General features: G+C 41.4%; 46 protein-coding genes, 1 tRNA gene and 1 pseudogene (1 of these 48 running past the window's edge). 22 read left to right on the top strand and 26 right to left on the bottom strand.

Translation table 11 applies throughout. The features are described from left to right. On the bottom strand, positions 1 to 1904 hold the 5' portion of the coding sequence (gene katG / locus G399_RS0109215) for a catalase/peroxidase HPI (protein WP_006015356.1). The gene continues 307 nt to the left of window position 1, outside the view; the window shows 1904 of its 2211 coding nt (coding positions 1-1904); its start codon is at positions 1902 to 1904; its stop codon lies off the left edge, out of view. Between the two features lie 153 nt (positions 1905 to 2057). Between katG and G399_RS20460 the strand changes: the two genes are divergently transcribed. Then, positions 2058 to 2477 carry an oxidoreductase family protein gene (locus G399_RS20460; RefSeq protein ID WP_006015357.1) on the top strand — a complete coding sequence of 140 codons (420 nt, stop codon included), beginning with the start codon at positions 2058 to 2060 and terminating at the stop codon, positions 2475 to 2477. Here G399_RS20460 and G399_RS0109205 read toward each other — a convergent pair. The 3 genes from G399_RS0109205 to G399_RS0109195 form a co-directional block, all read right to left on the bottom strand. Next, the gene (locus tag G399_RS0109205) at positions 2474 to 3601 is read right to left on the bottom strand and encodes an aminotransferase class V-fold PLP-dependent enzyme (protein ID WP_006015358.1); all 1128 of its coding nucleotides are present in this window, start codon (positions 3599 to 3601) and stop codon (positions 2474 to 2476) included. The two genes, G399_RS20460 and G399_RS0109205, sit on opposite strands and share 4 nt — an antisense overlap. Before the next feature lie 97 nt (positions 3602 to 3698). Then, positions 3699 to 4529, bottom strand: coding sequence for a LytR/AlgR family response regulator transcription factor (locus G399_RS0109200; protein WP_006015359.1), 831 nt, complete (start codon positions 4527 to 4529; stop codon positions 3699 to 3701). After that, positions 4526 to 5662: a sensor histidine kinase gene (locus G399_RS0109195; RefSeq protein WP_006015360.1), complete on the bottom strand. Its 1137-nt coding sequence runs from the start codon at positions 5660 to 5662 to the stop codon at positions 4526 to 4528. The genes G399_RS0109200 and G399_RS0109195 overlap by 4 nt, the downstream gene beginning before the upstream one ends. A 229-nt stretch (positions 5663 to 5891) precedes the next feature. Here G399_RS0109195 and G399_RS0109190 point away from each other — a divergent pair, with 229 nt between their 5' ends. From G399_RS0109190 to G399_RS0109180, 3 genes are all read left to right on the top strand, one after another. Then, on the top strand, positions 5892 to 7265 hold the full coding sequence (locus tag G399_RS0109190) for a glycoside hydrolase family 2 TIM barrel-domain containing protein (RefSeq protein ID WP_006015361.1): 1374 nt from the start codon (positions 5892 to 5894) through the stop codon (positions 7263 to 7265). 266 nt (positions 7266 to 7531) lie between these two features. Further along, positions 7532 to 8413, top strand: a complete 882-nt coding sequence (locus tag G399_RS0109185; protein WP_006015362.1) for a glycoside hydrolase family 17 protein — start codon at positions 7532 to 7534, stop codon at positions 8411 to 8413. Continuing rightward, positions 8403 to 9347 carry a glycosyl hydrolase family 17 protein gene (locus G399_RS0109180; protein ID WP_006015363.1) on the top strand — a complete coding sequence of 315 codons (945 nt, stop codon included), beginning with the start codon at positions 8403 to 8405 and terminating at the stop codon, positions 9345 to 9347. The genes G399_RS0109185 and G399_RS0109180 overlap by 11 nt, the downstream gene beginning before the upstream one ends. Positions 9348 to 9400: 53 nt before the next feature. Here the strand turns inward: G399_RS0109180 and G399_RS0109175 are convergent, their stop codons facing one another. Beyond that, a complete protein-coding gene (locus G399_RS0109175; protein WP_006015365.1) occupies positions 9401 to 10357 on the bottom strand; it encodes a glycoside hydrolase family 17 protein in 957 nt (318 codons plus the stop codon). Positions 10358 to 10697: 340 nt separating this feature from the next. Here G399_RS0109175 and G399_RS0109170 point away from each other — a divergent pair, with 340 nt between their 5' ends. The 4 genes from G399_RS0109170 (at position 10698) to G399_RS0109155 (ending at position 17018) form a co-directional block, all read left to right on the top strand. Further along, a complete protein-coding gene (locus tag G399_RS0109170) occupies positions 10698 to 12146 on the top strand; it encodes an MFS transporter (RefSeq protein WP_006015367.1) in 1449 nt (482 codons plus the stop codon). Between the two features lie 242 nt (positions 12147 to 12388). After that, a complete protein-coding gene (locus G399_RS0109165) occupies positions 12389 to 12928 on the top strand; it encodes a glycoside hydrolase family 16 protein (protein WP_006015368.1) in 540 nt (179 codons plus the stop codon). Positions 12929 to 12964: 36 nt separating this feature from the next. Further along, positions 12965 to 16447: a hypothetical protein gene (locus tag G399_RS0109160; protein WP_006015369.1), complete on the top strand. Its 3483-nt coding sequence runs from the start codon at positions 12965 to 12967 to the stop codon at positions 16445 to 16447. A 322-nt stretch (positions 16448 to 16769) separates the two neighbouring features. Continuing rightward, positions 16770 to 17018 (top strand): DUF3297 family protein, encoded by a 249-nt coding sequence (locus tag G399_RS0109155; protein WP_026843607.1) that lies wholly within the window; start codon positions 16770 to 16772, stop codon positions 17016 to 17018. 68 nt (positions 17019 to 17086) lie between these two features. Here G399_RS0109155 and G399_RS22515 read toward each other — a convergent pair whose 3' ends face one another. Together G399_RS22515 and G399_RS0109145 are read right to left on the bottom strand one after the other, a co-directional pair. After that, complete coding sequence (locus tag G399_RS22515) at positions 17087 to 17338, bottom strand: hypothetical protein (protein ID WP_006015371.1); 252 nt, start codon at positions 17336 to 17338, stop codon at positions 17087 to 17089. Positions 17339 to 17506: 168 nt separating this feature from the next. Further along, the gene (locus tag G399_RS0109145; RefSeq protein WP_006015372.1) at positions 17507 to 18943 is read right to left on the bottom strand and encodes an MFS transporter; all 1437 of its coding nucleotides are present in this window, start codon (positions 18941 to 18943) and stop codon (positions 17507 to 17509) included. Positions 18944 to 19502: 559 nt separating this feature from the next. Here G399_RS0109145 and G399_RS0109140 point away from each other — a divergent pair. Continuing rightward, positions 19503 to 21716 (top strand): glycoside hydrolase family 3 N-terminal domain-containing protein, encoded by a 2214-nt coding sequence (locus G399_RS0109140; RefSeq protein WP_006015373.1) that lies wholly within the window; start codon positions 19503 to 19505, stop codon positions 21714 to 21716. Positions 21717 to 21783: 67 nt separating this feature from the next. Beyond that, positions 21784 to 22500 carry a CocE/NonD family hydrolase gene (locus G399_RS0109135; protein WP_211229861.1) on the top strand — a complete coding sequence of 239 codons (717 nt, stop codon included), beginning with the start codon at positions 21784 to 21786 and terminating at the stop codon, positions 22498 to 22500. 76 nt (positions 22501 to 22576) lie between these two features. Here G399_RS0109135 and G399_RS0109130 read toward each other — a convergent pair whose 3' ends face one another. From G399_RS0109130 to G399_RS0109110, 5 genes are all read right to left on the bottom strand, one after another. Continuing rightward, the gene (locus G399_RS0109130) at positions 22577 to 23605 is read right to left on the bottom strand and encodes a MipA/OmpV family protein (RefSeq protein WP_006015376.1); all 1029 of its coding nucleotides are present in this window, start codon (positions 23603 to 23605) and stop codon (positions 22577 to 22579) included. Positions 23606 to 23779: 174 nt separating this feature from the next. Next, positions 23780 to 26068, bottom strand: coding sequence for a xanthine dehydrogenase family protein molybdopterin-binding subunit (locus tag G399_RS0109125; RefSeq protein ID WP_006015377.1), 2289 nt, complete (start codon positions 26066 to 26068; stop codon positions 23780 to 23782). Continuing rightward, positions 26065 to 26628, bottom strand: coding sequence for a (2Fe-2S)-binding protein (locus G399_RS20455; protein ID WP_006015379.1), 564 nt, complete (start codon positions 26626 to 26628; stop codon positions 26065 to 26067). Before G399_RS20455 ends, G399_RS0109125 begins: the two co-directional genes overlap by 4 nt. Positions 26629 to 26679: 51 nt before the next feature. Then, complete coding sequence (locus tag G399_RS0109115) at positions 26680 to 27324, bottom strand: nucleotidyltransferase family protein (RefSeq protein WP_006015381.1); 645 nt, start codon at positions 27322 to 27324, stop codon at positions 26680 to 26682. Between the two features lie 46 nt (positions 27325 to 27370). Beyond that, positions 27371 to 28069 (bottom strand): FadR/GntR family transcriptional regulator, encoded by a 699-nt coding sequence (locus G399_RS0109110; RefSeq protein WP_006015383.1) that lies wholly within the window; start codon positions 28067 to 28069, stop codon positions 27371 to 27373. Between the two features lie 187 nt (positions 28070 to 28256). Between G399_RS0109110 and G399_RS0109105 the strand changes: the two genes are divergently transcribed. Genes G399_RS0109105 through G399_RS0109095 form a run of 3 tightly spaced genes read left to right on the top strand, consistent with a single transcriptional unit; the run spans position 28257 to position 30996 of the window. Further along, positions 28257 to 29042: an SDR family NAD(P)-dependent oxidoreductase gene (locus tag G399_RS0109105; RefSeq protein WP_006015384.1), complete on the top strand. Its 786-nt coding sequence runs from the start codon at positions 28257 to 28259 to the stop codon at positions 29040 to 29042. After that, positions 29042 to 30031 carry a 2-dehydro-3-deoxygalactonokinase gene (locus tag G399_RS0109100; protein ID WP_006015385.1) on the top strand — a complete coding sequence of 330 codons (990 nt, stop codon included), beginning with the start codon at positions 29042 to 29044 and terminating at the stop codon, positions 30029 to 30031. The genes G399_RS0109105 and G399_RS0109100 overlap by 1 nt, the downstream gene beginning before the upstream one ends. Before the next feature lie 35 nt (positions 30032 to 30066). Further along, positions 30067 to 30996: an SMP-30/gluconolactonase/LRE family protein gene (locus G399_RS0109095; protein ID WP_006015387.1), complete on the top strand. Its 930-nt coding sequence runs from the start codon at positions 30067 to 30069 to the stop codon at positions 30994 to 30996. Positions 30997 to 31041: 45 nt separating this feature from the next. Here G399_RS0109095 and G399_RS0109090 read toward each other — a convergent pair whose 3' ends face one another. From G399_RS0109090 to G399_RS0109060, 8 genes and pseudogenes are all read right to left on the bottom strand, one after another. Then, positions 31042 to 33174 carry an alpha-galactosidase gene (locus G399_RS0109090; protein ID WP_006015389.1) on the bottom strand — a complete coding sequence of 711 codons (2133 nt, stop codon included), beginning with the start codon at positions 33172 to 33174 and terminating at the stop codon, positions 31042 to 31044. A 241-nt stretch (positions 33175 to 33415) separates the two neighbouring features. Beyond that, entirely contained in the window at positions 33416 to 33619 is a 204-nt protein-coding gene (locus tag G399_RS21995) for a hypothetical protein (protein WP_148277490.1), read from the bottom strand. A 153-nt stretch (positions 33620 to 33772) separates the two neighbouring features. After that, on the bottom strand, positions 33773 to 34000 hold the full coding sequence (locus G399_RS0109085) for a hypothetical protein (RefSeq protein WP_006015391.1): 228 nt from the start codon (positions 33998 to 34000) through the stop codon (positions 33773 to 33775). A gap of 304 nt (positions 34001 to 34304) precedes the next feature. Next, positions 34305 to 34721: pseudogene (locus tag G399_RS20450) on the bottom strand (SPFH domain-containing protein); the annotation flags it as partial. Between the two features lie 226 nt (positions 34722 to 34947). Continuing rightward, a complete protein-coding gene (locus tag G399_RS0109075) occupies positions 34948 to 36411 on the bottom strand; it encodes an SLC5 family protein (protein ID WP_006015395.1) in 1464 nt (487 codons plus the stop codon). 174 nt (positions 36412 to 36585) lie between these two features. Next, positions 36586 to 37356 (bottom strand): SapC family protein, encoded by a 771-nt coding sequence (locus G399_RS0109070; RefSeq protein WP_006015398.1) that lies wholly within the window; start codon positions 37354 to 37356, stop codon positions 36586 to 36588. Between the two features lie 7 nt (positions 37357 to 37363). Then, entirely contained in the window at positions 37364 to 38902 is a 1539-nt protein-coding gene (locus G399_RS0109065) for a tryptophan halogenase family protein (protein ID WP_006015401.1), read from the bottom strand. 285 nt (positions 38903 to 39187) lie between these two features. Continuing rightward, positions 39188 to 41947, bottom strand: a complete 2760-nt coding sequence (locus G399_RS0109060) for a TonB-dependent receptor (protein WP_006015405.1) — start codon at positions 41945 to 41947, stop codon at positions 39188 to 39190. 433 nt (positions 41948 to 42380) lie between these two features. Between G399_RS0109060 and G399_RS0109055 the strand changes: the two genes are divergently transcribed. The 5 genes from G399_RS0109055 to G399_RS0109035 all read left to right on the top strand — a co-directional run bounded on the left by G399_RS0109055 (position 42381) and on the right by G399_RS0109035 (position 48722). After that, positions 42381 to 43415, top strand: a complete 1035-nt coding sequence (locus G399_RS0109055; RefSeq protein ID WP_006015407.1) for a UDP-glucose--hexose-1-phosphate uridylyltransferase — start codon at positions 42381 to 42383, stop codon at positions 43413 to 43415. Positions 43416 to 43444: 29 nt separating this feature from the next. Further along, complete coding sequence (gene galK / locus G399_RS0109050) at positions 43445 to 44608, top strand: galactokinase (RefSeq protein WP_034896706.1); 1164 nt, start codon at positions 43445 to 43447, stop codon at positions 44606 to 44608. Between the two features lie 128 nt (positions 44609 to 44736). Continuing rightward, positions 44737 to 45729 (top strand): Gfo/Idh/MocA family protein, encoded by a 993-nt coding sequence (locus G399_RS0109045; protein WP_006015410.1) that lies wholly within the window; start codon positions 44737 to 44739, stop codon positions 45727 to 45729. A 61-nt stretch (positions 45730 to 45790) separates the two neighbouring features. After that, the gene (locus G399_RS0109040) at positions 45791 to 47188 is read left to right on the top strand and encodes an alpha/beta hydrolase family protein (RefSeq protein WP_006015413.1); all 1398 of its coding nucleotides are present in this window, start codon (positions 45791 to 45793) and stop codon (positions 47186 to 47188) included. A gap of 322 nt (positions 47189 to 47510) precedes the next feature. Further along, complete coding sequence (locus tag G399_RS0109035) at positions 47511 to 48722, top strand: serine hydrolase domain-containing protein (protein ID WP_006015415.1); 1212 nt, start codon at positions 47511 to 47513, stop codon at positions 48720 to 48722. Positions 48723 to 48942: 220 nt separating this feature from the next. Here G399_RS0109035 and yjgA read toward each other — a convergent pair whose 3' ends face one another. Next, a complete protein-coding gene (gene yjgA, locus G399_RS0109030) occupies positions 48943 to 49470 on the bottom strand; it encodes a ribosome biogenesis factor YjgA (RefSeq protein ID WP_006015418.1) in 528 nt (175 codons plus the stop codon). Positions 49471 to 49552: 82 nt separating this feature from the next. On the opposite strand from yjgA, the gene pmbA reads away from it, so the two are divergent. Further along, the gene (gene pmbA, locus G399_RS0109025) at positions 49553 to 50884 is read left to right on the top strand and encodes a metalloprotease PmbA (protein WP_006015421.1); all 1332 of its coding nucleotides are present in this window, start codon (positions 49553 to 49555) and stop codon (positions 50882 to 50884) included. A 97-nt stretch (positions 50885 to 50981) separates the two neighbouring features. On the opposite strand, the gene arcA is transcribed toward pmbA, so the two are convergent. The 4 genes from arcA to trmB all read right to left on the bottom strand — a co-directional run bounded on the left by arcA (position 50982) and on the right by trmB (position 55347). After that, complete coding sequence (arcA, locus tag G399_RS0109020; RefSeq protein ID WP_006015423.1) at positions 50982 to 51686, bottom strand: two-component system response regulator ArcA; 705 nt, start codon at positions 51684 to 51686, stop codon at positions 50982 to 50984. Between the two features lie 323 nt (positions 51687 to 52009). Next, positions 52010 to 53422, bottom strand: a complete 1413-nt coding sequence (locus G399_RS0109015) for a glycogen synthase (RefSeq protein WP_006015427.1) — start codon at positions 53420 to 53422, stop codon at positions 52010 to 52012. A gap of 140 nt (positions 53423 to 53562) precedes the next feature. Beyond that, on the bottom strand, positions 53563 to 54621 hold the full coding sequence (locus G399_RS0109010; protein ID WP_006015430.1) for a methyltransferase: 1059 nt from the start codon (positions 54619 to 54621) through the stop codon (positions 53563 to 53565). Then, entirely contained in the window at positions 54622 to 55347 is a 726-nt protein-coding gene (gene trmB / locus G399_RS0109005) for a tRNA (guanosine(46)-N7)-methyltransferase TrmB (protein WP_006015433.1), read from the bottom strand. Between the two features lie 248 nt (positions 55348 to 55595). Between trmB and G399_RS0109000 the strand changes: the two genes are divergently transcribed. The 3 genes from G399_RS0109000 (at position 55596) to G399_RS0108990 (ending at position 57271) form a co-directional block, all read left to right on the top strand. Beyond that, positions 55596 to 56684, top strand: coding sequence for an A/G-specific adenine glycosylase (locus tag G399_RS0109000; RefSeq protein ID WP_226989028.1), 1089 nt, complete (start codon positions 55596 to 55598; stop codon positions 56682 to 56684). Between the two features lie 117 nt (positions 56685 to 56801). Further along, complete coding sequence (locus G399_RS0108995; RefSeq protein WP_006015440.1) at positions 56802 to 57074, top strand: oxidative damage protection protein; 273 nt, start codon at positions 56802 to 56804, stop codon at positions 57072 to 57074. Positions 57075 to 57195: 121 nt separating this feature from the next. Beyond that, positions 57196 to 57271, top strand: a tRNA-Phe gene (locus tag G399_RS0108990). Between the two features lie 150 nt (positions 57272 to 57421). Here G399_RS0108990 and tnpA read toward each other — a convergent pair. Next, the coding region (gene tnpA / locus G399_RS0108985; protein WP_026843601.1) for an IS200/IS605 family transposase at positions 57422 to 57671 on the bottom strand (250 nt) is incomplete at its 5' end.

The following is a 57671-nucleotide window of genomic DNA, read 5'->3' as shown; positions in this document are numbered from 1 at the left end:
TTTGCATAATTTGCACCAAGCACTCTCATTCCGGCAACTAGCACGGTCATTTCTGGCGCAGTTAAGGTGAGCAGTTGTGCTTTATCCAGCAAAAGTTCTTCTGTTGACACCGTGAACTGTGTTTTGCTGTAATTTCTAAAACCGTCAACTACTGGTTCCAATACTGAGAATGAGTCAATGTCGGTGTCATCTTGTGTGGCATCTACTCGGCCAGCATTAAATGGAACTGTAATATTGAAACCAGCGGCTTTAGCTGCTTTTTCTATACCGACTGAACCACCAAGCACAATCAGATCTGCAATAGAAACCTTTGTGTTTTCTTGATGCTCTTTGTTAAAGCTTGCCTGAATGGTTTCATAAACAGCCAACACTCTCGCTAATTGCTCTGGTTGGTTCACTTCCCATGTATTTTGTGGCGCAAGACGAATACGTGCACCGTTGGCGCCGCCTCTTTTGTCTGAACCTCTAAATGTAGATGCACTTGACCAAGCGGTATAAACTAATTCTGGCACACTTAGTTCAGAGGTGGCTATTTTCTGCTTTATTTGCTTAATATCCTTTTCATTGAGCATATGCGTATTAGCTTGAGGTAATGGATCTTGCCATATCAAGTCTTCTTGTGGCACGTCTTCACCCAAGTAGCGTGACTTTGGACCCATATCGCGATGCGTTAGTTTAAACCAAGCTCGGGCAAAAGCATCGGCAAATTCTTCTGGGTTTTCTTTGAAATGCAGTGATATTTTTCGATATTCAGGGTCCATTTTCATCGCCATATCAGCCGTTGTCATCATGATACCAACCGGTATTGAAGCGTCTTCTGCGTCAGGCGCATGATCTTCTTTAGCCAAACTCACTGCTTGCCATTGTTTTGCTCCAGCTGGGCTTTTTGTTAATTCCCATTCATAGTCGAATAGGACACTAAAATAGCTCATATCCCACGTGGTTGGTGTTGGTGTCCATGCGCCTTCAACGCCGCTGGTGATTGTGTCGCGACCTTTGCCCGACTTGTAATCACTGATCCAACCTAGCCCCAGTTGCTCTATTGGTGCAGCTTCGGGTTCAGGTCCTTTGTGTGATTCAGGTGCAGCGCCATGCGCTTTACCAAACGTGTGTCCACCGGCCGTTAACGCAACCGTTTCATAATCGTTCATGGCCATTCTTGCAAATGTTTCCCGAATATCTCGAGCTGAGCCAAGTGGGTCAGGGTTACCATTAGGCCCTTCGGGGTTAACATAAATTAATCCCATTTGCACCGCGGCTAATGGCTTTTCTAGTTCGCGATCGCCAGTATAGCGATCATTTGCTAGCCATTTGTCTTCTGTTCCCCAGTAAATATCTTCTTCTGGTTCCCAGATATCTGCACGTCCGCCGCCAAAGCCAAAAGTAGGTAAGCCCATCGACTCAATTGCAACGTTGCCTGTTAAGATGAAGAGATCTGCCCACGACAGTTTTTGACCGTATTTTTGCTTAATTGGCCACAATAGGCGACGCGCTTTATCTAAGTTACCATTGTCGGGCCAGCTGTTAATCGGGGCAAAACGTTGATTGCCTGATGCTGCACCACCGCGGCCATCGCCTTCTCGGTAAGTACCTGCGGCGTGCCAAGCCATTCTAATCATGAAAGGGCCATAGTGACCATAATCTGCAGGCCACCAATCTTGAGAGTCAGTTAATAGCGCTGCAATATCTGCTTTAAGCACGTTTATGTCTAAGCTGTTAAACGCTTCCTTATAATCAAAATCAGCGCCCATGGGGTCTACTTTGTTGTTATTTTGATGCAGAATTTTAAGGTTAAGTTGATTAGGCCACCAATCAACACTCTTAGTGCTGTCCCCACCTACTTGTGTATTAGCGCCGTGCATAAATGGACATTTCGCGCCTGTATCTACGTTATTGTTTTGCATAAACACCTCTAGTTGTATAAACCACTGTTGCATTTGTATGAAATGAATTTAAAGCAAAGCATTGTTGTTAGATAATGAATTTTTCCGTTCTATCCAATCGATTATTTTAAATTGATTATATTAAATTGATTATATTAAATTGATCGTGTCGAATTGATTGCATTGATTTTGAGTCGTTTGAATTTGAATCTATTCTTTGTGCATGGCGATGCTAAGCTTGCAAATTTTTGTTTTTGTGCGAATGGTAATAACTTGGCAGCGGTTGATTTTCAATATGTTGGGCGCGGAGCCGGTATCAAAGATCTGATGTATTTTCTAGGCAGTTGCTTGAATGAATCTGAATTGGCGTTACACGCTGATAACTTATTTGATGAATACTTCAGCATATTGAAGATGGCTATTGAGCACTATCATGTTGAGGTCGATTTTACTGCGCTTGAAACCGAATGGCGTGATTTGCTTCCTTTCGCATGGGCCGACTTTGAGCGTTTTTTAATTGGCTGGGCAACAACGCATTACAAGTTAAATGCGTTCACCAAAAAGCAGACTATTATCGCCTTGGCTAATTGTTAAACAAAGCACTCTGCGATTTTTTCGACATCATCTAGGCTATTCGAAATGTGCAGGGATAGCCGAAAGATATTACCGCGTCGATCATATCTCACTCCAGCTTGATTCAATTTTATTGCCGCTGTGTCCATGTCATCGCAACCAATACACAAACTCCCACCTTGTTGATAAAGCTCTTCTTCGCTTGGTTTAATTGTTACCTTGCTGGGTAAGCATTGTAATAAGTAACGTTTCAACTCAAGATTATGCAGAGCAACTTGGGCAACACCGATGTCTAAGATCATATTAATAGAAGCACAGGCTGTAACATAAGATGCGACACTTGGCGTTCCGCCCCAAAAGCGTCTAGCGTTGTTAGCTGGTGCATAGTGAGTTATATCAAATTCGAAGGGGTTCTGGTGCGAAAACCAACCAACGGGGTCCGGGTTCAATTTAGCAATTTGAACCGCCTTAATAAACATAAAACCAGCGCCGGGTCCGCCACATAACCATTTCACACAAGACCCAAATATTGCGTCTGCACCCCATTCGTTGGCATCAACAGGAACAATTCCTACTGATTGTGCAATATCAACCAAGGCGCAAGTATCATGTTTCTTTGCCAGTTCGACCAAGCGTACAATATCAGATTTCATAGAGGTGTTTGAATGCACATGCGTGAATAAACAGGCCAACACATGTCCTTTTGCAAGCTCAGTTGTCCACGCATCACGATCATTTGGGCTGCCTTGAACTAATATCAATTCTAGCCCATACGATTTAGCTAAGCCGGTCACCACAAAACCCATAGAGGCAAAAGCATCTTGGTGCATTAAAATACGCCACTTACCTTGATTTTCTGACAGCTTAGCAATAGCGGTTAAATACGCTGAAAAGCCCGAGGCTAAATTAGGTTGCGGGCAAATTTCATTAGCTGTCGCATTAATAAGGCTAGCAATTGCAATACAAAAAGAGTCAATACTTTGCAGCCATTTAGGCCATGCATCTCCGCCCAACTGCTCCCAAGGTGCAAGGTAATGTTCCTGCAATGCAATTTTCGATACTTTAGGCAACGGTCCTACGGAATGAGCAAGCGCATAGATGCCTGCGGGCAGATTAAATCGTGATTTGTGCTGCTTAGTTTGCAAAACGGGTCCTTTTTGTATTTTTTACTAGATTTAAACTTTACCGCTTTTGCTATCACCAAATTAATTGCTGTGTGTGACAACTGGTTATCGATAAAATCTAGTTTGCAAGAAAAGTTTTCACTACCTCTTTGTAGTTTCTGCTGACCTTTATCTTGTCATGTTCGCCTATCATTAAGAAAAACTCTCCTTTTGTATGCGGAATGACTTTGTCTATGAAATCTAAATTAACGATAGTTGAACGGTGAACTCTTTTAAATAGGGTCTCATCTAGTTCTATTAACATTTCTTTCAAGGTACAACGTTTGACATGAGTTTCGCCCAGCGCATGCACACACACATAGTCACCTGCAGCATCAATCCATTGAATATCTTTTTGTTTTAACAAATGTATTTCGTCGCGGTCTTTAATCACAATCTTACGATTTTTAATGTCGGTATGTTGTGTATCTTGATGACTTGAATCATTTGCCATCCAAGTAATGGTTTTTTCTTGTTTTTGTTCTATTTGAGCAATGGCACCAATAACTTCAGTTTTATTTTCAATTCTATCGCCTGGTCTTATTGAAAGGCGTTCTTGTGCTCTAGCGACGGCTCGCTGAATACGCTCATCGTCAATCGGTTTAAGCACATAATCAACGGCATAAGCGTCAAATGCTTCCAATGCATATTGTTCGTAGGCGGTTGCAAAAACAACCAGTGGCATCGTATCGTTTTGCAGTTGCTTAACGACGTCTAAGCCAGATAAGCCAGGCATTTGAATATCCAAGAATAATAAGTCGGGTGTAAGTTCTATAACAGCAGCGATAGCTTCTCTGCCGTTAGAGCATTGCGCAACTATCTCGATATTCGGCAACTTATTCAATTTTGCAGCCAATAGTTTTAACGCGAGCGGTTCGTCGTCAACAATAATTGTTTTTAATATCGTCATTTTTCATCCGATAATTCGAAAGGCATATTAATGCAAGTAGAGCGTCCACCCTCTGCACGGCGCATGGTATTTATTTGATAGTCGTTATCGTAGAGTACCGATAAACGTTGATCGGTATTTGCTAAACCGACCCCGGTCTCATTTTTTAAGTCTAGCGGTTTACGTTGCACATTACCCGCACCGGTGTCGCTAATTTCGATGATAAGTCTACCTTGATTAATGCCCGCTCGCAGTTCAATTATTCCACCTTTTTCATTTTTTGAGATTGCGTGCTTCATCGAGTTCTCAATAATGGGTTGCAATAGCAAACTTGGAACCAGTGCTTTTTGAGCATGCTCATCGACATGAAAATTAAGTTGTAAGCGGTCTGCAAAGCGGGTTTTTTCAATTTCTAAATAAAGATTGAGCGCCGCTATTTCATCTTTTAAGGTGATTTTAGTGTCGGGGTCATTATCTAAGGAATGACGTAAAAATTGACTCAGCTGAACTGTCATTGCCTGCGCTTTTTCAGATTCTTCAATTTCAATCAGCGAATTAATGGCGTTTAAGGTGTTACACAGAAAATGGGGATTAAGCTGATAGCGTAACATTTTTAGCTTTGCATCACGCGCAACGCTCTGCGCTTCAATGCGTTTAATATGTTCTTTTCGAGTAGCGGCTTCAGCACCGAGCATAATTTCATGTTCTGACTGCAACAACTCATAATAGCGAATACCATGAAATAATCCGGTCCAACATAAGAAAATAAATATACTAGCAAAAAACCACCCCCCAAACTCTCCCCATACTTGATCGGCAGGGGTCAACCAAGCGAGGGCTTGCATTCTAAAAATAGTCCAAATAAACGCGAAGATAAATACCATAAACATGACAACACTCAGCCTGTATATGACGGACTTGTCCCATATTCGATCGAAAATTCTGTAGAGTATTACGGAGAAGAATAAACCCAGAATCGCTTGCAAGATGGTGTGCACAACATTTGCTAATGTAACTTGGCTGTACCACAACGTTAGGGTCAGAAAACTTACCGTGCTGAGAAACAGCCAAAAGCTGGCTTGCCAAAACCAAAAGCGGTGAGTAGCGTCTTGTTTTATTGCCAATTTTACAGATTGATTAATTGCATTGATCATCGAACAGTTTGTTTACCTAATATTAACATCAGTTGAGTTTACACATCCCTGTTGCTCATATCTATGGCGTTCATCCATTCTACCTGTCAAAAGGTCCAGTTTGCCGCATTTTGTTTGAGACTGATGGGTATAACAACGCAAACTAGTATTAACAAAATAATAACACTTGTATTTGTAAGTGAATAGCAAAACTACTATTTCAAGTAACAACATAATTTGGTGAGTAAACATGAAGCCTAGTAAGATTCTATCTTGCGCATTTGTGACCAGTATACTGAGTGCTGTAAATATTTATGGCGTAGCCTATGCTACAGACACACTAAACTCCGGCTTTTCGTCAGTTATTAAGACAACAAGTACTAAAACGGCAATTCAGAAGCAAACGCCTATTAAAGTCGAGATTATTGAAGAAAATGGAAAATATAAGTTATTAAGAGGGGGGAAACCGTATCAAGTTCGAGGAGCCGGTATTTCGTCAACTGATCTAGATAGTCTCGTGAAATTCGGTGGTAATTCAATGCGCAATTGGGCCGTTGATAACCATGCTGAACCTGCACAGCAATTATTAGATCGTGCTTACGCAATGGGAATTACCGTTTCATTGTGCCTAGAGTTCGCGAGAGAGCGCCATGGCTTTGACTACAATGATGAAGAGGCAGTAGCCAAACAACTTGCTGAAAACAGAGTAAGAGTTAAAAAGTATAAAAACCACCCCGCGTTATTAACCTGGATTATTGGCAATGAAGTGAACTTTAATTTCACTAATCCAAAAGTATTTGATGCCGTGAATGACACCGCAAAAATGATCAAAGAACTCGATCCTAACCATCCAACTACAACAGCATTGGCAGGCTTTGATAAAAAAGCACTAGTGGCGATAGCCGAGCGAGCGCCGGATTTAGATTTTATAAGCTTTCAGATGTACGCTGATCTTCTCAATCTACCCCAATATATAAAAGAATTTGGTTTTGATAAGCCCTATTTCGTAACGGAATGGGGATCGGTTGGACATTGGGAAGTGCACACCACTGAGTGGGGCGCGCCAGTGGAGAATACCAGTACGGAAAAAGCCAGTAATTATTCAAAAAGCTATTCGCAAGTGCTCGAACCATATGGCGACCAGGCGATAGGCAACTATGTATTTTTATGGGGCCAAAAACAGGAAAAAACGTCTACTTGGTACGGTATGTTTTTAGACAGTGGCGAAAAAACAGAAGCGGTAGATGTTATGCATCACATATGGCGTGGAACTTGGCCTGAAAATCGAGCCCCTAGCATTAGTCCAATCATCTTGGATGAAAAAGGTGCGTTTGATGACGTTTTTTTATATTCAGGTCAAGAATATCAAGCTGCAGTTGAGGTGGTTGATTCAGAAGGTGATGATATACGTTATGTTTGGAAAGTCCGCGCGGAATCAAGCTCTGACAACGTCGGTGGAGACCCTGAGTATTTGCCGACAGTAGTAGATGGTGTGATTAAAAATCAAGATGCAGTTATTCAACTAATTGCCCCTGAAAAGTCAGGTGCTTATCGTTTATTTGTGTATGCGTTTGATGGTAATAATAATGCAGCTCATGCGAACATTCCGTTTTACGTGAAGTAGTTCAATATGCGCTTAAATAGCTCCCAGCGAGGCCGTTTTGTTTTTCATTCATTGAAGTCGCAAAATAGGGTTGTTAACAAACGAAGGTTTCTTAGCAGTGTTTTGTTGTAATGAATTGATTAAACGAGTCTCGAGCAATCGCCCGCTAAGTATTAACAGTGGGCGATTTTTTATTCTTTAAATTTGAACATGAGTTGGTATCAAAATTAAACACAATTAAGGCACTAGAAGCGCTTTAGTTTTTAAACTTTTAAATAGAGATGACTATGTCTGGAAAATATTATCGTAATCTGCGTCTAACTGCAGTCCAATTATCTGTTTCTGAATTGCAAACAGAAGCTAAAAGACTATTGGACAACAAGATCCATGGATTATCATTTAGTCCATATGTTTCAGGTCAAGCGCCTGGCATTCAAATTACAGAACAACAAATACATGAGCGTTTGCAGTTAATTTCGCCCTACGTAAAATGGATACGCACATTTTCATGTACTCAAGGTAATGAATTAATCCCCAAAATTGCGGCTGAATATGGACTAAAAACCATGGTCGGCGTTTGGTTAGATGATGATGTTGAGAACAATGAAAAAGAACTTCAAAATGCAATCGATATTGCTCAAGCCGGTCATGCAGATATGCTGGCAGTCGGCAATGAAGTCATGCTGCGAGAAGAAATGACCGAACAACAATTAGTCGCCTATATTAATCGAGCAAAACAAGGTGCACCAGATATTCCAGTTGGATATGTTGACGCCTATTTTCTATTTGAAAATCATCCCTCAGTTGCCGATGCATGTGATGTAATATTTGCCAACTGCTATCCTTTTTGGGAAGGTTACCCTGCTGAACATGCCTTGTCATACATGAAAAATATGTATACCCGCGCTGTAAAAGTAGCCAACGGCAAACCTGTTATTGTGAGTGAAACTGGTTGGCCGGATCTAGGTACACCTGACAGAGCGGCTGTTCCTTCTTATGAAAACGCAATTCGCTATTTTGTAGATGCTTATCATTGGGCGCAAGAAGAAGGGATTGATATGTTCTATTTCTCTTCTTTCGATGAAGACTGGAAGGTAGCAGATGAGGGCGATGTTGGCGCTTATTGGGGCATATTAGACAAGGACGGAAGGCATAAATATGCTAAATAAATCGGGGCAATTAACTTCTCTTGAACAACTTAGTGGCCGCAAACATGGACAAGCCATCTGTTATTCAGGTTATAGAGAAGGGCAAAACCCAAGATTAGGCATTTACCCTAGTTATGAGCAAATTAAACAAGACTTATTACTGTTGAAAGATTGGTCTTACCTACGACTTTATGATTGTAGTCAACATGCAGAAACGGTTCTGTCGGTAATTACCAACGAAAACCTGAACTTTGCATTGATGTTGGGAGTCGACATTGCTGCCGAAGTTAGTAATCCAAATTGTCCTTGGGGTGCACATTTTAGCGAACAGCAGTTAGCCTTGAATCGTCAAGCAAATAGTGATGATATTGAGCGGCTAATCGATTTAACTAGCCGCTATCCTCAGCACGTATTCTCAGTATCAATAGGTAATGAAGCAAGCGTTGATTGGACTGATCATATGGTGCCAGTTGAGCGCCTAGTAGAATTTGCACAACGTATTAAAAGTAAAATCGACGTACCTATTACTTTTTGCGAAAACTACGTACCGTGGACTAACAAACTCGCCCCATTGGTCGCTGAGCTTGATTTTATATCTATTCATACCTACCCAGTATGGGAGTTCCAAAGTATCGACAATGCACTAGAGTATACCAAACAGAATTACTATTCTGTGCAGCAATGTAACCCGGGTGTTCCTATTGTGATCACAGAGGCTGGCTGGACCACACAATCTAATGGTTGCGGCATAGAAACCTGGAATGCATCTGATACCTTACAAGCTGAGTACTACCAACAACTGTTGAGGTGGACTAATAGCGAAAAGATATTAACGTTTGTATTTGAGGCTTTTGATGAACCTTGGAAGGGCTCAGATGACCCACAAGAGCCAGAAAAACACTGGGGCCTGTTTTACGTTGACCGAAGCCCTAAATTGGTGATGCAAGACGCTTAATTAAGCGGTGATGAACGCAGTATCAAACGCTGCCCATCACCGTCAACGAGTTCCTATTTAGATGCGGTTTCAACCACTAACTTAGGCGTTCTGTCTGAGTTAAATACCCCCCAGTTTTTTTCCGCTATAGCGTCTGGTTTATCTTCACCGCCTTTCCATTTTTCGTCAAACGCTTGAAAGTAGAAAGACACAATACGATTGTCTTTTAGCCATTGTCGATAAGCATTGAAGAATGTTTTCTGTGCTTCTTCATTGGCCTCTCCAATGATGAGACCCTCATCGCCATTACTTCTGACAGAACTAGTAGCCCAGCCGGACTCGCCAAGAACAATTTGTTTATTTGGATGCAGTGCAGCAATATCATGATATGTTTTTTCGGTCCAAGGCACCGCATTTTCTAATGCTTGTGAATTCCACATCGCGTAAGCATGCAAAACGATATAATCAAGTGCTTGTGCTATTTCTTGACTCCAAGGTTTATTCCAAAAGTTATAGTCATCTGCAAGTGTTACCGGCACATCTACAGCCGCTTTCACCTTTTTAACCCAGTTTAAATATTGTGGAATATCGCTCAGTTCCAGTTTGTGCGCAGACCAGTCAACAAAAATTTCATTACCTAAGTTAACGCTAACAACAATATCCTTGTATTCATTTGCGAGTCGAATAACTTCAGAAATTTGCTGTTCATTTTCAGTATCGCTTTGGGTTGAAGACAACCAAGCGCCTTGCATTACCTGTACAGGCAAGTTGTGTTTCTTTATGGTCTTCAGCACTTGCTCACTAGCTGGGTCTGCGGCATACATGCGGATAAGGTTCCAAGATATGCCGTGATTAGTGGTTAAAATAGTCATGTCTTCAAGAATATCTTGTTCAGACGATACACTTTTTTTATCCGGGCTTTCGTTATCACGATAAGAACCGTAAGCAATACCTAATCCAATCCACTGCTTATTTAGCATGGGTTCAAAGACTGGTTTTGTGTATAAAGATTTGCTGTGTTGCTCTGTCATGTTGTTCGCCTGTAAGTTAAAACTAACTAGTACTATGATGAAGGTAATAGCAGATAATAATTTCATATAAATTGACATCAAACGTAAAAATCAATAGATCAGTACAGCAGTTGTTGCTTACTATTGGCAAGTTATTTGAGTTTAAAAGGACTTTATTGGGGTTGTTGAGGGTCTTTTTCTTGTGCTTCTATCAGTTATTTATACTTTTATGTTTTCCAAAATACCGATAATTCTTATTATTTTATCCCACCCAACACGTTTAAAGTTCAAGCTACCGAATTATCGTCATTTTATTTAGAAAATGCCTTCTAAATAACATATATTTACAAACTATTTACAAATGCATTTGAATAAAAATATGTCGCATTACGATACTGCCGCTAAAGATCGAATCCCATTGGGCGAAAAAGCCGCTTATGGAACGGGAACACTTGTACTTAACTTGCTACCTGCAGCCTTAGGAATATTTGCGTTCTTTTTGATAACAGCATTTGGTGTAGACCCAATATTAGCAGGTTTATTAGGCGGTTTACCCCGTTTATTTGATGCTATAACTGACCCTATCATGGGTTTCATTACAGATAATACAAAATCCAGATGGGGTAGACGTCGGCCCTACATAGTCGTGGGTGCAATTTTAAGTGGCACTTGCTTTGCTTTGTTGTGGCAGCTTGATCCTGCTAACTCTCAAAACTACACATTTTGGTATATTCTGTTATTTTCGATGGCTTTCACCATCGGTAACACCATGTTTGCAACCCCCTTTGTTGGTTTAGGCTATGAAATGACCTCTGACTATAAGGAGCGAACTCGTCTAATGGCAACCTCGCAGTTTATGGGGCAAATTGCATGGATGATTGTGCCCTGGTTTTGGGTGATGATTGCCGACCCCGATTTATTTGATAGTCAGGCACAAGGAGTTAGGCATCTTGCAATATATGTTTCAGGTGCTTGTATCGTCTTAGGGATTGTACCCGGACTATTTTGTAAGGGGATCGATAGCTCTCATATTGACAATAGGGCGGAAATTTCATTCAGAACGCTTTCAAGTAATGTTATGGGAATATTCAGAAGTATTGGCCAAGCATTCAAAAATGCTGCTTTTGTAAGACTCTGCGGTGCCACCTTCTTTGTATTCAATGGTTTTCAGTTAGTTGCCTCCTTTAGTTATTTTATTATTGTATTTCATATGTTCGATGGCGACTACGGTGCCACCGGTTCTTGGCCTGCGTGGTTTTCTACTGTTAGTGCTTTTGTCACCGCCTTTCTTGTTATTCCTATCGTCAGTTGGATGGCAAACAAATGGGGTAAGCGTAAAGCTTTTATTATATCTACCGTGCTATCAATTTTTGGTTACGCATTAAAATGGTATGGATTTAATCCTGAAAACCCATGGTTAATGTTCATGCCTATACCTTTGATGTCCTTCGGCATAGGCGGTTTATTCACATTAATGTTGAGCATGACTGCTGATGTTTGTGATCTTGACGAATTAAATAATGGCATGCCTCGCAAAGAAGGCACTTTTGCGGCTATTTACTGGCTGATGGTCAAACTCGGTCAGGCATTGGCATTAATATTAAGTGGTGTTGTATTAAAGCTTGTTGGGTTTGACGCTGGTGTCGCAACTCAAAGTGTGGAAACAATGACTAATTTGCGGATTGCCGATATTATTATTCCTGCAAGTACCGCTGCACTGGCTATTCTAATGATGTGGAATTACGACATTACCGAAGAGAAAGCACATCAAATCAAAGAGAAGTTGATTGAACGTCGCGGTGACATTTAATATTTCCCAGCCAATGACCCGGGCTTCAGTGAATCTCCTGTTATTACTTAATTTAGGGTGCCATGAAGGGAGCACTTATTGCTTCTTTAAAACAGAACTGGCTTATTAGCGATTCACCTTGTCTTAGTAATAGTCCGTTCTATCTTGTTTAGATTGTAATAACGGGGCAAATGATTAACTTCGCGCGATTGTTCATTATGTTATGTCTTGAATAATCGGTAAATTGACTAAATTGGATCCATATGAATAACGCTAACGGCAAAAATTCCACACTTTCAGTTGCTGCATGCAAACCCGAGTCAAACGATCTTAAACTCCTTGAGCAGGGACCAATAGTAGACTTTCATCCATATGCGCAACCAGTTGTTGTTGCACTTAATTTTGGTGGCCCTGAATATAAGGCCAGCGATGGTGTTTTATACTCAGCCGATAGCCTCAATATAGACTCTGCAGTTGGGCCTTCAGCACAGATAAAGGGCAGTGGTTATTCCTTGTACGGTAAAGTAGAAGTAAGTGCTCGCATACCGCGCGGTCAAGGTACATGGTCGGCGATATGGATGCTGCCCTCAAATCCTTACAAGTACGCAACGTCATGCGCATCTGATGAGGATTGGCAAGGTAGCAGAACCTGCGATGCTTGGCCATTTGACCACCCTTACAATGTAATTTTAAATCTTGCCATAGGCAGAAGTTGGGGTCGCACTGGCGGCCCAATCGACGCCTCTATATTCCCATTAAGAATGGAAGTAGACTATGTGCGAATCTATCAATCGGCAGAATAAAAACAAAAACAGCCTAATTAACAAGAGAGTTTGAATATGGACAACAAGTCACTTAATGCTGACGCTAAGCCGAATGACACCGTTAGCGGTGCTTATATACAAATGGATGGCGACACCTATTACAAAATTAGTCATGTTGACCAGATGGCCCCATTTTTTATCAGTGTCGTTTCTGATCAAGACCATTGGTTATTTGCCGGTTCTACCGGTGGCCTAACTATGGGCAGAGTGTCCCCCGATAAAGCTGTTTTTCCTTACGTTACAGTGGATAAGTTATACGAGAGTACGCCGCATACGGGTCCAAAAACTATTATTAAAGTCATCCAATCTGAGCATAAAAGTGTGTATTGGGAACCCTATAATCGTGAGCATGATGATAGATATCACGTAACCCGAAATTTGTATAAAAATCTCTTAGGCAATGTGCTTTGTTTCGAAGAAATAAATCATGATTTACAACTGGCATTTCGCTACTCCTGGCAGTTTTCCAGTGAGTTTGGTATCAGTAGACAATGCAAACTAGAAAATCTAGCTGCGCAACCTTGTTCGCTTGAGTTAATCGATGGCTTACAAAATATACTGCCCGCTGGCACGCCTTCATTTACTCAGTCACAGTCGAGTAATCTGGTTGACGCTTATAAATGGACCGAAGTAGACCAGGAAACTGGATTGGCGTTATACACGCTTTATTCAGCAATTACTGACCGCGCTGAGCCAGTAGAAGCGCTGCGTGCAAATACGGTTTTTCGCTTAGGTTTGCCGGGTTCAACGGTGCATTTAACTTCTTCAAGTTTAGATTTATTTAAAGCCGGCCAAGTGCTGCATAGCTCAGATTATAGTCGTGGTGTGCGCAGTTGTTACTTAGTGCATAGTCATATCACGTTAGGCGCGCATAGCGATCAAAAATGGTCAATCAATGTTGATGTTGAAAAAGACCAAACGGATGTCGTGGCACTGAAACATGCGTTATTGAATAAATCGGATGTCAATGAAAAAATGCAGCAATCATTTTTAAGCGGTAGTGACAAATTAGCGCGCATTATGGCGTCATCAGATGGATTCCAAGTAACCGCAGAAGAAGACGTTTCTTTGCACCACTATGCAAACACGCTGTTCAATGTTTTGCGTGGCGGTATTTTTGCTAATCAATATCTGGTTTCGCGTGCCGATTTACTCAAGACTCTACAGCATTTTAATCATGATATTTATGCAAGGCAAAAGGCTGCATTGAGCAATCTGCCAGAAAATGTAAGCTTGGATGAGCTAATGTCATCTGTTGAAGCCTTACAAGATGTGCAGTTGAGTCGATTGGTCTACGAATATTTACCGATTACTTTTGGTCGTCGTCATGGCGACCCTAGTCGCCCTTGGAATCAGTTTGCGATCGAATTGAAAGACGACCGAGGTCAACCCCTCCTATCTTATCAAGGTAATTGGCGCGATATCTTCCAAAATTGGGAAGCGTTAACGTTAAGTTATCCTTCATTTATTGAGTCGGTTATCGCAAAATTTGTCAACGCGTCGACACTAGATGGTTACAATCCATATCGCATCACTAAACAAGGTATTGATTGGGAAATTGAAGAGCCAGATGACCCATGGAGTTACATTGGTTACTGGGGCGACCATCAAATTATTTATTTGCTGAAATTGTTAGAATCTTCTAATAATTTCCACCCTGGAAAATTGGCGTCTTTACTCGAGCAATCAGTTTACAGTTATGCCAATGTGCCGTATCGCATTAAACCCTTGCACAACATTATTGATTCGCCCAAAGACACGGTTTTATTTGATAATGAACTTGCTGAAGACATCGAACGAAATATCGAACGCTTAGGGTCTGATGGCAAATTAGTGCTAGATGCTCAGGGTCAAGTTTATCAAGTGTCCCTAGTAGAGAAGCTATTTATACCGCTGCTATCAAAATTGAGCAATCTAGTTATTGATGGTGGAATTTGGCTAAATACCCAGCGCCCAGAGTGGAATGATGCTAACAATGCCTTGGTTGGACAAGGTTTGTCGATGGTCACGTTGTGTTATCTGAATCGTTATTTGACGTTTGTAACACAATTACTCGTCTCAATTGAAGACACCAATAAACAATTTGCTATGACGACAGAAGTCGCCGAGTGGTTAACCGGTACCACGCATATTCTGCAAAGTGTAAGTGAGCAGATAAATCAAGGGCCAGTATCATCAAGTTTACAATTTTCTACTTTACAAAAGTTAGGTACATTAGCCAGTGAATATCGCGCAAAAATGTATCGGCATTCAGGTAATTATACTCAGGAAGTTGTTAGTATAAATCAACTCAAGGCCTTGCTTTCTAGTGCCAAACCACTAATAACTCGCAGTATTGAAGCGAATTATAGCGAGTCAGGTTTATACCATGCTTACAATGTGCTTAGCATTAACCAAAAATCCCTGAACGTGAGTCATTTGTACGACATGCTAGAAGGGCAAGTGGCAGCGCTAAGTTCAGGAGCATTAAGCTCTCACAGAGCGGTTGATGTTATGGACACATTGTACGCAAGCGACATGTACAGAGCAGACCAAAAAACCTTTATGCTATACCCTGATAGAAAACAGCAAGGTTTTATCAGTAAAAACTGTGTTCCTAAGCATGCTGTAATGAATCACCCACTGTTAGCGAAAATGCTCGCACAGGATGATAATCGCTTGATTAAACTCGATATCTTGGACAACTATCGCTTTAATAGTGAATTGACAAACGCCAATGCCATCAAACACATTTGGCCTCTAATAGCACAAGAATATCCAGATTTAGCAAGCGACAATGCGTTAGATTCAATGTTAGATATCTATGAATCTGTCTTTAATCACAGTGCCTTTACCGGTCGCTCTGGCGGCATGTTTGGGTTTGAAGGACTAGGATGTATTTACTGGCACATGGTATCTAAGCTATTACTGGCGGTGCAAGAAGTGGCAATACGAAGTGTTCATGAGGAAGGTAAGTCAGCTACATCGCAAGCATTAATCGCCCACTATTATAATGTTCGTTTGGGTATCGGATTTAACAAAACACCGCAAGAGTATGGCGCTTTCCCAGCAGACCCTTATTCACACACACCAAAACATGCTGGTGCTCAACAACCCGGCATGACGGGTCAAGTCAAAGAAGAACTATTGACTAGAATGGGCGAACTAGGCTGTTTTGTGACAAAAGGTAGGGTTAGCTTTGACCCTTTCTTGCTAAGAGCGCAAGAGTTCACCACGCAAGCAACAACGTTCCGTTATCTAGATATCAATGAGGCATGGAAGACAATCAACCTCGACAGTAACAGTTTGGCTTTTACATGGTGTCAAGTGCCAGTTATCTACTCAGTAAGCAATAATGATGATGCACAAATGACTATTTATTCTGAACATGGAAAAAAGCATATAGTAATGGCAAATGAACTGGATCAACAGTTCAGTCAAATGCTCTTTGCTCGTTCAGGAGGGATTGTGCGAATTGATGTATCGATTGGCAGAAACAGGCTTTATAGTGCGAGCTAGTTGGCAGGTATGTAAAATATTGCCAAGTATTATATCATTTCTGTGGATGCAGCCTTGCATCCACATTTTTTCTAATTATTGGTCTTACTCCATATCGAGTGCTTGAAGCACGTCCGACTGATTAGAAGTCATCTACCAACGCGACTTGTATAAAAAAACACAATACAAGGATTGTAACGTTAATATACTGTTAATCTTTAGCGCTTGTTTAGCTAAATTTAGAGATGTGGGACAAGCCATTCACATTTATTAATGTCGCTCTTGAGCATAAGGCCTGTATTGTCTACAATATCGTACGATTTATTCACCGTAGACTAAGACCATGAACGACACTACATCTAAACCAGCTTTACCGGATCGCCTTTGCGTAAATCCGCACAGCCCACATCACGTGGCAGAAATTTTTGAGCACGAAATTGGGATTATGTTCAATGGCAAAGAGCGGGCTGATGTTGAGGAATATTGCATCAGTGAAGGCTGGGTGAAAGTCCCGTCGCACAAAGCGTTGGACCGTCGCGGACAACCGCTTACGATGACGGTAAAAGGCAAGGTTGAAGCGTTCTATCGTTAAAACCAATTAATAACCAGTGTCTTAAGTTCTGATGCCACTGTAAATAGTAACAAAATGGTATAAAGGACTTATTTACTAAACACTTTACCGCCGATCATTTTAAATGCCGGAGTGCCTCTTATTAAGGTTTCTCTGGCAAAAATCATATTACAATTTGGGTAAGTGCAGGGCAATAAAGTGAAGTCTTTAGTGATGCGTTGTTTAAAGCATTTAAGCAATAGTCCTTTGCCGCCTTTGCGGTATTTAAATAACGGTGCCTTGCATTTATTGCAGTAAATATCTATGCAGGACTCGGGCGCTTTTTTATTAGGCTTGGCCATTTTTTTTAGCCTGTTTTGGTGTTCTTCATTTTAACAGCATAGCTGACAGGGTGATTACTTAATACGATGTTGATATGTTTACTATATCAATGCATTCTGTAGTTCGCAAACGAGCAATCAAACTGGCTAATGTGATGTGATTTTCACCTCAGCCAGCAGATATCTTGGTTACTTGCTATCAGTCGTGACAGGCAATCTGCGAGCGTCCAAGGCGTCTCTTACTTCCCCTGCTTTTTGTTCAGTAATTGGATACCAATACACCATTAATATTGCAATGGCAGAGCACAAAGCGGGAATGAAGGCATCAAAGATGCGCATTAGGTAAATTGTTTCTGCAGATTGAGCGCCACCCAATGCAACGTCAAAGCCAGTTGCATTCAACAAGAAACCACCCGCAGCAAGTGCTGCAGCCATTCCAAGCTTCACAACCCACCAGTATATAGAGCCAAACATGCCTTCACGTCTTTCATACGTATTGAGTTCATCCATGTCACACACATCTGCAATCATAGAGCCCATTAGGGTGAATAAACCACCCAGACCAAAAGCAATGAAAGGGACAGGTAATAGCATTAGTAGCGGATAATCAGGGGTGTAGCAGAACCATTTCAATACATAACCCACCACTGATATACCAATGGCAAAAAAGAAGCCTTTGCGCTTGTCAAAGTGGGTAGAAAACTTGGTTACAATAAAAATGACGCAAAAAGTAGATATAGCAGCCAAAGTACCAGACCAACCGGCATATTCTGCTCCCATTGAAGTATCACCGTCAAATATATAGTAGATAATGACGTAGGACTGGAATGATGCAACCATCATAAAACCGTTAAATACTAAAAAGGTAGCAGCACACAAAAATAGAAAAGGCCTAAATTTGACCGTTGTCGCGAAGCCTTTGAGGAATCCTTTTACACCGGGTGTAATAAATTGTTCGCCCGGGATAGGCCCCGCTTGTACATGTTTTATGGGTTCTTTTAGAAAGATAGCGGGTAACACGCCAACGCATATTGTGAAAGCGCCAATGATGACGGCTAACCAAGCAGCACCTGCCATCATGTCTTCAAATAAGAGGTCATTTTGCATAAACCATAAAAACCATGGCGCAATTAAATAGGCAATTTGGCCCATAAAATTCTGTGTTGCCATGAGTCTTGTGCGCTCATGGTAGTCAGGTGTTAGTTCATAACCTAAGGCCACCCAAGGCGTTGCAAACATAGTGTAGGCCAAATAAAAAATAAATGAGCCAACGAGAAAAAACCAAAAATAGTATTCTTCGCTTTTGCCTTCAGGGAGTTGCCATAAAAGCGCAAAAATAATACCAGCCGCAATGGCACCGCAAAAAATATACGGTCGACGGCGACCCCATTTACTTTTGGTATGGTCAGATATATAGCCCATTAATGGATCGGTTATGGCGTCGGTTAAACGCGGCAGTGCACTGACTAAGCCAACTAAAGCGGGGTTCATTCCAAGACCTAAATTTAGGACAATAACCATGCCACCAATAGCAGCAGATAATAGATTATTGATGAGGGCACCAAGGCCATAAATGATTTTTTGAAGGAAGGGGATTTTTTCGTTTGATGCAACTTCTGCGCTCATTAATGGGCTCATGTTAAATAATTGTAAAACTAATTCTCTAAACTAATGTTGCTAGGTTAATTTAACAAACAATATGCGATAGCTAGGCCTTGTGCTGCGTTAAATAGGACACTATCAAGTATCGTTATAATAAAAGCACATTGAAAGCATAATAAAAGCACATTGAAAGTCTAAAGAAGACAATAAGCGTATACCCTGATTTTCATTCTTACTTAACATTCTGACACTCAGTGTCAGCTTACCTCAGTGTCAGCTTACCTCAGTGTCAGCTTATCTCAGTAGCAGCTTATCTCAGTAGCAGCTTACCCCAGTGTCAGCTTACCTCAGTGTCAGCTGACCTCAGTGTCAGCTTATCTCAGTAGCAGCTTATCTCAGTAGCAGCTTATCTCAGTAGCAGCTTATCTCAGTAGCAGTCCACTTTGTCTTGTTTCGCTGGACTGCGCTATTCTCATGTTTACTCTATTCGCATTGTGTAAGATTGGGCAAGCTAATTGTGTTGTCGTTTGACTGACTCAAGTTCTTAGCTATTTTTAAACCCAATTCGAAAAAGAGTTTTTGTATGTCCCATTTGTATTCTCCTGAGATTATCAGCCAAGCTAAACAGTTACTTAGTAAAATGACATTAGATGAGAAGTTGGGACAATTGTCTCAAGTATCTAGTGCCGGAGCTCATATACCCGACGATTTAGCCGACGCAATAAGACAAGGCAGGGTTAGCTCTGTTATCAATGAAGTTGACTTAGCCACCAATAACGAACTGCAACGTTTAGCGTTAAGGGAAACCCGCTTAGGTATTCCTTTGCTGATTGGGCGCGATGTTATTCATGGTTTTAAAACCATATTCCCAATTCCCCTAGGGCAAGCGGCAACGTGGTCGCCTGAGATCGTTGAGAAAGGGGCAAGAATAGCAGGCCAAGAATCCGCAACCGTGGGCGTGAATTGGACGTTTGCTCCTATGATCGATATTGCGCGTGATCCTCGCTGGGGGCGAATAGCTGAAAGTTTGGGTGAAGACCCATTTCTATGTTCCGCATTATGTGCATCTATGGTTAAGGGTTTTCAAACTGATGATTTATCGTCGCCAGGCGCTATTGCTTCTTGCGCAAAGCACTTTGCTGGCTATGGTGCTAGTGAAAGTGGTCGCGATTACAATACGACGAATATTCCTGAAAATGAACTTCGCAACGTTTATTTGCCACCGTTTCACCAAGCAGCTAAAGCAGGTGTGGCTTCTTTTATGGCTTCCTTTAGCGATTTAAATGGGGTGCCAGCCACTGGCAATCGATGGCTGTTGAAGCAGGTATTGCGAGACGAGTGGAATTATCAAGGGGTAGTGGTTAGCGATTGGGAGTCAATAAAAGAACTTCAGGTACATGGCTTGTCTGCTAGTGAAAAAGAGTCGGCTTACTTAGCCGCTAGAGCTGGTGTTGATATGGAAATGGCAAGTCATTGTTATATCGACAATATGGCAGAGCTAATTGCCGAAAATCAGCTCAACCAAGTCGAAGTCGATCAAATGGTGCTAAATGTTTTACATCTCAAGTTTGCGCTGGGCCTATTTGAAAACGCATTCACAGACCCTTTAATATTGCCGCAACTAATGAATGTTCAGAATCTACAAGCAGCCAAAGAAGCTGCGCAAAAAAGTTGTGTATTACTACAAAATAAAAGTCGTCAGGGTAACACCCCAGTTTTGCCTATTAACCGAGGAACAATCAGACGTATCGCTGTGATTGGGCCAATGGCAGATGATGGTTATGAACAATTAGGTACTTGGGTATTCGACGGTGAAGAGCAGCACAGTGTAACCGGTCTTAGCGGTCTAAAGGCGGCAGCAGGAGAGGGTATTGAGATTGAATTTGAATCTGTACTTTGTACATCAAGGGATATCAACACTCAGCATTTTGACAAAGCCCTTGAATTGACTAATAACGCTGATGTAGCGATTTTATATTTAGGCGAAGAATCGATTTTGTCAGGAGAAGCACATTGCAGAGCAAACCTCGACTTACCCGGGGCACAAGTAGAACTTATTACGCACTTATCGCAATCAAATACGCCAATTGTATTGGTCGTGTTAGCTGGCAGGCCGCTGACCTTAAAGCCCATACTCGACAAAGTAGATAGTATTTTATATGCGTGGCATCCGGGCACGATGGGCGGGCTCGCTATTGCGGAATTACTCTTTGGGGATGTATCTCCCTCGGGGAAGTTACCGGTGTCGTTCCCCAGAGTTGTAGGGCAAATTCCAATTTATTATGCGCAAAAAAATTCAGGTCGTCCGCCGACTGAAGAGAGTTACGTTGATATTGACGATGTCCCTGTTAGGGCTGCACAGACTTCTTTAGGAATGGCAGCAACCCATTTGGATACACATTTTTCACCTTTATATCCGTTTGGCTTTGGATTGTCCTACGCTAATTTTGAATATCACCACGTCAACATTAGCCAGCGTGAAATTAAACTAGACTCGGCATTTTCAGTCACCTTAACGTTAGAAAATAAAAGTGATGTGGATGCTGAAGAAATTGTACAATTGTACATTCGAGATTTAGTCGGTTCTGTTACCCGACCGGTGAAGGAATTAAAAGGCTTCAAACGCCTATTAGTAAAAGCTAACTCAAGTATAAATGTTGTTTTTGAAATGCACACTGATGACTTGGCACTCTATGATATTTGTAATCAATTAAATGTCGAAATAGGTGACTTTTTGTTGGGTGTTGGAGCCGATAGCTCAGTTGAGCTTAGCGTTTCTTTTAAACTGATAAATTAGCTCATCAGCTTGTGTTTGCTTTTTCCTGACTCTTATCGAAATTGTATTTACCCCAAAAGAAACTCATTTGTGCACCAATCTGGCTCAAAAAATAGAGCTCCGCCATACCTGTGCATGCACTTCTATCTTCACCGGCACCGGGCAACACTGCGGCAAAGGAAGAGTCTACTTCAAATATTTCATGTTCGATAATGATGTGTCTTGCTATTGCCCCATCTCATTTTTTTATCATAATGACCCAATGAATCCAGTGCAAGCAATAGGCGGCAGTGTGTGCTGTAATTCAGGAGCTTCACCTGGCGGCTCCTATGATCAGAGAGCGATAGAAGCTCGACAAGATGTGCTTGTTTATACCAGTGAGCCACTTGATAAGGATATGGAAGTTACCGGGCATATTGATATTACGTTGTATGTATCATCCGACGCTAAAGATACTGACTTTACAGTAAAACTAGTTGACGTAGACCCTGATGGCGTTGCATATAATGTGGACGACACTATCCAGCGTGCACGTTACAGAGAAGGTTATGAAACACCGTTGTTTATGAAAAAAGGTGAAGTCTATGAACTCAACTTCAGCCCTTTATCAACCAGCAATCTGTTTAAAGCCGGACACAGGATCAGACTTGAAGTTTCATCGAGTAAGTTTCCACAATATACGCGTAACTTAAATACGGGAGGCAATAATTATGATGAAATTAAAGCCGTTGTGGCAAACAATTCGATTCATCACGCTAATCGATATCAATCACGAATTGTGTTACCGGTCAAAACCGTAAAATAAGCGATTAACTCTCAGCACAGGTTATGTCATTAAGTTCGTCATTTTTGATATTAGGGGCCCTTAAGATTAGGGCCTCTTACCACTTAGCTTTTGCCTGACTCTTATAGAAACGCCATACAAAAGCTGCGCCGATAGAATAGGTGACTTCTTTTTCAAACAGTGGACTGTCTTTGTTCGCTGCTAAGCTATGAAATTGTGCCGAACCGCCAATAAATGCACGAATATCCTCACTTACTCGAAATGAAACGCCTAAACTTAGTTCTGAGCCCAAATAGCCCGCCTTAGCATCATAGGCCGGGCGAGCCGCAGTTGCGAATTCGGGACGAACTTCATAAAAATAGTCATGTGTTTGTTCGGTGGCAAAAACAGCACCAAATGAAATATTAAATGCAGTATCTTCGTGTTTGAAGCCACGGTGCTGGTAAGATATTTGCGGTTCAAAAATAAAGCCGCGAGCATTAATGTCACTAAAGTCGGTGGAGAAAACAGCTCGAGCTTGCAGTCGAAAATCGAGTCGGCCTTTGCCAATATTAGTACCTATATTCTCGCCTTTTGCATTTTTATCGAAATCATATTTACCCAACATGAAAATCATCTGTGGACCAATTTCACCTAAAAAATCGAGTTCAGGCATGCCTTCACGTGCACTATTATCTTCACTGTCACTGGGCAATGCTGCACCAAAGGAAAAGTCAACTTCAAATGTTTCGTTTTCGATAAGGACAGCTCTTGCTCCGCCACCGTCCCCAATACGGAACGTTTCCCCTCGATACACCACAAAGGGGAGCACTAGACCAAAGACTCGTCCTTCACTTGAGGCCGGATATTTCGGATTATAAAAAGCCCCTCCGCCGGCACCAAACTCCCATAGCGAAAGTGTTTCGCTAATGTTGTCAAAGCCAGTTAGGCTTCGTTCCATAGGAATATCGGCTTTGCCAATACCATCGCCTAATGAAATGCGGTTATCTTTTTCTTTTTCTTTGTCTTGAGCGTTTTTAGTCTCTTCAGCAGAATAAGCAACAGATGTAAAAATCAGCATTGAAGTAAGTAATCCAAAAAACACTGATAATTTAGGTAAAAAAGGGTGGGTATCAAGTAGTATCATTCGGCTTGCTTTCCTAAAGTCTATTTTCTTCAGCGCCGGGTTTACAATGCGCTAATTCTCGAGCATTTAAGTTGACAGCGTACAGAGAGTGAGTCCCAATTCGCCACATAAAAACGCACTGCAAACCGATATTTACTAACCAAGTTTATCAATGCGCCGACTATTACTACGAGTTTAGACAGTAAAATGTTTATTTACAGGTAAATCTCTTATTCGTTTACCGCAAGCGTGGAATATTGCATTAGTTAAACTTGGTGCAACAGGCGGTGTACCCGGTTCTCCAACGCCACCAGGTATTGCGTCTGACTCAACAATATAAGTTGTGATCAGTGGGCTTTGAGACATTCTCAACACTTGATAGTCGTTATAGTTCGATTGCTCGACAGCGCCCTCTTTTACTGTGATTTCGCCCATCATCGCTAACGATAAGCCAAATATCATTGACCCCTCTTGTTGTGAGCGAACGCGATCAGGGTTAACCACTGTGCCAGCGTCAATACTAGAATGCATTTCGAGAACAGTTACTTTATTGTCTTTTACACGTACTTTTGTCGCCACTGCTACATAGCTTACAAAGCTTCGATGCGCGCTAATTCCCCATGCCTCGCCATCGTCAGTCGGCTGGTCAGCACCAGACTTAGCAACGACGTCATCCAATACATCTTTCAAGCGTTTGGTGTCAATAGGGAAACGCTCTAGTGTCTCTCCATAGTTACCATATTCAAAACCTTGATCCTTTGGATTAACTAGGCGGTCATTGCCTAACAACTGATGCCACATTTTGTGCGTAGGCACTTTAGCTGCATGAGCTAGTTCGTCGACAAAACTGCCTTGAGAAAATGCATGCTGAATGTTACATACAGACCGAACCCAACCGATTCGAATATGAGCAGGTGCTTTATGCGTTTCACAGGACAAGTTCTCAACATGAAATGGCACATCGCCAAAGCCTAAACTTAACTCGCCGTCAGAGGGCTCATCTGTAGTGCCATCAAATGTCGAACTGATGCTAGGAAAGGCGGTTCGTTGTATCCATGCATTCACCGTATTGTCGGCGGTTAAGCCGGCCTCAAAGTGTTGTGAGCTAATTGCATGGTAATAACCTTGGCGAATATCATCTTCTCGACTCCAGACTACCTTCACGGGCTTTCCTGTATACTTGGCAAGGAGTGCCGCTTCAATTGAAAAATCAGGTTTTGATTTACGTCCGAAGGCACCACCTAGCAACGTTACGTTTACGGTTACATTTTCTTTTGCAATACCAAGCGCACCAGCCACATTTTGTTGAGTACTCTGAGGGGTTTGTGTACAGGCCCATACTTCACACTTACCGTCTTTAAATACGGCCGTCGCTGCAGGTGGCTCCATTGGGGCATGCACGAGATAAGGCACGGTATACGTTGCTGCAACTGTTTGCTGTGATTGTTGCATTGCAGCATAAGCATCGCCGCCTTGTCTAATGGTCTTACCTTTACCGACAATGCGTTGATTTAATTGCGCCAAGTATTCTGCTGAGTCATGGTCTTTATGAGGACTGTCGCCCCATTTTATATTTAGTGCTTTTCGGCCTTGTGATGCCGCCCAAGTATTAGTTGCAATAACAGCAACACCATTTGCAGGATTAAAAACCACAGGTGTTGGTTGTTCAGGCATCTTATAAACGTCGACCACACCTCCAGTTTTCATGGCTGCGGCTTTGTCGAACGATTCAACTTTTGATCCAACCACAGGGTTACGCTCAATACTAGCGTACAACATCCCCTCGAGTTTCACGTCTTGGCCAAAGATAGTATTGCCAGTAACCATGTCGGGTAAATCGAGGATTTGTATTGGTTTACCAATATATTTGAAGTCTTTCTTTGATTTATAGGTTAACGCATCGGGAGCAGGGGGTTTTATTTTTGAAGCGGGTTCAGCTAGTGCAGCAAAAGATATTTTTTGTTTCGTATTTCTATTAATAACAAAACTATCATCAGCATAAACGTCAGTTATTGGCACCGCCCATTGTTCCGCGGCAGCTTGCTCCAATATGGTTCTTGCGGTTGCGCCCATTTCACGCATTTTTGCATAAAAGTTTCTTATTGAACGTGACCCATCGGTGTTTTGACTGCCATAAGCTTCGTTGGCTAAGCCTTGCACGACATGCACATCCTTCCAAGCAACGCAAAGTTCATCGGCAACAATTTGAGGAATGCTGGTGCGAATACCTTGGCCCATTTCACTGCGGTGACAGATAATGTTGACGCGCCCATTAGTTTCAATCGTAACAAATAAATTGAGTGTGTTATCGCCTGCATGAGAGGCATTTCCATGCGCCCATGCTGGTAAGCTAACAGGCAACATAGATCCCAAAACAAAGCCGCTGGTGGTCATGCCGGTTAACTTTAAAAAATCACGTCGGCTAACCGATTTTGTCTGCTTAGTTGATGCATTATTAGCGGCCTGTTGAAATAATTCAATCATGCTTTTTCTCCTGCATTTTTAGCTAAACTAAAGTCGACGTTAGTTGAGGTGCCAGTTGAGGTGCTAGTGGGGGTGACAGTGGAGGTGCTAGTGGAGGCAATAGTTGTCGACAAATTTTTTGCAGCATCTTTAATGGCAGCTTTAATACGAGGGTAGGTGCCACAACGACAAATATTGCCTTGCATTGCATTATCAATAGCGCTGTCATCGGGATTAGGATTACTTTCAAGCAGAGCAACAGCACTCATTATTTGACCTGACTGGCAATAGCCACATTGTGGAACATTGTGCTCCAACCAAGCTTGTTGAATAGGGTGGCTGGCATCACGGGGTAAGCCCTCTATTGTGGTGATATTTTTTCCCGCAATAGTAGAAAGTGGCATAACACACGAGCGAATTGGTGTACCGTCCATATGTACCGTGCAAGCGCCGCATTGAGCAATACCACAGCCATACTTGGTTCCTGTCATATCAAGCAAATCACGCAATGCCCAAAGTAATGGCATCTTTGGATCCGCATCAACTTTAATGGGTTTGTCATTTAAGGTAAAACTAATCATCCCTTTGTCCTCTATATGTCTCAATATTGGGGTTTTTCAACCCGTGCTTTGTTACGTTTGCGTATTCGATTCATACGACAATAAATCCTTCTTTGTATCAATATCTCTCGCCGCTTCTGGCATATCAATACTGATAATGGTTGTCGCATTAGCCCGCAATATGTTTCTCGCGCCTTTATCATTTTCTAGTAAAGCGAGCTCGGCAAAATATGCTTTAGGGAAAATAGCCGGTGCACCTAGTTTACCATTGTAAAAAGCGGCAACAATCTTGTTAGGATTTTTGCGCGATTCTATTACCATAAGACTACACTGCTCTGACCGAACTTCCACCTGATCAGTTAATCCAATGAAAACATGAGTGATTTCTTGAGCTAAATTCGTTACACCTGCAGCTATTGAAGCACCCATTCCCTGTTGCCATTTATGGGCAATGATGGAGGTCACGCTTGGTAACGTGATACTTTCTAAACCCGGTTCTAGATTAACCTGTTGCAAGACGTTTTCAATGTTACTCGCATTTGCGCCTAAAACAACGGTAATTGAGTTAAAATTAACCTGTTTTAACATTTCTACAGTGCCAACCAGCATTGGCTTTTTATCAACAAAAGCAAGCTGTTTAGTATCGTTGAAGCGACTGCTCTCGCCAGCCGCAAGCAATATTGCTTCGATGCTGTAGTACTTTTCTTCGGTGTTCATACTACGTCTTTAGCCGTCGTTGAGTATGCTCAGCCATATTAAACGCCTAGAGCTTGGATTCGATAAGTTCGAGAGCTTCAACGAGGATGGTTGAAACTGCTTCACGAGCAGCTTTGTCATCCCTTGATTTTATGGTGTTAAAAATGTCGGCGTGTTTTTGCACATCAGCGCCAGGCACACCTTTTATTTTATTAGTATAGCGAATGCTCACCCGTAGGGCGGTGCCAATAAAGTCAGAGAGTTGCGCAAAAAACCGATTGCCACTGGCATTTAATATACTGGTGTGAAATTCAATATCAGCTTCTAATGGATCGTCTAAGCCATTGTCTGCATCCGCCATTCTACTGAGAGCAAACTCTATGCCTGCAAGTTGTTCATCAGTTGCATTCTGAGCTGCCAGCGCTGCAGCCTCAGGTTCAATCGCAAAGCGTACCTGTGTAAATTCTTTAAGCAGAGAAAGCGAGGGTTTACTGCTTAAAATCCAAGTTAGCACATCAGTATCAAACATATTCCAGCTGCTTTCAGGTAACACCCTAATGCCTTGTTTGGGACGAGAAGAAATAAGTCCTTTGGCAGAAAGCATTTTCACCGCTTCTCTCGTCGAGCTGCGACTCACATCATATTCTACACATAAGTCAGCTTCTGATGGCATGCCTTTTCCAATGGGATATTTCCCATTTACTATAGCAATGCCTAGGTCGTGAGTAAGCTGATGAGTTAGATTATGCCGTTGCGGTGTTTGCATGTTAAAATTTCCAAATCTACAATAAATCAGTTATATCATACTTAATTTTATGTTTGAATTATCATATTTGTTTTCAGTTAGTATAATATGATAATAACCCAAAAGGCCCTAACTGATTACGTTAATAATATTTAAGTGTTCACAGCGTGATTAATATTCTTCAACACCTCGACAAATGGAGGATTGGGTGACCGATTCTATTGACAAAAACGCGACACAGTATTCAAGTCTCATTGGTAAGGTTGTGTTTATAACTGGAGGCGCAACTGGCATTGGCGCTGCAATGGTAAAGGCATTTGTCGGGCAAAAAGCTAAAGTTGCTTTTATTGACATCGATGAGCAAGCCTCAGCAACATTAATTACTGGGATTGAATCTAAAAATGATGGCGCTCAACTTTGGTATCGAAAAGTCGATGTGACTGATCCTAAAACACTACAATTGGCGATTTTAGAAGCATCAAAAGCATTGGGTAGCTTGGATGTGCTAGTCAACAATGTGGGCAATGATGCTCGCCAAGACGTTGAAAATATCTCGGCCTATGATTGGCATAAGTGTATGCAGGTCAACTTAGACCCTGCGTTCTTTGCTTCACAAGCGGCTTTCAAAATTATGCGAGAGCATGCCTCTGGTAGTATTATTAATTTCAGTTCTATTAATGCGCTTATTGGCCCACAGCAAATGACCGGTTATGTGACCGCAAAGGCAGGATTAATGGGCATGACGAAGTCACTTTCTCGCGATTTTGGCGGCGACAATATTCGAGTTAACGCTATTTTGCCTGGGTGGGTGGCCACCGATCGACAACTAGCCAGTTGGTTAACCGAGGAAGAAGAGCAAAAATGGACTGACGCGATGGCGCTTAAAAAACGCATAAAACCTCATGACGTTGCCAATTTAGCGCTATTTTTGGCCTCAGATAATTCTTCCATGATTACGGGGCAAGCCATCAATATTGATGGTGGGAGAACTTAATGCAAAGATCTTCCTATTTTATTGCTGTTGATTGGGGGACGAGTCGACTTCGCGCTTTTCTTTGTAAAGTTAAAAGCGATGGCAGTTTGAAACTAGTCACTCGCAGGGCAGGGTTAGGAGTAAGTAAGTCAGCCTTGAGTTTTGAGGAAACCTTAATGCAATGCATTTCGCCGTGGGAAGTTGAATACGGCAAACTACCCGTCTTAATGGCAGGACAAATTGGCTCAAGTATTGGTTGGAAAGAGACACCCTATTTGTCTAGTCCCATTTCACCCCAAGAACTGGCTAAATCGTGCGTGAATTTTCAGTGTAACGGTTACAATATTAATGTTATTCCGGGCTTGAGTTGTAAACTCGAAAATAACAATTACGACTGCATGCGCGGGGAGGAGTTACAAATTTTGGGTTGGCTGCAATTAGCTGAGGAAAACCAAGTTGGTAGACATTTAGTTTGTTTACCGGGTACGCATACTAAATGGGTACTAGTTGAAGACGGCAAAATTAAGCTCTTTAAAACAGCGTTAACTGGCGAGTTGTTTGACCTGATTGCAAATCACAGCGTGTTGATCCAAGAAAAAGTGACAGTGTTTAATCAGGGAGTGTTTAATCAGGGAGTGTTTAACCAAGAAGCATTTGATTCCGGCGCTGCTTTTACCCTAAATAGTGAAATGGGTAGTTTAATTCATGGGCTATTTAGTGTGCGTTCGAGGCAGTTATTTGGGCAATTGAGTGCCCATGAAGCAACCTCCTATCTTTCAGGGTTGCTCATAGGGAGCGATGTTCGTGCTTCTATGAATGCCACCGAATGGAGCCTCGCTAAAATGGATAAAGTCAGTATTATTGGCGCTCCTCACTTAAGTTCTTGTTTTGCTAGCGTGCTAGAGTCACAATCAATTTCAACCGAAATTTGTCAGGTAACAACGACCACTTTATTGGGCTTTAATTCTGTATTCCAGAGTATAAATGAAGTAAATCAAGAAACGGCTTAAGCAGATTTTGTACACTTGAAAAAGAGGATGTAAGCGTGAATAAAACTCAACTGCCGAAAAAGGTGGGCAAGTTACTTTTCAGTATTAACTCACAATGTATTTTAGCCGAATGCGCGCTGTGGAATGAGTTTGAGCAAGTCATTTATTGGGTCGATATCATTGGCGCCAAAATTCAACGCTATTGCCCTAGAACTCATGGTGTTGAAACTTTTGATATGCCGTATCGAATTGGTTGTTTTTCTTTTACACCAATTAAAAATCAAATTATCGCTGCATTTGATATTGGGATTGCGCGCTATAATCTTGTTACCGAACAACTTGAGTGGTTGGCCCAACCTGAAAAGAATATAAAAACGAATCGCTTTAATGATGGCAGAACTGACCGACAAGGTCGGTTTTGGGCTGGCACTATGAATGAATCTGTTGCGGCCGATGATGACAGCAATTTGAATAACATTGTTTTGGGCAATCTATATTGTATAGACGCGAATAAACAATGTGATGCAAAAGTAGTCAATGTGTCAATTTCTAATGGTTTATGTTGGAGTAAGGACGGCAAAACGCTGTATCACGCCGATTCACCAAAGCGCACGATTAGCGCTTACGATTTTGACACAAGAACGACACAACTATCCAATAAAAGAGTGTTTGCAACAACGCAAGGACATCGGTTTCCTGATGGCTCAATAGTGGATTCAGAGGATTACCTCTGGAGTGCACATTGGGGAGCTTCACAAGTTGTTCGATACAACCCAAAGGGCAAGATTGATTTAGTGGTCGATATGCCTGTCAGTCAGCCGTCGAGTGTGGCGATAGGAGGCCCACAGATGGATTGGCTGATTGTGACCACAGCCAAGCATTCACTGGCCCCCGAACGTTTAATGATAGAGCCACAATCAGGTAATATTTTCATCTATCAATTGCATGGAATTGAAGGTGTTGCAGAACCCGTTTGTGTGATCTGAGGCGGCGGTCAAATGTCACGCCGACGATCTTCAATAGCCGAATGATTAAACTGCCTTTAATTCAAAAATAAGCGTCGTTTGCGGGAAGCCTATAGGTAACTGCATACCCAGTTGCATCAGAGCCTGCCCACTTATTTTCTGGCCATCTATTTTTGCTAAAATAGACGTTGAATACTCTTTAAGGTTAGTTGGCCAAATCTTATTAAACTGATAGGTTTTAGAGGCATCTAAACCGTTAAATCTATATTTTTTAGGGACTGTACGTTTAGTCTCAGTAACGCAGTTATAAGCATACAAAGCGTGCGATTTGTCGCTACTCACAATACCAAAATCGACCGAGTTACCATCCGTATCTAAGCGAATGAGTTTTCCTGAATGAATTAGCGCGCGGTGTTTTTTGTGCAGCGCAATAATATCACTAAGTGTCTGCATTTCATGTTCGCTCAATTCTCTAGGGTCCATTTCTAAACCTAAGTGACCAAAGAAAGAAACCCCTGCGCGCATTTCTATGCTCACACGACGCCCGGTAATGTGACAATCTCGGGGTCCAACGTGTGCTCCCATAACTTCTGATGGAAAGAAGTATGAGCAACCACGTTGAATATCGAGACGATCAATGGCGTCATTTGAATCTGAGGTCCAAACGCGGTCGGTATGACTTAAAATGCCATAATCAACGCGTGCACCGCCGGATGAGCAACTTTCAATCTCTACCTCAGGATGGGCTTCGCGCAAGTCATCGATGAGTTTATATAAGGCATGAGTTTGTTTACTGACGGCTGGTTTTCCGTGAGCATTACCGGCATGATTAATGTCGCGATTCATGTCCCACTTTATATAACGAATACTTGAATATTCGCTTAGGATATCGTCAATACACTTAAACAGATAATCCACCACCTGTGGGCGTGTTAGATCCAGCACCAGCTGATTTCTAAAACGTAGTTGTTCATTGCCCTCAGTGTGCAATACCCAATCTGGATGCGCGCGGTATAAATCACTGTCGGGGTTAACCATTTCAGGTTCGAACCAAATACCGAACTCCATGCCTAAGCCATTAACATGATCAATGATCGGAGACAGACCATCGGGATAAATAGCATAATCCACGGTCCAGTCACCTAAACCCGCATAGTCACCGCGACGTCCTTTAAACCAGCCGTCGTCTAATACAAAACGTTCAACCCCTAAGCTGGCAACGCGATCGGCTAAGGATTTTAAGGTATCTACATTGTGCTCAAAATAAATACCTTCCCACGTGTTGTAATGCACAGGTCTGGGCTTTGCTTGCTGTTTTGTAGTGAGAATTTGAGTACGTACAAACTGATGGAAGTTGTTCGAAAGTGAGCTAAAGCCTGTTTGTGAGTATGTGCAGTAGAGCGTTGGTGAAGTATAAGCTTGACCTTTCTGCAAGGTAAGTTCTGAGGGCATTAACAACTCACCCATTTGAATATAGGTGCGTTGCTCTGGCAATAACTCAATTCGCGTTCGGTGATTACCGCTCCAACCTAAATGGAAACCATAACATTCACCTTGGCTCTCGTTCGTATATTGCTCATGCAATATAGCACCCGGGAAGCTATCGTGTGAGGTTTTGCCTTTACGATTCTCACGCAGCACAGAACCCAAAAATAAATCGATAGTGTTGCGATGAAATTCATTTGACCAACGTCCCTCGAAGGACATTAACTTGGTTATATGATCGGGCATAGGAATTGTTGGTGCTGCGCAATAATTAACCCCAATCGGTGTTTTACTGTGGTTAATTAATGTCGTTGATGCGCTTATTACATTGCTGACTTCGTCGAGTTTAATAAAGTGACTGAGTGTTAGTTTGCGTGCTTCATCAAAAGATTCAAATCGCACTTCTTGACTATTAAGCTGCTCAATTTTTTGCAGCTTGGCGCCTATTGACCAAGCGTTGCTGTCATTGTTTAGCTCAATACCAGGACCGCCCGTGAAACCTTCCCCCATTGATGGTGTCAGTGAAATAGGCGCTTCAACAATTACGGCGCATTTTGCCTCTTGGCGTGTTAACAACAGCTTTAGCATGTCAAAAGAGGTTTGTTCATTTAAACGTTTGCCAAAATAGGCGATAGCTGGCGTGTTTGATGTGCAATCAATCACCAGACTTGCTTGGCGACTATCTAATTGAACAAAGTCTGATAAAGCAGTCATGTCGAATAATCCTCGTGATACGTTTGATGTTAGCGTGTTGATTGACTAAATTGAAACTGAGTTAAGCAACAAACTAAGTTAACTTTAAATATATCATATAAATACGTTTATTATGAAGTGATGTATTCCTACAATCATTATATTTTTTGTAGATGGCGCATCCGTATTCAGGTTTTAATTTTTTAGTCCTCTACAGGTAAAGCACCAGTCATTTTAACTTCTACAATAACGGGGATACCATTTACGATAACAAAATCAATACCTGTGGGGTATTGATGGGGGGCGGCATAGGTGGAATTATCTTGGACCTCATCAGGGTCCCCAATAATCCAACATTGAGTGCTGCACCATTGTTATCCAGTGTAGTAAGAAAGTGTGCAACATCACGTGGACTTTCACCACAGTTACCACCCAGAATAGTGGTCGCTCCTTGGCGAATCTTCATATAAGAACTGAGCCGACTGTAGATGTGCAAAAAGCATGAACAATATGCCTTAGCTATACAACACACACTTAATCATAATTATTCTTTTGTGTTCATCAGTTCTGAATAGGTCGTGACCACTGTATCGTGGCTTATAAGTGTTTAGAATACCTCTTAGTCCTGCTCGATTTCTCTTTTCATGAGAACAAAGGTAAGAAACATTTTTGTTGGTAAAGATAATGCCATGCCGATTGCAACGCAGGCTGCACTGATGATGATGCCATTTACGCCCATTTCTTCAATTGTTTGATTGAACAAATGAAAGTAAACGCCTAGTAGGATTAAGCAAACGCCAAACGCCATCGCAATCTTGAGGATTAAAATAATCTTTTTATCACTCATAGCCGACTCCCATATTGAGCAGTAAATGAATAAAAGAGCCAGTATATGCATAATTGGCTCTTTTCAGCCAGTCTACACCCTCGGGTTAAATACAACTTTGATCTGAATCATGGCTCAATTCAGTGGCCAATAAGTAGACAAAATTAAACCGCTAATCATGTTTTAGTTGCGGCTTACAGCATTTATTGATTTAAATCAGTCAGCTTTACTTACAAATTAGTTATCTTCAGTGACGCTACTTTATTAGATAGAGCTGTCATTTAGGTGCTTCCTGTTTAGGTGCTTCTTGTTCAGGTGCTTCTTGTTCAGGTGCATAAGCAAGATGACTTATTCGCGCTTCCTGAACCGTTATGCCCGCTTTGCCGAGTCGTTCTTGAACTTCATGTTTTAAGCGCTCACCAATTTCAACAGGGTGACTTCTCAGCGCAACTTCAGCTTCAGCATCATCGCTAGGATCATAAGGGAAACTGCTGGCCATAATTCTTAATGCAGACTCGCTTTGGATCGTGACATAGCTTTCATAGTCATCAACTTCAAACACTGCTTCGGCAGTATCTGATACAGACCAAACAACGATAGTTGCAATCTCAATCGGATTACCTTGATTATCATTAACCTTAATTTTAGCACTTTCGAAGTTTCTTATACGCAATGAGATAGTTCTTCTAACGAAAAAAGGTATCGTCCAGCGCAGTCCATTTTCCTTAACTGTACCAACATGGAATAAATAAACAAGCGTGACAATTACCCTAAAGTAACCAACATATCTGTTATAACGTCTATCACTTCTCAATTCATACTTATACCTGTCATGTTTCTCTGAGATGGCATCAATTGTAACTTAAGAATTACAAGCTTATATCTTAATAATTTCGTTATTTAATGAGACATAAGAAAGCCGATGGTTTTGCAACGCATCGGCTCAATATAAGGACAGGCGTTATTTGCTAAGCTTCAGTCATCTCTGCTGTATTCGCCCAAGAAAGTATTGGGTTTTGTCCAAACACAACTTTGTTCACTATCAATGCAACACTAATGCAAGAAACCAGAGTAATAAACATTAAGTGAATGTAGTGCAGACCAAAAGGTGCATGTATTGGTGAGAATTCAAAGGACAAAGAAGCGTATAATAAAATACCAAATACGACAGATGTTATCGCCGCGTTAGCGTGTACGTTTTTGAATAATAGACCCACTGCAAATACCGAAAGGATTGGCATACTCAGCAAGCCATATAACTGCTGAATTAAATTAATAATACTATCTGCACTGGCGTACACCGGCACTAGAGCTAGTGAAATAATAGTTAAAATAGCGGTAACAAATCCACTCAATTTAGGCACGTTAGGCTTGTCATTAATATACGCTTGATGAATGTCACACACATACAGTGCCGTCGCTGAATTCAAATTACTGTTGTACGTAGTTAATACCGCTGCAGCCATAGCGGCTGCAAAAATACCAGACAATGATGGGTCCAATAAATTACCTACAATAGTTCCGTAGGCAGCATCACCAATGTCGCCGTATAGTTTAAAAGCGATAATACCAGGCACAACGATAATAGTTGGGACAATCAATAAACGTATAGCCGCCGCTGCAAAAACGCCTTTTTGTGCCTCTTTTAAGCTAGGAGCCGCCATTGCGCGTTGCGTAATAACTTGGTTTGTACCCCAGTAAAACATCTGGATGAATATCATACCTGTTAATAATGTATGCCAAGGGATCGGTGACTCGTTATCGCCAATTAGCGTTAAGCGTTCCGGAGGAATACCGGAGAAGTCATAGTTTATTGCTTCCAAGGCAACAAATACTACCACAAGAGCCATCACTAATAGCAACACGCCAGAATAAGTATCAGATACAGCAACTGCTCGTAGTCCACCGAATATGGCATACATTGCGCCTATAGCTGCAAAGGCAAGCGCAACATACATAATATTCACATTCAAGTCGAACATGTTGATCATAAATAGCGAGCCACTGTAAATGACGGCTGGACAAAAAATTAATGCGCTACCGGCAAAAAATAAGACACTGATAACAGCACGAATATTTTTATCGTTGTACCTGCGCTCAAGAAGTTCGGTTGTCGTTGTGCATTTATATCGATAATAAACAGGTAGGAATACTTTTGCTAAAACAATTAATCCTATTACCGCTGAAAATTCCCAGAGAGCCAACAGGGCCATTTGGTTTCCGTTCATGCCAACTAATTGGTCGGTACTTAGGTTAGTTAACGTGATTGAGCCAGCAACAAAATACCAAGCAAGTCCACCTCCCGCCAAAAAATATTCCTTTGTTTGGTTAGTTGAGCTATGCCCCCTACCTCGGCAGTGCATATAAGTTAAAAATGCGATCAGGATAGTCACGCCCAAAAACACCGAAATTTGAATTAGATTGTCTGACATACTTATTCCTTAGTCGCTCATTAAATAAAATGGCGAGTCTTTATTGTTTTTAGTCTTCTATTTTACTTCGTTAAATTAATAGCTGCTTGCACCAGGGAACAACGATTAAGCAGAACATTGAGCGTTGCTAAAAAATAACTGTCTTTAAGTGAATAGCTTAATAAGACCGCTTAGTTAAGAAATAACAGCATCCTTTGCTACTTCCATCTTCACTTCAACAATCGGTGCTCTTTCAACATCTTGATTATTAAGGGTGATTAGTTTGTTTACTTGTAAAAGTGATATCAACATTGCAAGGATCGGCATCAAATAACCTTGCTGGCGCAGTGAATCTAGTTCTTCAATGCTAAGGATTTGAAAGCGATCTTCATCTATCGTGTGTAAGCCTCTAATTTTTTTAGAATTGCCATCAGCTAACTGAACATTCATGTCCAGTGGTTTGAATAAACCAAGGTCGTCTAATGCTTTACTAAACTGAGCTGTTTGTATGTCTTTTTGAACATCGGCATCTAAAAGTTGAGCACGCCTTTTGGTTCCTTCAGTAGGACTACTCTTTTCATCAAACAATGGCTCGCCAGTGGTTTTTGAAAAATCACCTTGGTCCTCTAAAATACCTATGGTGTAGGTATTTCCTTCAGAAGGTGCTTGCATAAGATAAAACGGAAATGTTTGAATACTTGTTGGACGATAAATAACATCAAATTTGTCATTTTTTACAAATAAATTTTCATTAGGTGTAAAACTTGTCATTGCCGAAAAGGTCCAAAATCCATTGTGCGTATTCTTGGTTGCAAATACAGGATAGCAGGTCGCTGCTTGGCCTAATTCGGTCGCGCGTAAATTCATTAAATGTTGTTTTGCAATATGATCAATAACTGCATTATTTTTTATTTTAAAATCTTTATGTGCTTTATTACTTAATTCTACTAAGGTCAATTTTTTCATATTTTCACTACTTCATTTGTGTGTTTGCAAGCCACTTCTCAATATATTCTCTATGCAAGGGAAGTGTTTGTAGCATTTGTTCAGTTATTTTCTGATTTCTTTGAATGATCATGTCAGCCTGCTGCTGTTCTTGATAAAGATGCGCTTGCTGAGAGAAGTCAGGTTTAAAGCCCATGCCATAAATCACATACTGATAACTGGCGGCCGGAAATAATTCTATCGCACTTTTGAAGTCTCCGCTTGTTGGACCGCGGTAGCCCCATATTGAAAGATCTTCTTTTAGACTTTCTGGTATGTCTTTAGGGTTAGTATGTGCCTGCCAATAGGGCTCTGGGCGTTTAGTAAGCATGTAATGGAGTTTTAAGAAATCAATGATGCGTGACCAACGATAACGCATTTGCTGGTTAAAACGTTTTGCAACCGTGGGCATTATTGCTTTTGTTGGTGGTAAATTTTCTGCAATATAGCGAGCTGAAATTTCAACTAACATAATAGCTGTAGCTTCAAGAGGCTCAACAAAGCCAGCCGCCATACCAACAGCCACGCAGTTCTTTTCCCAAAAACGCTCTCTGTGACCGGATTCAAAGGATATTTTTCTCGCGGTTAGGCCTTTACTTGCTTCACCAATATATTTACGAAGATTAGCTTCGGCTTCTTCATCTGATAGATATTTACTTGAATATACATGACCCACACCCCGGCGGTGAGTCAAGCCAATATCCCAAATCCAACCTGCGTTCTGAGCGGTTGCAATGGTATGAGATGCAATAGGACTGTCCTTGCTATCATATGGTACATGCATAGCAAGAGCTGAATCATTGAAAAGCACATCATCCATTTTAATAAATGGAACGTTCAATTTACCACCAAGTAACAAGGCAGCAAAACCGGTACAATCGACATATAGGTCGGCTTCAACATCTGCATGCTTATTCAGGCTGATAGAGCTAATACTGCCGTCACTTGCTAAGGTTACTTGATTAACTGTATCGACAATATGAGTGACATTTAGCTTGCTTTTACAATGATGCTTTAATAGTTCAGCAAATTCGCCCGCATCGATATGATATGCATAATTGCACTGACCGCTATATTCAGATTCTGAAATAGTCCGAGGTGCCAACCCAGCTTCACAAACGTGGTGTTGGAAGTTTGCTTCGACTGCGTACTTTTCGATATCGGAAACATATGGCGCCAAATCAATTCGGCCATAGCCTAAGGGCACAGTAAACGGATGATAATAAAAATCGCCATTGCCGTGTACCCAATCTACGAATTTACCACCCTGTTTGAATACAGCGTGGCAATTTGCAAATAGGTCTGCTTCTTTAATACCAATATCGCGCAAGGTGTTTTTCATGGTTGGCCAAGTACCTTCGCCAACACCTACGGTGGGAATATCCGATGATTCAATTAATTTAATCTCAATCCCTGACGCATTGCGGTCGCCTGACTTTGATTTATGATGAGCTGCAATGATAGCTGCACTTAGCCAACCGGCTGTACCACCACCTACAATTGCAATCGTTTTTATAGCGTCAGACATAGCTTTCGTAATCCGTTAAATGTGCAGTTTCAAAAGGCTTTCCCCCTAGGCAACGATAAACGCTGTGTGGAGCGAAGTAAATATGCTTTGAGCTTTATACACATGCTCTAGTTTTAAAACAAAGCCTTTATGCAAAGCCTTTATGCAAAGCCTTTATGCAAAGCCTTTATGCAAAGCCTTTATGCAAAGCCTTTATGCAAAGCCTTTATATAAAGTGTGAATGCACAGCCTAGGAAACTCAAGCTGGCATTCACCAAGATTACATTTGCTTATTTGTTCTTATTTTTAGAATACCGCTCGTACGCCAAGTGCAAAACGACGACCATTGTCTTCTATTGAGTAAGTTTGGTTAGCGAAACGACCTGTTTGAACCAATTCTTCTTCAGTAATATTGATACCTTCGAAGAATACGGTGAACGTTTCATCAATGTCGTAGCTTGCGCTAACGTCCCATTGACCGAATGTTTCCGTATTAATTGGTTCGCCGTTAAAGCCGTTATCAATCGCGCGTAGGAAACCTTCACGATTGTTATAAGCAATACGTGCTTGAATTTGGTCATTCTCATAGAACACGACTAAGTTTTGAGAATCACCTAAACCTTCAAGAGCAAACGACTGAGTTGTATCACTACCTAATGAAACGTTGCTGTCTACGATAGTTGCGTTGGCTTGAAAACCAAAACCGTTATCAAACAAGTGAGTTAATCCTATTTCATAACCGGTTACTGTCGCAGCATCACCATTTTGCGGGCGAGTTACTGTGTAGAGTTCGGTTAAACCATTGAGTTCGTCTGCGCCTGCTGTCGCATCACTGCTGCAAAGAGCAGTATTGGTAACGCTACATCTGTTATTAGGCGTAGTTAAACGATCATTCAACGTATAAGTTTCAGGGCCAGTCAATCGCGTAATGAAGTTATCCACTTCTTTATTAAAGAATGCGAACGTAAACAAGTTAGCATCGCCATAATAATACTCGAATGAAATATCCCAGTTGTCAGACTGGAAGGGCTTCAATGTAGGATTACCACCTGATGCGGTTAAATTCTGACGGCGCGGCTCATTAAAGGTAGTCGCTGGTGATAACTGATTCATTGTTGGACGAGTTAGTGAATCATATACCGAGAACCGAACAATCATTTCATCAGTAACTTGTAATTTAGTATTCACACTCGGTAAAAGGTTAGCGTAACTGCCACCTTGCAGGATATCGGTTGCTGGACCAAATACGTTTTGGAACAATGTTGCATCTGTTGTTGGTATTACATCAGATAAGAAACTTTGTACAGCAGAAACGGCAATATCAGTTTGCGCGTAGCGTGCACCCACATTGACTGACAACGGCATGTCACCAATATCATATATAAAGGTGAAATCCATATACAAACTCGTAATGTCCTCATTGATTGTGTAGCGGTTGTTTTGCAATGTAGGAACAATTGGGTTACCAGTTGACGCTAGGTAATCGACCATCGCATCACCATCATAAGTGTAGAAAGTGTCGATTAAGCCAGGGAAGAAATTATTCGCAGTAAATGGACGGAAGTTGATTACATCATTTGGCGCCGGCGTATCATAACCACAGAACGCACATTGGCCTCCAAATATCTGAAATGAATTTTTCTCACGTTCTTGTCTGTAAATACCAAATTTAGCACTGTCTAGTACATCACTATCTGGACGGTAGGTAAAGTCAGCTTTGAATTCAGTAATTTCGTCTTGCTCTGTGCGTACATTACCTTTTTCATTATAGTGTAAACGAGACAACGAAGCGTCAGGTAAACTACCGCCGCCAAAACCGTCATGTTGAACGGTCGGAACACTGCCAGTGCCATCAAACTCGTAGCTATTTATAATACCTACAACGTTAAAACGGTCTTTACCAGCACGGTCGTTTTCAGCAGATGAAGTCGATAAATCAAACTCCGCTTTTAATGAATCGTTAATATCCCATTCAACGTTCAAACCAAAACCATCGTTTGTAACATCACGCGAGTTACGTGTTGTTGATACGAAGTCACTTGCGGGATCACCACTGCCTTGAGCATCCAAACCGATGTCTTGGCTAAATGTAAGCAAAGTGCCGGTTGCTGGGTCAATAGTCGCTGAACCAACACGATCAGGTTCGAACCACGACGCGAGATCGGTAACCACTGAATCAACTTCGAACTTTGAAACGAAGCCGTCCAAGCTGATAGTAATGTCGTCTGATGGCGCGTACTGAAATACTAAACTAGCGTTTGTGCGAGTACGTTCTTGATTATCAACTATTTGATCCCAGTTTCTTGGAATATATGCGTTTGAGAACAAAACCCCGTCGCGATTATTCTGAATAGTCTGACCACCTCGCCAACCTGCAGTTGAGATTTGGTTAATCTGTATGTCACGTTTTTGATGACTTACCGCTAATAATACGCCCATAGTGTCGTCGTTAAATGTGTTGCTGACTAATGCAGAAACAGAAGGAGATGTTTTTTCACTCAAGCTTTCGTACATGCCTTTAACAGAAGCAACGGCTTTGAAACCCTCGTAGTCGAATGGCTTAGCGGTTATCAGACTGATTGTACCGCCAATACCACCTTCTTGCATGGTCGCGCTAGTACTCTTATAAACATCAGCGCCAACAATTTGGTCAGATGCCAAAACATCGAAGTTAAACTCGCGTCCTGCACTGTCGGTGGCAATTTGACGGCCATTAACAAGTACTGTGTTAAATTGAGGACCAAAACCACGAATGGTAACTGCTTGGCCTTCACCACCACTTCGGTCAATAGAAACACCCGTTATACGTTGCAATGATTCAGCCACGTTTAAATCAGGAAATTTACCTAGGTCTTCGGCTTTAATACCATCTGATACTAAATTTGAACTTTTCTTGTCTTGCATAGAGGCTTTAAGACTGCTTCTGATGCCGCTGACAAGGATAACTTCTACAGGATCGGAAGCTGATTCTTGTTGTGCAATAACTTGATTTGAGCTTAGTAACGCGCCTGCGACTGCTATCGCAACTGATGTGCGTTTACCAAATGTTAATAATGTTTTATTCATTCGTGTATCCCCTTTGCTTTTTCGAGCTTTCTTTTTTTAGCGTACTGATATTTGTGTGTGTGTCTGTGTGTGTTGGCACGGAAAAATAGGTTAAAACCTATTTATCGTATAAATATAATCAATTGACTGAGAATTACAATGATTTTGCTTAAATTAGATAAATTAATATTACTTTTTTATGACAAAAAATTAACAATACGTTTTACGATAAAACGGTATGAGAATAGTTAAACGTTTGTTTTAAATGTGGTTATAGAAAATTAAGTAGGTAGTTTTATTGTGTTTTAACTCGCAAAAAATAACTATAGCAAGTTAGTATTTTTATCGTATAAATACGATTAATGTTGATTTGTAATCTTGTGAAAGCTACCATGAGAATTAGAAATGCGGTCAGGGTTAATTGAATCTGTTCTATATTAGGTGTCATTAAAGTATGATTAAAAACTATGAATTTACACATCGCCGCAAGAATTTATTAAATGGCGAGTGGGTTTTAGTTTCCCCACATCGCAATAATCGGCCTTGGTTAGGAGCAACAGAGGCACCTACTGAAACCACTCCTGATCGCCATGATCCCAGTTGCCCTTTGTGCCCAAATAATACACGAGCAAACGGCGATACAAATCCAAATTATGAATATACTCACGCTTTTATCAACGATTTCGGTGCATTGACCCCAACCTTGAACGATGACGCTCGTATTGACCCCGACGAGTTATTTGAAGCGCAAGCAGCAACCGGCGAGGCCCGAGTTATTTGTTTTTCTCCGGAGCACAATAAAACCTTACCAGAACTCTCAGTTAATGAAATTAGTAAAGTAGTCACAACATGGCAGCAGCAATTTATTGATTTATCGTCTCGCTACTCCTGTATTCATATTTTTGAAAATAAAGGTGAGATAATGGGATGCTCACAGCCGCATCCACATGGTCAGATTTGGGCGCACAATCACCGTTCTACTGAAATTCAAGCCGAAGATGAACACCAATTGGCCTTTTATGAAGAACATAAACGCGGTTTGCTAGCTGTTTACATTGAAAAAGAACAAACAGAGCAGCAGCGCATTGTGATAGAAAATGAACATTGGATTGTGGTCGTTCCGTACTGGGCAAAATGGCCGTTTGAAACATTATTGATATGCAAAGATACTGTGCAAACGATCGCTCAACTTGATGATAGTCAATCACGCACCTTAGCAAAAGTACTCAAAGAGCTCACTATAAGATATGACAATGTGTTTAATTGTAGCTTCCCATACTCAATGGGTTGGCATAATGCGCCGCTTGACTTGAAAGATGCGAAACATTGGCGATTACATGCTCATTTTTATCCACCGTTGCTGCGCTCAGCATCAGTCAAAAAGCACATGGTGGGTTATGAAATGTTAGCTGAGAGCCAGCGAGATTTAACTGCAGAAACAGCCGCGAAGATTCTCCGTGACGTTCCTTCTATACATTACAAGGACTAAAGCTCTGAAAGAGCGTGTTGGGCAAGATTATGACGAAAAAAATACAAGACTCTATTTTCTATAAAACCTTTGTTGATATTTACGCAAGCTATCCTGCAGCGTTATCAAATGCACCTGGTCGGGTTAATTTAATTGGTGAATTTACTGACTATAATAATGGTTTCGTTTTGCCTTGTGCCTTGCAGTACAGCACCCGTATTTTATTCAAAAAACGCAGTGATACAATGATAAATGTGTATTCAACCCACTACCCAGGTGAAGCAGAAAAGTTCGATGTTAGTCAGGAAATAGTGCCGGGTGATTCTCAATGGGGTAATTACATAAGAGCTGTTGCTTTTGTTTTTAAGCGCGAAGGATTTTTACTTCATGGCTTTGACATGCTCATTGATAGCGACGTTCCTCAAGGGAGTGGTCTATCTTCTTCCGCTGCGCTGGAAGTGTCAGTCGGTGGTATGTTTAATTATGCCTGCGAACTAGGTCTATCGCCAGCTAAAATAGCCGTACTGGGACAATCGGCAGAAAATGACTTTATCGACTGCCAATGTGGCGTGATGGACCAAATGATATCTGCTTGCGGAATAAAGGGCCATGCGATGCTTTTGGACTGTGAAAGTTTAGAAACACGAGCGGTGGCTATTCCAGATGATTTAGCTATTGTTATTGTGAATTCAAATTATCCTCGAAGACTTGTTGATAGTGAATACAACCAGCGTCGAATTGATTGCGAACAAGCTGCTAGGAAGATGCAGGTAAGCACCTTGCGCGCGGCTGATATGGTAAAGTTAAACACGGTAAAAGACAGTTTAAGTCTGAATGAATACAAACGCGCCCACCATGTTATTAGCGAAAATCAACGGGTTCTGGATGCAGTTGACGCACTAAAAAATAATGATATGGCAGTGTTGCGCGAATTGATGAGCGCGTCTCATTATTCTTTAAAATATGATTTTGAAGTCACTGTGCCAGCAACCGATGGCCTCGTAAAAATTTGCGCTACAGCCTTACAAGGCCGGGGAGCTGTGCGAATGACGGGCGGTGGTTTTGGTGGCGCAATTGTATGCTTGTGCCGCACAGATGACATTGCATCAATAACTAACGCGGTAGAAGCAGAATACGAAAAGCAATTCAATTTAGTCGCGAATGTCTATGTTTGTACCGTTGGCGAAGGATTGAAGGTGACAGAAATAGTCTAGCTGACAACTTTCACCGATTGATTTTAATCATGAGCTTCATTAAGATTATCTCAACCAGCACTGCGCTCAATTAAGATTTTCATTGTCGGTTAATGAATGTAAATTTAACAACGGGTTAAGGATAAATAATGCTAAATTGGGGTGTAATTGGATGCGGTAATATCGCAAATACGTTCGCAGATGGATTGGCTTGTCTAGATTCTGGAAAATTAATTGCTTGTGCTTCTAATTCTATGCAAAGAGCACATGCATGGGCTGAAAATCAAAAGTTTCAACATGATATTCGTAGTGTTTACAACAGTTATGAAGCGCTCGTGAATGACAGTGATGTACAAGCTGTTTATGTCGCCAATACCCACAATTCTCATTATCAGTCAATTAAGTTGTGCCTGCAAAATTATAAACATGTTTTGTGTGAAAAACCGATCACGTTGAACGCCCACCAAGCCGCTGAACTGTTCGCACTAGCGCGGAAAAACAAGTGCTTTCTTATGGAAGCGGTATGGACTCGTTTTTTACCTGCTATTCGCATGCTGCAAAAGATCCTTGCAGATAATGTGATTGGCGATATCTTAAGTGTCAGAGCTGACTTCTGTATCAATCCAAAACTAGCTGAAAGCCATCGACTTCGTAATAAAAAACTGGCTGGTGGCGCATTACTCGATCTTGGGATTTATCCAATTACATTTTCATCCCTAGTGTTTGGAGGGGCTCCTGAAAAAATCCAAAGTTCAGCGATAATGGACATCACTGGTGTGGACGCACGTTCATTCTATTTATTTGAATATACTGATGGGCGAATCGCCTCATTATCCTCGGGTTATAATCAAGTAGCACCTTGTGAAGCCTTAATTTCTGGTTCTGAGGGCTATATTAGAGTGCCTCAATTCTTCGCTGCACAAGCCTTTTCTGTGCACATACAAGAGCAAGAACCGCAAACTTACAGTTACCCATTTAGTGATAACGAAAATTTCAGTTTTGAAATACAACATATGCACGATTGCATACGACAAGGATTGTTACAAAGTCCAATAATGGCGCATGACGAAAGTTTGCAAATAATGCAGACAATGGACCTCCTGCGCAATCAGTGGGGCCTTAAATATGAAGGCGAACAATAAGCCGTTGCAGCGCAAATAATAGAACAGCAAATAACATAATAATAAGGAAAATGTGCGTACTATGAACAAGTATTTAGACAATACCAAAGGCAAAACTGACAAATGGAGACCGGCTTTACTTATTGGTTCCTACTTATTACTTGCTGCACTTGTTAGTGGTTGCAATCCAAGCACTGAAGCGGGAAATGTCGCAGCAGTTGCTGATACGAATTCTCAAGCGGTTAAAAGCAAAAAACTGCAGCCCCAGCACTTATATCCTGAAGTCCATCCCGATATGCAACCTGAACTAGCAGCGGCCGGCAAGTATAAGGTTGGCGTTAAGACACTTGATATTACTAATGAAAAGTATGTTGATTTACTAACAAACCAAAGTAAGCCGAGAACACTTAAAATTGAGGTCTGGTATCCAGCAGAATATAACAAAGGAACACCGTTGACTTCCTATGAAAACGAAACCCGATTAGCCAAGAAATTCAGTATTCAAGCCAATGCTGTAAGAGATGCGGTGCCGTTAGTTTCTGGATCAGCATATCCAGTAGTGGTAATATCACATGGTTATACAGGGTACAGACAAATTATGTTTTATCTTGGAGAGCACTTAGCTAGCAACGGCTACGTAGTGGCAGCAATTGATCATACAGACTCAACAAACGAAGATGTCGATATGGTTAATGCGCCGTTCAATGGCTTCCCAAGTACGCTGATTAACCGCAGTCGAGATCAGCAATTTACACTTGATTTTATGACCCAAGAAAAACACTTTTTAAGCACTGTTGTTAATACCAAAGATGCAGGTCTAATTGGTTATTCAATGGGCGCATTTGGCGCATTGAACACGGTAGGCGGGTGTTATAACTTCACGCTAGAACAAGCGGGTATGTTTACCGGAACGCAGGACGAAAAGATGCTGCCCTTGGTGCAAAAAGCCCTGAATAGTTGCGCTGCAGGCCAATACGAAAAGCCAAAAGTGGACGATAAATGGAAAGCGGCAATTATGTTTGCTGCATGGGGTGGCCAGAATAATTTATTTACGCATAAAAGTCTTGCCAACATTCAAGTGCCTAAATTATTTGTATCAGGAAATCTTGATGATATTTCTGGTTACGCAGGCATACAGTCGCTATATCAAAAGACGCAAGCTCCTAGTACGTATCTATTAACAGTAATAAATGCTCGCCATAACATTGCTCCGCATCCTGCGCCAAAAGAAGCTTGGGGAAGTGAAACTGACTTTGGCCACTATTATGAACCAGCATGGTCAAGTTCAGTGTTAAACGATATCAATAAACATTTTGCTTTAGCGATGATGGATTGTCATGTGAAAAAACAATCTGAAGCGTGTGATTATTTGAACCTGCCGCCAAGCTCCGATCAAGTGCAAGTGGATGGCAAACTACCTGAACCATGGAAGGGTTTCGATAGCCGTTTCTCAACTGGATTGCGTTGGCAACAGAAGTAGATAGCGCAGAAAGATGACGAGTCTTAGACTCGTCATTTACTAAAACTGCAAGTCAACATCCCCAATCTTTATCTGCAGACAAAAAAAGATACTGGCCCCAATACGCCTCAACGTTGTCAAAATATTGAGATTGCAAAATCAATTCGACTATATTAAAGGGCTGCTTGTATGTGACGTATATTGTGCAACTTGCTATCTTCTATAACTGAATGCACACTATCCACAGCAATCCCATTTTAATTGTTCAACACCGACAATAAATAGCATATGTATTTTTAGTTTAAAAAAAGTACTAATTATTAATATCAGGAACAACATTCGAATGAAAAATAACAAGATAACTATATTTGGCTGGAAGGCGCTTTCTATTGCGCTAATGTCACTATTAGCATTTACGAGTGGTGCGCAAAGTGATGCTTTATCAGACGAAGCTTTTATTCAAAAAAATAAGCTAAGAGAGCGTGCAACTGAGGTTTTGTTTTGGACTCAAGACGAGCGGGCTGTGGGTTTTAAGAACATCGGTGTCATTGCACCTACAAGAGTCGTCGCTAAAGCTAAAAATGCAAAACCGATGAGCTTTAACGATATTGGCCTTGCTGACGTAACCTATGAAGTTGAAGGTATAAAATATGGCATTCAAGACTTTATCAAACTGCCTAGTGCTATTGGGTTGGTTGTTTTAAAAGATGGTCAACTGGTGTATGAGAACTACACTGAGGGTAACGATCATAATACTCGTTGGATCTCGTTTTCAGTGACAAAGTCAGTCTCTTCCCTATTGATTGGAGCGGCAATTAAAGATGGCTATATTGAAGGCGTTGATGATCTTGTTGTTGACTACTTGCCGCAATTCAAAGGTTCAGCGTACGAAGGCGTAAGTATAAAGAACGTTTTGAATATGAACTCTGGCGTGCAATGGAATGAAGATTATAGCGACCCTAAATCAGATGTTTCAATAGCCGGCGGTGCAAATGGCATTACCCTAGTTAATTATATGAAAGCATTACCAAGAGCCCATAAGCCAGGCACAGTTTTTAATTATAATACGGCTGAATCTAACCTGATTGGTGAACTGCTGCGTTCTGCAATAGGTAATAATGCCTCCACGTATTTGCAAGATAAAATTTGGCAACCCTATGCAATGGAGAGTGATGCGCTTTGGCTATTAGATAGACCAAACGGGGTTGAGACCGGCGGCTGCTGCTTGCTGGCAACGTTGCGCGATTTTTCTCGCATAGGTCAATTTGCACTGGAACAGTTAGCCTCCCCAAAAGATTCTCCGTTAGCAGTAAACTGGATGCAAAATTCAGTGGTCCCCTCAGCAACTTATCCTGGCTATGGATACCAGTGGTGGCTTAATTCCGATAATAATAACTTTCAAGCAAGAGGTATTTTTGGTCAGTCTATTTTGGTTATGCCCGACCTAGGACTTATTATTGCTAAACATGGGAATACACCTAGAGCGTCAGGTCCCAGTGTATTCAAAATGCACTCTGATGCCTTGAATATGGCAATTGCAAAGCGTTTCAATTGATATAAAGTGGGGCGTAAACGTCGCTTTTACAACTGGAGCTGTGGATTTAATTATATGATTGTCATCATGTGAGATTATAAGATTTTCTAGTTTAATAATATATTTTGACAGCGCAAGCACTTAATAGCAGGATTGATCTCCTAGAAAATGCAGCGCTTAAGTTGCATGCAAAAGAGCACTGACTGGCTCTATCGCAAGTGTGATTGTTCTGCCATGCACATTACTCTGCAATATGCAGCTTTAAGTACTGAAAAAGTTCGCGAGCTGCTTTCGGTGGTTTTTCCGCTTCTTTCTGTTTAATAGCCTGACGTTGCATTTGCCTTAGCTTTTGTCGGTCTAACTCAGGATGTTTATCCAAAAGAGTCTGAATTACGCTATCGCCGTGAGTCACAATGTCGTCTCGAAGTTGCTCAAGCTCATGGAATTTACTATTAGATTTTACATGGTGGGCATGTAATCTGTTGATACCATCTTCAATGAGCTCAAGATCGCATTTGCGCAATATCTTTCCAATTAATTGAAGTTGACGTCGAAAACCGTCCTTTTTCTTATTGATGCGATTGGCTAATTGAATAGCATCACGCAACTCCTCGTTCATTGGAATTTCGCTTAATTGTGCATTCGAAAACTCAACTAAAGCGACACCTAACTGCTTTATGTCTTCTGCTTCTTGCTTAAGCTGAGTTTTGCTTTTTATTATTTCACCATTTTCGTCAAGAAGTGGTTCGTTGCTGTAATCGGCATTCATATAAAGTTTTTTGATTTCTTTAGTGCTAGAATTATGGTTGATTGTAACCGTCACACTATAGTTTGGACAGTAAAAATAATATATGGAATCTCAAAAGCAGTTAGCAGAAATTCAAAATGTCGTAGATGACGCATTGCGTCTAGCTATTCAAAAGGGCGCAACAGCGGCCGAGGCAAGCATGTCTAAAGTTCAGGGCATTGCCGTATCATCAAGACTAAAAGAAGTTGAAACTGTAGAGTTTACAAATGACGGTGGTCTAGGCATAGCGGTGTTTGTAGGGAAGCGCAAGGGCAGTGCATCAACTACTGATTTAAGTCCTGCAGCGTTAAGATTAACGGTCGAAAAAGCCGTGGAAATCGCAAAATATACTAACGAAGATGACTGCGCAGGCATCGCTGACAAAGAGTTTATGGCCACTGAAATACCAGATTTAGACCTTTACCACCCGATAGAATTAGATACAGAAGTCGGAATTAAAATGGCAATTGAGACCGAAACTGCCGGAATGGACTATGATCCAAAGATTATTAATTCAGATGGTGCGTCATATAATGCCAATTTAGGTGTGCGAGTATACGGAAATACTCATGGTATTAACGCGGGTTATGCAAGCAGCCGTTATAATTTAAGTTGTGTGCTCATTGCTCAAGAGGGCGACGATATGCAACGCAATTACAGCTACACAATGAACCGTGAAGCCCATTTGCTCGACTCAGCCTACAAAGTAGGCGTGGATGCGGCTAAAGAGACTCTGAGCCGTTTAGGTGCGAAAAAAATCAACACTGCAAAAGTCCCCGTGCTCTTTCATCGTGATGTCGCATCCGGAATTTTTGGTCATTTTGTGAGTGCAATTAGTGGTGGTAGCTTATATAGGCAGTCTTCATTTTTGTTAGATAGCTTAGGAACCAAAGTATTTCCAGAGTGGCTAACAATCAATGAAAAGCCACACGTGATGAAAGGCTTGGCAAGTTCACCATTTGATAATGAAGGTGTGCGTACACAAGATATGACCATAGTTGAGTCTGGTATGTTGCAACATTACTTATTGACGAGTTATTCGGCAAGAAAGCTTAAAATGCAAACTAACGGGCACGCAGGTGGTATTCACAATTGGTTACTAAGCTCAACAGGCGAGTCTGATAAAGAACTCCTTGAAAAAATGGGTACTGGGCTGATTGTTACTGAATTGATGGGCCAAGGTGTAAATATTGTGAATGGTGATTATTCTCGCGGAGCCGCTGGTTTTTGGGTGGAAAACGGCATTATTCAATATCCAGTACATGAAATTACGATCGCTGGAAACTTAAAAGATATGTTCCAAAACATTGTTGCGATTGGCGCTGAAACAGAACATAGAAGCAGTATTCAAACGGGTTCTATACTCATCGAATCTATGCAAGTGGCCGGTGATTAAGTTCTGAAGTGACATGCTCTAAAAGCAAAAAGCCCGTCTTTAAACGGGCTTTTTCATTTTTAGTTGTAGAGTGTCTAAACTCTCCGTTTCTAAGTGATTAATCTACTTCACCACAAAAACGATAACCTTCACCATGAATAGTTACAATCAACTCTTCATCGTCAGGCTGGGACTCAAAATGTTTGCGAATACGACGGATGGTTACGTCTACCGTTCTGTCGTTAGGACGTAATTCACGGCCAGTCATCTCCATGATCAGCTGCTCACGAGTTAGTATTTTACCCGGGTTACTCAAAAATAAATGTAATGCTCTAAATTCACTGCGCGGTAATCTAAACTCTTTAGCCACAGGAGATATCAAGCTGCGGCTATCGCCATCAAGAGTCCAACCATTAAAGTTAACTTTGCTTGGCAAATCATCATCTTCGGATGCACTACTGGTGCGAGATAATAAGTTGCGAGCACGAATAGTCAATTCGCGAGGATTAAAAGGCTTAGTCAAATAATCATCTGCACCAATTTCCAGACCAAGAATACGGTCGACATCGTTGTCGCGGCCGGTGAGGAAGATAAGGCCCACATTTTTTCTATCACGAACTTCGCGCGCTAGGAGTAATCCATTTTTGCCCGGTAAGTTAATGTCCATTATGACCAAATTGATCTGGTTGTTCTGGAAAAAATCATGCATTTCGTGGCCGTTTTCAGCCTCAAATACATTGTAGCCTTCAGCTTCGAATAAGCTCTTCAGCGTAGTGCGGGTAACTACTTCGTCTTCAACGATAAGGATATTTGGCGTTTGCATTATTTACACTCTATTAACATTCTACATTGAGTCTATCAGAATATTGATAAACATCAGTTTTTTTATACGAAAAATTTCAATTGTTAGCCCACGATATATTCTGCGCTGTCGGATTTATTGCACTAATAATCTGAATTTCTGAAAATTAATGCGTCTCGAGCTGTAACAAACTTTTATATCTGTAATAAACTTACAGTTCTACCCCTAGTATATTCAAAATATGACTCAATTGAAAACTTGATTTGGGTATACTTTCAACTTAGTTGCAATAACGGCTTTTTCAAGTAAATCTCAAATTTTAACTGCTCACTGTTTGCAGCTTGTTATTTGCGCTGATAAACATCCACATATTTGTTGGCAGCTTCTTTCCACGTGAATTTTTTCTGCATGCCTCGCTTAATAACAGCCTGCAATTTTTTACTGTCTTCAAGTCTAACAAGCAACGCCTTCCTTATCACGCTAAGCAATGCTTGGGCCGTTGGTTGACTAAAAGTAAAACCGGTTCCATCGGGCTCATCAATATCGACTATTGTGTCTTTCAAGCCGCCAATACCGCGCACAATAGGCGTTGTTCCATAGGCTAGGCTGTACATTTGATTGAGTCCACAAGGCTCAAATTCAGAAGGCATTAAGAAGAAGTCAGCGCCAGCTTCTACTTTGTGCGCATAGTCCGACTTAAATTCCTCGATAAACACAAACTGCTTGGGATGCGCATTTGCAATTCGGTGAAGCTCTTCGGTTATGTCTTTTTGGCCCGTTCCCACCAATGCAATTTGTACATTATGCTTAAGAACATCTTCAATAATGGGTATTAAGTAGCCAAAACCTTTTTGCAGGGTTGTTCTGCAAACCATGCCTAATATAGGCACTTCTGAGTTGACCCTTAAACCGAACGTCTTTTGTAAGTCTTTTTTACAGGCCACCTTGCCTGACATATCGTTAACACAATAATGCGCGGCAATAAATTCGTCAGTACTCGGGTCCCATTGTTCGTAATCGCATCCATTGAGTACGCCTTCGACAACGTTTATACGTTGGCGAATAACGTCATCAATTCCGTGACTGCCCAGAGGCGTGGCGATTTCTTGAGCATAAGTAGTGCTAACAGGACAAATCTTGTCGGCATATAAGAGACCGGTTTTCAGCATATTCAAATAATTGTTTTCAACATACATACCCGTTGCTGTTGGCTCAACACTGGGTATGTTGACCAAGTTGTCGGTACCTTGAAATGCTGCATTGTGAATAGTCAATACAGATTTGGTGTGCGCAAAATACTCGTAGGTAAGGGGTGAATGCTTGGCAAAGTAACAGGCCATTGAAGTATGCCAGTCGTTGGTGTGTAAAATATCCGGCTTGAAACCTACCGCTTCAGCGGTTTTGAGTGCTGCTAGCGAGAAAAAGGTGAATTTTTCTGCATTGCTAACGTTAGAGTCTTCACTGTAAAGTTTATCATTATTAAAATATTTTGGATAATCAACAAAGTAGACAGGGATGCCGTTAAAATTTAGCTCTTTTATATCAAATGCGTAACTTTGACCGTTGGTATAAATAATTTGCTTTGGCGTTGCATTTGATAACGTTAAAGAATCAGCTATAGCTTTATAATAAGGAAGGATAATATTGACTTCATGTCCAAGCTCAGACAACGCCATGGGTAGTGCCTTACCAACATCGGCTAAGCCTCCTGTTTTTACTATGTCTTCTACTTCAGATATCAAAAAGAGTATTTTCATAATGTACTGAGTCTTCTTATCTAATTTTCTAATGTCACTTGTCACAACATAAGGCGTAAAGCCGGCAATATTGGGTCTAGCTTTACTGATGAAAGTCGCTTAAAGGCCTACTTTGCCGGTATTTTTCCGGTACTTTGCCGCTACTTTGCCGCTTCGTAAATATTATATTTATTCGTGCTTACTAGTGTTTTAGAGCGAAAATACAAACCACTCATAACCTCACTGTAAGGTAAAAATTTATTTGCTACAATATCCAGTGTGCCACGCGGGCGAGTCTGTTTATGCGCCTGAGCTATAAATTGCTGGGTTATACTGTAGTCGTTACGAATGCCAGTATGAAATGGCGGATTACTAACGATGTGGTCAAAGTAACCTTCAACTTGTTTCATTCCGTCACTAGCAACTACTTTTCCTTCAACCGCGTTGAGCTCAAGTGTTTGTTTGCTGCAGTAAATAGCAAGCGCCGATACATCACTCATAGTGACCTTTACCTTGGCATTAAGTTTTGCAAAATAAGTACCTATGATGCCCGTGCCGCAAGCGAAGTCTAATACTTGACCTTTCATGTTGACTAGTTTGACGCAACGCGGCTCAAATTGTGCTAACAATAATTGAGTGCCTGGATCGAATTGTTTGTGACCAAATACGCCAGGAAGTGAAAATACTTTTAGTTCGTGGTCATTCACTAAATACTTTCTGATAACCCCAAATTGCTTTATTTCAAAAGCCGATTTGTTTGGCGTTTCAATTTCAACGCTAATCAAGCCGCAATGTTTAGCGCCATCAATTTTGTTAACTGTTGAGCCTAAATGCGCCAACAATTTGCCAACACTTTTAATGCCGGCTTTATTTTCGCCAACAATCAATAATTTACCGCCTACCTTAACCAAGTCAGCCATGTTGGCAATAAGCATTTCAAGGTGCTGTTTTGCTTTTGGTAAAAAGATAACAGCCCCATCTAGTTGCTGTTTATCTTTGAGATCGTCAACACTAAAGCTGGCGGCGAAAACTTGCGCAAACTTACTGGTATTCTCGCTCTGGAAATAGATATCATGAAATTGATGCAGACCAGTAATATCCATACTTGAGTCACGCAGTTCGTCAAAAATAGCAGCATCAGAGGGATTAACAATCGCCCATTTGCCACTTTCAAAAATATCGGTGTTGCGTAATAACAACTGACTAGGTAATGACAGCATTTAGCTTACTCTCTTAAAAATGAGATCCCAAACGCCGTGACCGAGCTTCTGGCCACGAACTTCAAATTTGGTAATAGGGCGATAATCTGGGCGAGGAACATAACCATTAGCTCCTTCGCCTGCGGTGTTTTCGAAGCCATCTGCCTGGGTCATCACATCCATCATATGCTCAGCATATGGCTGCCAGTCAGTCGCCATGTGAAAAGTGCCACCAATAGCCAACTTTGTACGTATGTTTTGCACAAAATCAGGCTGTACTATACGGCGTTTGTGATGACGCGTTTTATGCCATGGGTCAGGAAAATATAATTGCAAACGATGCAGTGAATCATCAGCTATCGACTGAGCTAGCACTTCAACAGCATCATGTTCAAATACACGCAGGTTTTCAACGCCAGCTTCTTCAGCGTCGGCTAAACAAGCACCAATGCCAGGACGATGTACTTCAATGCCAATGAAATTGTGTTGCGCAGCCGCCGCTGTCATTTCAACGAACGACTTACCCATACCAAAACCAATTTCAAGTACGGTTGGCGCAGCGCGACCAAAAACTTGCTCAAAGTTGAGCATGCCTTGCTCGACGCTTAGGCCTTTGCTTGGCCAGTTTCCTTCAATTGCTTTCGCTTGAGCATTAGTTAGGCGCCCCTCGCGTTTTACAAAACTTCTTATTTTGCTTATATATATGCCTGCTGCGCGGGCTTCTTCTTGGCTTTTGAATGACTTCATGTATATCGTGATCTTTATTAAATAAATGTTTAGTAAATGAACCGATTAGTCGAAATCTGACGACAGATTGGTCCAATGGTACAAAAGTCCGGTATTATAAGCCATTCTTTGGCAGATGTGCGGTTAATGTGACTTACAGTAGCTTTTCTTTTTCAAATGCGCTCTTAGCTTGGTTTGACCAACATGGGCGTAAAAATTTGCCTTGGCAAAAAAACAAATCTATTTATTCAGTTTGGATCTCGGAAATAATGTTGCAGCAAACTCAAGTAGCAACTGTTATTCCGTACTATGATACTTTTATGCAACGCTTTGCAAGCGTTACCGATCTAGCCAATGCACCGGTTGATGAAGTGCTGCATTTGTGGACAGGTTTGGGTTATTACGCCAGAGCGAGGAATCTGCACAAGGCTGCCCAGCAAGTTCGAGATTTGCATGCCGGTAATTTTCCAACGACCTTTGATGAGGTTATTGCGTTACCGGGCATAGGGCGCTCTACTGCAGCTGCTGTTTTATCATTATCTTTGGATCAAGCTTTTGCAATCATGGATGGAAACGTAAAGCGTGTACTCACTCGATATATGGCGATTGAGGGTTGGACGGGTACTAAAAAAATAGAAGATAGGTTGTGGATTGAGGCTGAAGCACTCAAACCTGCTGCTGTTAAGTTAGATGAAAGCATAGAAAATGAATTAACTGAGCAAGAATACAAGGCTAAAAGTCACGCGCCTAGATATGGCGATTACACGCAGGCAATTATGGATTTAGGTGCAACAATATGCACCCGTTCAAAACCTAAATGCGATGATTGTCCGATGCAGTCGCATTGCTTAGCTTTCGCGCAAGGAAAGCAGGCTGAGTTTCCATTTAAGAAGCCCAAGAAACAAATTCCGACAAAATACACAACAATGTTAATTCCCTCGTTTAATGGCCAAGTATTGATGCAGCAAAGACCACCTAGCGGAATTTGGGGCGGACTTTGGGGCTTTTTAGAAACGGGTTTCGATAAAGAATCCGAAAAAACCACTGCCCAGGCGTTGTTGATGCTTGAAAATAGCCTACTAAAAGTGAATTTGCAGGATGCGAAAGTGCGAGAACTCGTGACTTTTAAACACACTTTCAGCCACTTTCATTTGTTGATTTTTCCTGTGCTTATTGAGTTGAAAGAGCCGCCGGTGCAAACAGTTAATGAAAGTAATGCTGAGTTTGATGGTGCGTTTTATAATGCGGTTGATAAGAGCCCTACAAATCAACTTTGGTTTGACTCATACAATCCGAGTAAAATTGGCTTGTCGGCACCTACAATGAAAATACTAGAGATGTTGAAAAGCGACTATTAAACGCCGGCATGGTATTAAACTGCGCCTAGTTGACTGTTTTTAAGCAATCATTGCTGAAGTTCATTAGTTTATTGAGCTATACTCTGCAAAATTGATATTTATCCTAAGGTACATGACATGGCACGAACAGTAAGTTGCGCGTATTTGAATAAAGAAGCCGATGGTTTGGATTTCCAGTTATATCCAGGTGATGTTGGTAAGCGCATATTCGACACAATCTCTAAAGAAGCGTTTAGTCTTTGGCAGAAAAAACAAACCATGTTGATCAATGAGAACAAGTTGAGCATGATGGAAGTGAACGATAGAAAGTTTCTTGAAGAAAAAATGGTCGCCTATTTGTTTGAAGGTATTGAACCAACTATAGAAGGTTACGTTCCGCCTACAAAATAACCGTTTGAGCCCTTTTAGTAAGATAAAGTCACAAAACATTAGAAATGAGTTGACTTGGAAGGGCAAAATCCGTTTAATACGCCCCCACAGCGAATTACAGCGTCAAAACGCAGTCGCAAATGCCTCGATAGCTCAGTTGGTAGAGCAGCGGATTGAAAATCCGCGTGTCCCTGGTTCGATCCCGGGTCGAGGCACCATTATTCTAAAGCCCTGCATTAAAATGTGGGGTTTTTTTTTGTTCGCTCAAGCATTGTTGATCCAAATAATGTATTTACCGGAATTGAGCGGAAAGCCTCGTCGTTCAGGGCGGGGATGGATAGCTCGGATGGCGAAGCCGTCCATTTGTTTTAGTGTGGCGTTTGCTGTTGCTCGATGTACTTGCGGATCACAGCAATTGGCGCACCACCACAGCTCCCCGCAAAGTAGCTAGGCGACCACAATGCGCCGCCCCATAGCTTCTTTTGAATGCTTGGATATTTTTTCTTCCGGATCATTAAACTCGATATCCCCTTGAGGCTGTTCACCAGTTTCGACACTGCCACTTTAGGCGGATAGTTCACTAATAGGTGAACATGATCGTCCTCGCCGTCGAACTCG

It is taken from the genome of Brumicola pallidula DSM 14239 = ACAM 615 (assembly GCF_000428905.1).
Taxonomy (GTDB): Bacteria; Pseudomonadota; Gammaproteobacteria; order Enterobacterales; family Alteromonadaceae; genus Glaciecola; species Glaciecola pallidula.
Note: the sequence above shows the minus strand (reverse complement) of the source record. Positions and strands in the feature narration are given on the sequence as shown.

Excerpts from the sequence above, each read along its gene's own strand:
- G399_RS0109175 (WP_006015365.1), bottom strand. The coding sequence starts at position 10,357 with ATGACAGAGCAACACAGCAAATCTTTATACACAAAACCAGTCTTTGAA.
- G399_RS0109075 (WP_006015395.1), bottom strand. The coding sequence starts at position 36,411 with ATGTCAGACAATCTAATTCAAATTTCGGTGTTTTTGGGCGTGACTATC.
- G399_RS0109170 (WP_006015367.1), top strand. The coding sequence starts at position 10,698 with ATGCATTTGAATAAAAATATGTCGCATTACGATACTGCCGCTAAAGAT.
- G399_RS0109000 (WP_226989028.1), top strand. The coding sequence starts at position 55,596 with ATGTTGCAGCAAACTCAAGTAGCAACTGTTATTCCGTACTATGATACT.
- G399_RS0109040 (WP_006015413.1), top strand. The coding sequence starts at position 45,791 with ATGAACAAGTATTTAGACAATACCAAAGGCAAAACTGACAAATGGAGA.
- G399_RS0109125 (WP_006015377.1), bottom strand. The coding sequence starts at position 26,068 with ATGATTGAATTATTTCAACAGGCCGCTAATAATGCATCAACTAAGCAG.
- G399_RS0109110 (WP_006015383.1), bottom strand. The coding sequence starts at position 28,069 with ATGCAAACACCGCAACGGCATAATCTAACTCATCAGCTTACTCACGAC.
- arcA (WP_006015423.1), bottom strand. The coding sequence starts at position 51,686 with ATGCAAACGCCAAATATCCTTATCGTTGAAGACGAAGTAGTTACCCGC.
- G399_RS0109010 (WP_006015430.1), bottom strand. The coding sequence starts at position 54,621 with ATGCTGTCATTACCTAGTCAGTTGTTATTACGCAACACCGATATTTTT.
- G399_RS0109070 (WP_006015398.1), bottom strand. The coding sequence starts at position 37,356 with ATGAAAAAATTGACCTTAGTAGAATTAAGTAATAAAGCACATAAAGAT.
- G399_RS0109200 (WP_006015359.1), bottom strand. The coding sequence starts at position 4,529 with ATGACGATATTAAAAACAATTATTGTTGACGACGAACCGCTCGCGTTA.
- G399_RS20455 (WP_006015379.1), bottom strand. The coding sequence starts at position 26,628 with ATGATTAGTTTTACCTTAAATGACAAACCCATTAAAGTTGATGCGGAT.
- G399_RS0109180 (WP_006015363.1), top strand. The coding sequence starts at position 8,403 with ATGCTAAATAAATCGGGGCAATTAACTTCTCTTGAACAACTTAGTGGC.
- G399_RS0109140 (WP_006015373.1), top strand. The coding sequence starts at position 19,503 with ATGTCCCATTTGTATTCTCCTGAGATTATCAGCCAAGCTAAACAGTTA.
- G399_RS0109085 (WP_006015391.1), bottom strand. The coding sequence starts at position 34,000 with ATGAGTGATAAAAAGATTATTTTAATCCTCAAGATTGCGATGGCGTTT.
- G399_RS0109035 (WP_006015415.1), top strand. The coding sequence starts at position 47,511 with ATGAAAAATAACAAGATAACTATATTTGGCTGGAAGGCGCTTTCTATT.
- G399_RS0109190 (WP_006015361.1), top strand. The coding sequence starts at position 5,892 with ATGAAGCCTAGTAAGATTCTATCTTGCGCATTTGTGACCAGTATACTG.
- G399_RS0109060 (WP_006015405.1), bottom strand. The coding sequence starts at position 41,947 with ATGAATAAAACATTATTAACATTTGGTAAACGCACATCAGTTGCGATA.
- G399_RS0109130 (WP_006015376.1), bottom strand. The coding sequence starts at position 23,605 with ATGATACTACTTGATACCCACCCTTTTTTACCTAAATTATCAGTGTTT.
- G399_RS0109090 (WP_006015389.1), bottom strand. The coding sequence starts at position 33,174 with ATGACTGCTTTATCAGACTTTGTTCAATTAGATAGTCGCCAAGCAAGT.
- G399_RS0109195 (WP_006015360.1), bottom strand. The coding sequence starts at position 5,662 with ATGATCAATGCAATTAATCAATCTGTAAAATTGGCAATAAAACAAGAC.
- G399_RS0109185 (WP_006015362.1), top strand. The coding sequence starts at position 7,532 with ATGTCTGGAAAATATTATCGTAATCTGCGTCTAACTGCAGTCCAATTA.
- G399_RS21995 (WP_148277490.1), bottom strand. The coding sequence starts at position 33,619 with ATGAAGATTCGCCAAGGAGCGACCACTATTCTGGGTGGTAACTGTGGT.
- G399_RS0109145 (WP_006015372.1), bottom strand. The coding sequence starts at position 18,943 with ATGAGCGCAGAAGTTGCATCAAACGAAAAAATCCCCTTCCTTCAAAAA.
- G399_RS22515 (WP_006015371.1), bottom strand. The coding sequence starts at position 17,338 with ATGGCCAAGCCTAATAAAAAAGCGCCCGAGTCCTGCATAGATATTTAC.
- G399_RS0109015 (WP_006015427.1), bottom strand. The coding sequence starts at position 53,422 with ATGAAAATACTCTTTTTGATATCTGAAGTAGAAGACATAGTAAAAACA.
- yjgA (WP_006015418.1), bottom strand. The coding sequence starts at position 49,470 with ATGAATGCCGATTACAGCAACGAACCACTTCTTGACGAAAATGGTGAA.
- G399_RS0108995 (WP_006015440.1), top strand. The coding sequence starts at position 56,802 with ATGGCACGAACAGTAAGTTGCGCGTATTTGAATAAAGAAGCCGATGGT.
- pmbA (WP_006015421.1), top strand. The coding sequence starts at position 49,553 with ATGGAATCTCAAAAGCAGTTAGCAGAAATTCAAAATGTCGTAGATGAC.
- G399_RS0109160 (WP_006015369.1), top strand. The coding sequence starts at position 12,965 with ATGGACAACAAGTCACTTAATGCTGACGCTAAGCCGAATGACACCGTT.
- G399_RS0109045 (WP_006015410.1), top strand. The coding sequence starts at position 44,737 with ATGCTAAATTGGGGTGTAATTGGATGCGGTAATATCGCAAATACGTTC.
- G399_RS0109115 (WP_006015381.1), bottom strand. The coding sequence starts at position 27,324 with ATGAACACCGAAGAAAAGTACTACAGCATCGAAGCAATATTGCTTGCG.
- G399_RS0109055 (WP_006015407.1), top strand. The coding sequence starts at position 42,381 with ATGATTAAAAACTATGAATTTACACATCGCCGCAAGAATTTATTAAAT.
- trmB (WP_006015433.1), bottom strand. The coding sequence starts at position 55,347 with ATGAAGTCATTCAAAAGCCAAGAAGAAGCCCGCGCAGCAGGCATATAT.
- galK (WP_034896706.1), top strand. The coding sequence starts at position 43,445 with ATGACGAAAAAAATACAAGACTCTATTTTCTATAAAACCTTTGTTGAT.
- G399_RS0109155 (WP_026843607.1), top strand. The coding sequence starts at position 16,770 with ATGAACGACACTACATCTAAACCAGCTTTACCGGATCGCCTTTGCGTA.
- G399_RS0109065 (WP_006015401.1), bottom strand. The coding sequence starts at position 38,902 with ATGTCTGACGCTATAAAAACGATTGCAATTGTAGGTGGTGGTACAGCC.
- G399_RS0109100 (WP_006015385.1), top strand. The coding sequence starts at position 29,042 with ATGCAAAGATCTTCCTATTTTATTGCTGTTGATTGGGGGACGAGTCGA.
- G399_RS0109165 (WP_006015368.1), top strand. The coding sequence starts at position 12,389 with ATGAATAACGCTAACGGCAAAAATTCCACACTTTCAGTTGCTGCATGC.